The sequence below is a fragment of the bacterium genome (assembly GCA_016786595.1).
Lineage (GTDB): Bacteria > Bdellovibrionota_C > UBA2361 > SZUA-149 > JAEUWB01 > JAEUWB01.
In genome coordinates this window covers 56,653-114,323 of the sequence record JAEUWB010000053.1, presented here as the reverse complement: position 1 = coordinate 114,323, position 57,671 = coordinate 56,653, and the positions used below count along the sequence as shown (strand labels likewise).

Here is a 57,671-nt window from a genome sequence, read left to right as displayed (position 1 = left end):
CCTTGAGCACGTTTGCCATCAGCGCAAAATATTAATTCGCAATTTTCCTCGAAAAAGGCTTGACGAATAATCGCACGCTGCGACTTACTGTCTTCAACTATTAAGATCGTCTGCTTTTTTGATTCCATACGAGATTCTCGTAGCTCTATTGTAAAACGGCAAAAACACTGAAAAACTTTAACTTTCCCCTGGAATCAAGCAGGTTAGATTTCAATAACAAGCTGTGATATCAGCTAGATAGCATTAAAAATGGAGCGCCTAGATGGTTAAGCAAAATGTACTCGGATTAATCTTAGTTTCTCTTCTAATCTCTGCCTGCTCAGGTGGAGGAGGAGACACTGGCTCAGGAAACTCAAATTCAGGCTCAACTAAGCTCTCACGCACTCGCGGGACCGGAATCCGTCTGATTAACGCTTCCTTCGACTCAGCTCCACTAGTCCTAACTTCCGCTGGAAAGGACTTCCAGACTTCAACTTTCGGCATCGAAAACTTCTTTTCTAGCGCACAATCAGGCCCTCAGGCATTCTCAATCGAGTCAGTGTTTTCACGCGGACTCTCTAAACTCGATCTGACTGCTACCCTCGAAAAAGATCTCGAAACAACTGTCGTTGTCTCAGGCGATGATAGCCGCTCTTCCTTCGCCGCTCACGTTTTCACCGAACCCTCTTCGCCACTTGCTGCAGGTAGCGCCGCTCTAAAAGTGATTAACGCTATTCCCGGCCAAGCTGCAATTGTACTTCGCTCAGGAACAACCGCCACTACCGCAACCAGCTACGGCGCTCAAAGTGAATCAATTATCGTCACTCCAGGGGTTCATACAATCGAAGTCCTCAGCGCCAGTGGCAGCATTCTTCAAGCTCGCGTATTTCAGATAGAAGATAAAACAGAAAATACCTTCGTCCTCGCCGGCTCCCGCGCTCTCGGCGCTCGTGTCCTCATGCCTTTCCGCGACTTAGATTAGGTAAACTCTGATTAAGCCCGACCTCTAAGTCTGCTCGTGGCTCATTGATCATTTCTTTCCCCTATGCAGCTTTGTCGACTACGCCGGACGCCGGACAAGTTCCGCAATCTATTCACCGAGCACGAGAAAATATCACTTATCAGTTAACAGATTGCTTCGCTCCGCTCGCAATGACTCGAAACGCAAGCAGATTGCCATACTTGATTGCGTAGGTTTGCAATGACTCGAAACGCTAACTTGATTGCCATCCTTAAGCGGAATTTTCTTGCCCTAGACCCGTGGTGTGCGCTGAAAGCGTTTGGCGATCCAGATGCAAAGCGCATAAATCACACACAGCGGAGCTGCCATTAGAAGCTGCGAGACCACGTCGGGTGGGGTTAAAACGGCAGCAAGAATAAAAATCAACACAATTGCAATACGTAAATGCTTGATTAAAAACTCTGAACTGATTAGCCCAAGTCGCGCAAGGCAATAGCAAATAACTGGCAATTCGAAGATCGTTCCAAAAACAAGTAAAAGTCTAATTACGAAAGTTAAATATTCGTTAATGCGAATGGAAGGTTGTACTGCAATCGATTGATACTCTGCGCCAAAGTAGTCAAAGGCGTAAGGGAAGGCGATAAAGAAAGCAAAAGCAACGCCAAGAAAAAAGCAAATGCTTGTTGCCGTAACAAAGGGGACTACAAATTTTTTTTCCTTTTCATGGAGTCCCGGTGCAATAAAGAGCCAAAGCTGATAAAAGGTGTAGGGCAGGGAAAGTAAAACACCGCCTGCAATCGCTAACGTCAATTTCACCATAAAGGCATCGGCAGGCCCTGTGCCAATCAACTCAAAAGGCTTTTTTGTGACTAAGAGTGGATAAGTCAAGATTTGAAACAAGTCTGCAGTGAAGTTTACTAAAATCAGCGTTGCAACTACCAATCCGCCGATAATATGAAACAGTCGCGTACGCAGCTCTGCCAAGTGTCCAGTAAGCGGCATGACTTTCTCGGCACTCATGACTCCTGCTCCGTAGTTTTTTGCGTAGTATCCCGTGCTGGAGTTTCGGTTTTTTGTGCTGGTTCTTGCGCTGATTCGTGTGGGGTATTCTCGACAGAAACAATCTCTCTAATTTGAGTTCTCACGCCACTATCCATGCGTTTCAAGTCAACAGCCGCAGATCGAATCTCGCGTTCGAGCTCATCAAGCTTAAGATCCTTTTTCATGTCTTCAAAAGAACGTTGCAGGCCGGCAAGGAAGCGCCCAAGCTTGACTGCGACAGTGGGCAGCTGATCGGGTCCCAGCACTAAAAGTGCAACAATCAGGATTACGATAATTTCTGAAAAGCCAAGTCCAAACATCTTAAGAATAGCTTCGCTCGAGCGCTGATTATTGGCAAGAACATTTCATTTATAGCCTTAACTCTAACTATGCTTTTACGTTCCGCGCATCGAGAGCGACACTTGCCTGGTCAGTTGGCATGACCAGTAGATTACTAATATTTACGTGATCTGGACGAGTGATTGTAAACAAAATCAGCTCTGCAATGTCTTCGGCCTTGAGTGGCGTTGAGTTTTTGTAGACCTGATCTGCCCTTTGCTTGTCCCCTGAATAGCGCACGAGACTAAATTCAGTTTCAACTCTGCCTGGGTCAATACAAGTAACTCTTAGCTTGGTTTCAACTAAGTCGCTAATTAACCCTTCGGTAAACATTTTTACAAATGCTTTTGTTCCACAATAAACTGAACCAAGGCGGTAGGCCTCGCGTCCAGCAATTGATCCAAGATTTACAATATAGCCGGAGTTGCGCGCTACCATTCCTGGCAAAACCGCGTGCGTGACATAGAGTAGGCCCTTAATATTTGTGTCAACCATTTCTTCAAAAGCTTCTTCGGGGTATTTGTCGTAAGTTACTGCTCCACGAGCCAGGCCAGCATTATTTATTAAACAGTCAATCCGGGAAAATTCTTGAGGTAGTGAGTCGAGTGCTTGCTTCACAGCTTGTTTGTCACGGACATCAAGCTGGAAATAATGGGTTTTAGTGTCAAACTCGTTTGCTAGTTCAGCTGCTAGTGTTTTTAGTGGTTCTAGCCTACGCGCGCAGATAACTAGCTTTGCCCCAGCTGCAGCGCAAACCCGTGCTGTTGCAGCTCCAATGCCACTCGATGCGCCGGTGATAAGCACGATCTTCTGATTAAGCTGCTCTGAAGAAGATTTTCTATCTGTCATGGTTTAACCCTCAAGAAAGATTAAGGAAAATAATTGCTTTATTGTTGGATCACCTAACGCAAATCTCCGGATATGTGAATAGGTATAGGTTTTATAGTGGTTATTTTCCAAGTTTTATTGAAGTTTCAACGTTTGCTTAGACTAAGTGCTTTGATGGCGTGCTTTTTCTTTGCTAGCTATCCAGGCCTTGTCAGAGCTGAGTCGGTTCCAACGAAAATTATTAAGCTATCACCCAATCCACTTAAAAAATTTAAATATTCAGCAGTTTGTCGCATTCGACCAGGCGAATCGAAGTTTGGCGCAAAAATTAAGCGACGTTTTGTGAGCGACCGAACACTGATCAAGAAAGTAAAATCACATCGACGCAAAGCTCTAAAAAAAGCAATCAAGCTTGGTAAGAAACAATGCATTAGATTGTTCGAGAATAATGGAAGCGAAAACGGTAACGGCAATGGAAATGGAAACGGCAATGGAAACGGCAATGGCGGAGGTAGCGAGCCTGTTTGCACGGAGACTGATTCAAGTCCAAAAACTGTCATTCAGAATATTGAAGAGCGTTTTACTCGTTCTGCTCAGAAATTTTTGTGGTATCTTGCTCCAGCACCAACTTCTTCACCGGTTCCTCCCGCTGGACCAACGGGCTATAATCTCGAAAACGACGGCCACGGCGGCACACTCTTAAGCTATACTGGTTCATACGAAACGGAGAATTTAATTGGTCAAGTTGAAGTGCCTTTTCCGTCGACCGGCTTTAGTCCTGGGTCGAACTACACTTTAACTTTTCGTCATAAGCTTGAAAATATTTTTTGCTATAATTCCACTGCCTACGCAAATCACAAGGGCAATGCTTACCGCGCTAAGACCTTAGGAGTATTTTGTGGATTTCCAACTTTCTTCCTAGTCGTGCGCACCCCCGGGCGAGCTTCAGAAAAAATTCGACTTGTAAATCTGCAGCGCTGGGATGGTGCCTATGCCTATAACGAAAACCGACCTTGGGCGAATGAAAATATCTCGTTTACTTTCCCACGAGTAAGCGACCCGAGCACAGTAAAACTTTCCTTAAGTATTGAGATGAATGGGTTTCATGGCCGCTTCTTACTTGACGATGTGACTTTTTCTGAGCCTTCAAATAATTTTGAAACAGGCTTAAGCGGGGGGGAATTTAGTTCTGTTAATCAGGAATTCTCTTATCCGGGCATGGAGATTGCAGCTAGTTCTCCGAAATGCACTGAGCTTTCTGCCACTACAACAAATTTATTCGTTGAAACTGCCACACTACGCTTTACGATCAATAGCTCAAGTTCCGGAGATAGTATCGTTACGACCCGTCAGGGGAGGGTAATTTCTAAAATTGATTTTACCTCAGGAGCCTTACTGGGCTTAAAAATCCGCAGTCTGCCTAAGCCAGGAAAGACTGATTATGTGTATTTAAGTAATGCTCATTACGCATTGCGAATTAGCCCGGATGGCACACTCTTGGCTAAAATTAGGGATCGTGCTGGCAATCAAGCGCTGACTGTGAGTGGTAGTCCAGAAAATCGTGCTGATGGGACTTGTCCTAACTGTTACAAGGATTTTTATTTTAACCAAGAAGTGGGCACCATCTTTGAGGCGCATCTGAGTAATTATGAAGGTTTTTTCTTCTCGCCAATTTACCCGCCACAGCAAATTAATGATATCGATGCTTCGGGTTATAGTTCAAATGGCAGTGGTGCTTCGAGTTCGGACGACTTTGGCGACTGGCGCTATGACGAAAATTATTTTCGTGACACCCTTGAACGCGATAACTGGCAAGTTAACTATGCTCCCAGAAACTGGAGTAGCGACCCCCAAGGCGCTAAACGGCCAACTGGTTTATGGAGTATTCGCTACAATTTAAAGCCTTACGACCTATTTGTGCTTTCAGCTTTTCCGATTCGTGAACTTGCACCGCGAGCGCAGTGCGCGGAACGTTTGCAGAATTCTCTCGGCGTCGATCCTAAATTACCTGAAGGAAGCAGCAATAATATCACTAATCACTTAAATAAAATTCGCACTGCGCCAAATAATTTAAATATTGTGTTCCTCAACTGGTCGCGCTATGCGCGAGCACAGAATCCAAATGTGCCGCAGTACTATTATGTTCGTAAATCAAGTGCGACAAAGGTTGAGGATTACATTGCACCAAATCCACTCTATTTAAACTGCTCGGAGGTGACAGCCTATCCTGCGAATTGTAAGAATCCATACCAGCCAGGAGCCGATGTGCAAGGTCCGTATCTTGTTTCACCGGCTGAAAAAGTTCACGTGAAGAACTATCTAAAGCGCTTAACAACTCCCGTGTCAGGGCAAACAACTCCTGACCCAGTCTTCTACATTGGCGCGCAGTTTCTTTACACTAAGAATGCGGAAGAAAGCCTAAAGTTTTTACAAAACTTGTGGGACGAATTCTCTCCAGCTGGACTTAAAGGGTTTTACTTTGATGGGATGACTCCTGGTTCAGCACTTGATGCTCTAGCGCTGGTGCGCGGTACGCGGCGCATTGTCGGTGCTGATGGAGTAGTGCTGACGCATCTTTCTAAAGATATGATGTTCTTACCGCAAAGCGACCATTACTTTTTCCCGGCAATTACTGCTTATGCTAACGTGCGCATTCTTGGAGAAGGTGTGAAAAAAGACTGGGCTCTTAATACAGCTGAAGTTAACGCTGGCCAGTGCCCGAAAGTATGGGGTTTGATGTATGGTGGAAAAGGCTCAACTGTTAGTGCGCTCATGCCCGAGTTTCGTCCTGTTGATTTAAGTAAAACAAACGATGAGTTAATTGCGATGACAATCACGCCCAACACTCAAGTGCGTGCCCAGCTAAATTGCGGCGCTTTGATGTTTGCGCCTACTACTGAACAAGTTTACTTCTCATTTATTGAAAAATCCCGCTCTGGATTGGGGCTGTGTATGCCCACGGGAAATCCAACTTCTTCATGCCCGGCTAATCAAAGCCCTGGTTACTGGTTGCAACTTCAGTCAGTCTGCCAGTAAGGTGTATTTTAAAAAATTACGGATCATGCTATTGGGCTCTACTTGGGTAGTTCTTGGAGAGTAACAGGTTTTTTCCTCCGCTATTCGGGTTTGAGTTGCCTCAGGGTGGTTCAAATCCGGATATCATGGAGGATATGATGAATTATGTCTTAATCATTCTCGGCGTTGTTGTAGGCTATAAGCTTGCACCTAGATTCGTGGATTTTATACTGGGATATTTTCCAGTGGCGTGTGAGCGTATGAAATTACTCAACCAGCAAGTCAATGCTGCATGCATCGGAATTTTATCTTCTGGATGTATTTGCATGCTGATTTTCTGCTTGGCAATGACACGCGGGCTTGAGCCGTGGTGGATTCGCGTTTCTCTATTCTGGATCAGTATCGGACTGCTAGTTGGTAGTTCTATTCTTTGTCTGGGGTTTGAGCGCTGGCAAACATTGGAACAGAAATACGAGACACCTGTTCCAGAAGACTTCAAGTGTGCAGGCAAGCCCTTGGAGATGGCGCTTAAGCACTTCAGCAAAATGTAGTCCGCTGCATCTAGCACTGCGCAAGGGGTTCTAGGTTTTAAAAACTCCAAGAACCCCTTTGTCTTTTAATTAAATTACAAAGCTGCCAGGAGCTTGCTAAACTCCTGGCAGTAATACCGCTTAGCTCCTGCTTTAGGCTTCAATCTGAATTTTCTTCGGAGCTTTTTCTTTGAGCTTCCCAAAAGTAAGAGTTACAACTCCATTTGTACTTTTGGTTTTTACATTCTCTGCATCGACATAATCAGGAAGTTGAAAACTACGCTGAAATGTTCCGACTGATCGCTCTGAGTAAAATACCCCTTTATCTTCTTCCGTATGCTCGTGCTTTTTCTCGCCCTTAACAGTCAGCACACCATCTTCGATCGCAATATCAAGCTCCTTGGGATCTACTCCAGCAGCTTCAAGCGTTACGAGGAATTCCTTCCCGGTGTCACGCATTTCAACGGCTGGGAACGCTTTGTTGTAACCTTTTAAGGTGTTTGAGACATTGCCCAAAATATCCCCAAAAGATTGATAAAATAAGCGATCAAAGTCTCCACCCCATAAGCTACGTGATTTAGCGCTAGCTGGTGTATAGTCACAAAATGATGCCATAATGATTTACCTCCTCAAGTAAATGATTGATAAAAATTGCTTTTCGCCCGCAAGCAAAAGCATATTATTTGTCTAACTTTTGCCCACATTATTTGCGAAGTTTGTCCAGCTCCAACTCTCTGACTGGCTCAGTCCTTAGGTAATCATCAAAAGTAGGCAAGGCAAGTGAACTATGTTAAAAAAATACAAACTATTTTAAGCAGTATGGCCATCCCCCTATCCGTAATTAATGAAGTTCGCGAGCGCACCAATATCGCTGAGATTATTTCCGAGCGTGTGCAGCTTAAGCGCTCAGGCCGAAACTTAACCGGTCTTTGCCCATTTCATAATGAAAAAACTCCTTCGTTCTCAGTGCGGGATGAAGACGGATATTTTCACTGTTTCGGTTGTGGCAAAAGTGGCTCAGTCTTTGACTTCGTCATGGAAACCAGAGGATTTAACTTTGCTGAGGCTGTAAGATTTCTAGCGAAGCGCTTAAATATCCCGGTCCCAGAACAAAGTGAGAAAGTTAAAACCACGCGTAAAGAAGGCTCCATGCGCGAAGTGATGCGTAGCGCAGCTGGAGTTTATTATCAGTTTTTGGTGAAAAGCCCCGACGCAGCAGCAGCCCGCGATTACCTTACGCGACGTGGAATCACAGTAGACGTGATCAGAAATTTTGGTTTGGGTTATGCTCCGCGTGCCTGGGATTTTATTCGTGAGCACGTTAAATCGAAAGAAGTTGCAGGAGCAGAGCTTGAGGACTTACTTTTCACAGTTGGACTGCGTAAAAAAAGCCCTGAAACTAGCGATGAGGCTAAACGCGCCTACGATGCTTTTCGCGACCGCATAATTTTCCCGATTTCAAGAAGTGATGGAGCTGTCATTGCGCTCGGTGGGCGAGTGATTAAGTCTGACGATGCTCCGAAATACATTAATTCACCGGAGAGCCCAATTTATGCAAAGCGTAAAGCGCTCTATGGCTTGCATAAAGCTTTACCTGAAATGCGTAACACTCGAGAAGTCTTTCTCGTCGAAGGTTATTTTGATGTGATTTCTATGGCGGTGCGCGGCTTTAGTAACACAGTTGCAACCTGCGGAACGAGTTTAACAGAAGACCACGTAAAAGTGCTCAAGCGCTTTGTCGACCGCGTAACGCTACTTTTTGATGGTGACCAGGCAGGACGTAAGGCGGCAGTGAAGAGCTTTGATCTCTTCTTAAATTCTGGTCTCGACGTGCAAGTGGTGTTTCTCGATCAAGCTGATGACCCAGATACCCTCTGTCAGCGTGAGAGTTATGAAAAAATTAGAGAACTTTTTGCCGCGCGGATCAAACCAATTGAAGAAATTTTCCTGGCAGAATTAGTTGCAGGTATTCAAGGGGTAGGGTCCCAAACTCGCGCTGCAGAAGAATACGTATCCCGCGTTAGACGCGTAGAAAGCCCGGTTGAACAGGAGATTTTACTAAAGAAAGGAGCTACGCACTTGGACCTGTCCTATGACCGCTTGGAAAAACTACTCAATTCCTTGGAAGCTGAAATTACTTCATCTTTTTCGGTTACTGAAGCTAAGCCTGAGGCCGCCCACGCTAAGGACCAAGTTGAGAAGCGTCAAGAAACTCCAACTGAAAGACAATTTAAGGCTTTGTGTTTTGAGCTTTTACTTGCGGCACTTTTTGATCACGGCACGCTCGATAAGCTTTGGGGCATTGATCAAGACAATCGTATTCGCGAGATCATTCCGGAGCGATTACTTTCAGTATTCGACAAACTACTAGCATTACGTTTAGGCAACGCTGAGTCGTGGCTGGATTCTGCAAGTGATGTTTCTAAGGTCGAAATGATTTTACGCGATCATAGTATCAGTGATGAGATTGTCTTACGTGAATTAAGGCGTAGACTGTTACTTGGTGGCGCACGAATCAATGCGGTGCTTGATGACATCGAGCGTTTTGCAGAAAGAATTCATTCGGATCGCGCGCAGGGCACTCAAGCAGACTTATCCCCTTTAGATTACGCACAACAGAAATTGATTAGCCGGAGAAAGCTAGAAGAATCATCGCGAATTAATAAGTAGTGGAATTTGAGGTACTTAGCTGGTCAATTACAGGCACTTGATATAACTACCTGGAAGTATTAAAAAAACTCGTCTTATACGCCACACTTCTTGGCGTATTTAATATAACATTGCTTTGTCAAGCTGGCAGCATCTCTCACGTCAAAGCTGCAAGCACAAACTTTGACAAATGTTTTGTAGTTTAAGGAATAAGAATAAGAATGGGTCGTCCGCCAAAGAAAAAACAAGCTGCGCTTAAATTCAAAAAGAAATTAGCTCAGAAAAAATCTTCGTTGAAGAAAAATATCCAGAAAAAACTAGAGAAAAAGCTTTTGAAAAAATCAACTGGCAGTAAAAAAATTCCTGCAACAAAGCAGGCTCTTAAGCTTGTTCCCGCTAAAGCAACAAAAGATCTAAAAGTAAAAGATGCCCGCGAAAAGGAAAAGCTCCCCAAGGAAGGGCAGGTCAAGGCATTACCCACCACTAAGCTTGCAGAACAAAAGAAGGCCTCTACTACTGCGCCGATTCTAGCAATTGGCGCAGAAGCTGAAGAGGGGGAAGAGGTCGATGATTTACTCGATCTTTTAGGCGATTCTGAAGTTGATGTTAACGACGATGAACCCGATCCGAATTTCGTTGCAAATCCTCAGTTACGCGTGGCCGAACCTGAAGCCGAGTTTGCTTCTGATACAGCTGCAACACCTGGAGTAGGAAAGACTTCAGACCCAGTGCGCATGTATCTGCGCGAAATGGGTGGGGTGAGTCTACTCACGCGCGAGGGTGAGGTTGAAATCGCAAAACGTATCGAAGCTGGTCAGATTGAAGTCGACCGTGAAATTCATCGCTCGCCAATTACGGTTTCTTATATCCTCGAACTAGCTGAGCGCATCAAGGCCGGAGAGTTACGCATGCGTGACATCTTCGATGAAGAAGAGCAAGAGCCAGAGGAAGAGGAAGAAGAAGAGTTAGAACAACCTCAGGTTAATGAAGATGGAGAAGAAGTTGTTGAAGAAGCTCCAACTCCGATTCAGCAAGATGACGAAGAAAAGAAAAAGCTATTCCTTAAAGATGTGCAAGGTCTGAAAAAAACCAAAAAGAACCTGGACGAAATCTTTAAGTCATTTATTAAGGCCGAAGCTGGAACGAAAACCTATCGCGAACTAGAGCGAAAATACGACAGGCTGCGCGACCGTGGAGCGGAGAAAATTGTTGATTTGCAACTTTCTAAAAAGTTAAACGACGGCGTAATCGTGCGTATGCGTGGTTATATTGAAATCCTAGACTCTTGCGAAAAAAGCATGAGTCGCATCCGCCGTGAATTTGGTCGTGACGATACTGAGTTATTTGAAGCAGTTGATGAGATTAATAAGAATAATCAACTTGCTTTTAAGCGTGCAACGCGGCGCCTCAAGCTTAAAGCTAATGAAGCACGCGACCTTGCCGATGAAATCAATCAAGTTCGCACGAATATGCAACGCATCGAGTATGAATGCATGTTGCCCCTGAATGAATTACGACGCTCGATTGAGACTGTGCTGCGTGGTGAAATCAAGGTCAATAATGCCAAGCGCGAACTGGTCGAGGCTAACTTGCGCTTGGTGGTTTCGCTTGCCAAGAAGTACACAAACCGCGGCTTACAATTTCTCGACCTGATTCAGGAAGGTAACATTGGCTTGATGAAAGCCGTTGATAAATTTGAATATCAACGCGGCTATAAGTTCTCAACCTACGCAACTTGGTGGATTCGCCAAGCGATTACGCGTGCGATTGCCGATCAAGCACGTACGATTCGTATTCCTGTGCATATGATCGAAACGATTAATAAGCTCGTGCGGACTTCACGGCAACTTGTTCAAGAGCTTGGACGCGAACCAACGCCTGAGGAAATCGCCGAGAAAATGGATATCTCAGTTGATAAAGTTCGCAAGGTCTTGAAAATCGCAAAAGAGCCGATCTCGTTGGAAACTCCAATTGGGGAAGATAACGATTCGCAGCTTGGAGATTTCATCGAAGATAAGCGCGCGGTATCTCCATCAGATGCTGTGATTAATATCAACCTGCAGGAGCAAACTCGTCATGTGTTGGGAACACTTACTCCGCGTGAGGAGAAGGTGCTACGAATGCGTTTTGGTATTGGCGAAAAGAGTGACCACACGCTTGAAGAAGTGGGACAGAGCTTTGACGTTACACGTGAACGTATTCGACAAATTGAGGCTAAAGCACTGCGTAAATTACGGCACCCTAGTCGCCTAAAAAAACTTAAAAACTTCATGGAAAAGTAGGCAGGTAGCGGCAGGGCTTTTTTTGTTGAACATCTTCTAACGATCTCGGTAGAAACAGGAAGTTGGCTGGATGTATACGATATTATATAAACCCCATCATGGCCTCATAGCTCAGTTGGTCAGAGCACCCGGCTCATAACCGGAGGGTCGAAGGTTCAAGTCCTTCTGAGGCCACCAACCTTTCTTCGCTCGAATTTTCATTGTGATCTTAAACTGCTACGAGGTCACCACCTCACTTGGCGTACTCAAAGTTTTGGTTGAGGCGACGACGAAAAACTCCTAACTTAGTTGCCGCGATCGGGTATCTAAAAGAAAAATATAAGTAAGCGAGTCTTTTTCTTTGTAATTTAATGTGCTAATATCTCCCATCTCTTTTGGGGTAACAAAAGGGTCGAGGGCAATACTAGGCACAGCTAGTTTGCTCAATAGGAAGTGACAAGATGAAGAATAAATTGGGTATCTTTTCGGTCGTCGCCGTTGTGGCTGCAGCTGCAGCTGCCTTGGTCGTTGCCAAGCGCAAGCGAAGCAGCGCTCAACGTCCACCGAATCCTGCACATGACAATGGCGCAGCTTCGGTCCACGGCGACTGATTAAAGTCTCCGCGGTGGGTGCTTGTCTTCTCCGGAAGCAGGCACCCAAAACTCCTTCATTGTTTTGCGAATACAGGTTTCATAGTTATCCCAAAGAGATTTCGATTATTCTTTGTCTTTTACAAAGCTCAAAATATTACCTACTCTTTAAGTCGCGATGCGAGCACATAAGTTTACGATCTATTTTGGAATGATACTGTTGTTGATCGTGATTTTTGCCGTCTTCCAAGATTACGGAATATCAACAGATGAAGATCGTCGATCGGAATACGGTAAGGCTATATATAACTACTTTGCTACAGGCTTTGCTGACGAAACAGCCCAGAATATGGGTTACGCCAGTTACTACGGAGGAGCTGCAGACCTACTAGGTGAGGTTGTAACCAGACTTTTCCCTTTCTCGCCGCATGAATCCCGCCATTTGCTTTGGGCGTTATTTGGGTTTTGCGGAATTTGTGGTGTCTATAAATTAGCTACAATCTTCATTAGCGATCAACAAATCCGCCCTTGTGCAGGAATATTTGCAGCGCTAATAATTATTTTAACCCCAGGATATTTTGGCTCAATCTTTATCAATCCAAAAGATATACCATTTGCAACATGCTATATCTGGTCGCTGTATTTATATCTCAAACTCTTGCAAGCTCTTCCAGAAATCAAACCTAAAGCTGTAATTCTTTTCGGACTAGTAACCGGCCTCGCTCTTGGCATTAGAGTTGTTGGGGCATTTTTAATCTTGCCATACGTTCTAGGCGTGCTTTTCTGGTGCTTTACTCTCGAAACGAAAGTTAGGCAAAAGTATGGGTTGAGCAGTGTTCTGATTCACGTTTTACTATATTTGATCCTCCCTGCAGTTACCGTGGCTTACCTAACAATGATTTTTGCTTGGCCCTGGGCGCATAGCGCGCCGCTTACGAACCCAATTACTGCGCTGATGGAATTTAGCGATTACACTGCGTGGAAAAAAACCACCTTACTCGATGGTGAGTTTTATGCCGCAGATCAAATTCCCAGATATTATTTATTGCAGTATTTGCTGATTCAACTTCCGGAGTTATTCCTCGCCGCTAGCATGACAGGTTTGATTCAAGGTTTAATTTTACTCTACCGCAAAGAATACAAATCGATGAGTTTGATTGCAGTGATTGTCGCGGTAATTGCAGGATTTGGTCCAGTGATCATTTCTTTGATTAAGGGTTCAACTATTTATTCAGGATATCGCCAATTTATCTTTTCAGTCTTAATCCTTGCCGCGTTAAGTGGCGCAAGTAGCGCGTATTTTATTTTTAAATTAAAGCAAACCGGAAAAATGTTTCTGTACAGAGTAACGCTACTTTCAGTCACGGTGCTTGCGCTTCAGGTTGGAATCAAAATCATTAAACTGCATCCCTATCAGTATAGTTATTATAATAACTTTGTTGGGGGAATTGCTGGGGCGTATCGTAGATTTGAATTAGATTATTGGGCACTCTCATATCGTGAGGCAGCCCAAGGCATATTAGCGCATATGCCTCAGCATCTTTCTGGCGCTAGCAAAATAAATGTCCTAGTCTGCGATTCACGGCATTCAATTATTCCATTTTTAGACGAGCGTTTTGCGATCGTTAAAAAACCCAATCACGCGCACTTTGTGGTTAGACGCCACAGAAAGAACTGTCCGATGAATCGTAAATGGCAGCTGATTCATCGCACAGTTAGAGAAGGGGTGCCACTGTCGGAAGTTTACTTAACTTCGCTAGGGCAGCAGATTATTACTCAGTAAAATATTTCCCGTATTTTTCCGTGACACGCTCGAGGTGCTTCCAGAGTTTTGATACCGCTTCAGATTTTGTAATTGAACCATCAGCATTAAGATCTAAACCCTGATTGCTGCGATATGCGCCGCTTGAATGATCGCACTTGCCGGTTGAGTCAGTATTAAAGATTTCGCTTTGCTTTGATGCTCCAACTGCAGCTGGGCAGAGAATCTGCATGTATAAATCTTCTAAAGTCTGAATTTTGCCCTTCGCCGGTAAGAAATGCTTGAATACGTACTGAAGCTGATCCTCGCGAGTCATTTCTCGCAGTTTCTCGATCGATGATCCGAGTCCAATCGCCGTATTTTTCATAAACTGAATTAAGCCAGTTCCACTCGAAACCGGATTTTTCACGTTCGGCAAAAATGTACCTCCGGTTTCAAAACTCATTGCAGCCATGAGGTGCAATGGATTTGCACCCAATTCCTTGGAAATGGTCTTAACTCCTGAAATAAATTCTGAACTCAGTGCGGGATATTTTTCTGCATTTTTCATGCTAGGAACCGGCGTAGGCGTGGTCACGGGCGTAGCTACGCTCGAAAATATAGGGTCCATGTGCTTTTCTCCTTTTGTTAGTTTACATATATATTATCGGCCGCTATCAGGATGGTGTTGCGTGACTAAAGCAGATTTTTCTCAAATTTTAGCATTAATCAATGAGCTTGCGCTGGCAGCAGGTGCTGTCATTCATGAAATGCGTGAAAATCAAAGCTTTGAGCTATCATTTAAGAGTGAGACAAACCTGCTGACAACAGCAGACCTTAAGGCTGAAGAAATTATCATCGCGGGCATCAAAGAGCATTTTCCTGATGACCAAATTCTAGCGGAAGAAACGCAGGCGACTTTGACTGCAATTAATCCTGACCAAGGTCTTTGGATTATTGATCCGATCGATGGCACTACAAATTACGCTTATGGGCTTCGTGATGTGGGCGTTTCGATTGCTTACGCCTTGCATGGTTCGGTCCAAGTCGGGCTTGTGCATAATCCGTTCACGCAGGAAACGTTTCATGCCGTAAAAGGGAATGGGGCATTTTTGAATGGCACAAAAATCAACTGCGGCAATTGTCAAGAACTAAGCCGTGCTTTGGTTGTCACTGGGTTTCCTTATAATCGAGAAATCCGTAAACGCGCGATTCCTGTTGCGGGTATTGTAACTGAAAAGTGCCGTGACTTAAGACGGCTCGGTGCCGCGTCGCTTGATATTTGTTACGTTGCCTGTGGTCGTTTGGACGCGATGTATGAATCGCTAAGCCCTTGGGATATTGCAGCAGCTGTGCTAATTGCTAAAGAAGCAGGAGCAGTCGTGCAGTACTCTCTTAGGCAAACCGACCAGCAAGCCTTGATTCCCGATTTAGCAAGTCACGGTTTAGTTATCGGCAACCAAAAAATTGCATCAGATCTTAAAGATTTAATTATTTCCGCAGCCACGCAGGGCAGGGTCTAGACTTGAGAATTTTATGAAAATCGCCTGGTTTTCCCCAATCGGTCAAAGTTCTAATTCCAAGGGGGCGCTTTATTCTCAAAGCGTCCTGCCTGAGCTTGCTCAGCGCCATGAGATTACAGTTGTAGTTGATGATAAAAGTTATTGTGACATTGGAGAAGCCGCGACATATTTAGGATTGAAGGTTTTAATCCTGCATCAAGCATTGAACCTTGATTTGAAAGCTAAATTCGATGCCTTTGTCTATCAAATTGAAAGTAATCCCGGTTCAGCTTGGACACCCTTTTTCCAAGCTGAAGTAATGCCGGGAGTGTTAGTTGTGCATGATTTTCCAATCGACACAGTCCCACTTTCAGCTGCAGCAATGGTATTTAATGCCCCAGCTGCACACGGCATTCGCGCTAGAGGTTTCACTGGATACATCGGCCAAACTGCAATGCCCTGGATAGTCGCTGAGAGTAAAGGTTTTCCCGACACTGAATGCTTTCGGCTAGGGCTTTGTGGATTGCCTGAGCGTAATAATCGTTTCTACGTGTTAAGAAATGCGTTGGAAAATATACTTCAGTCTGAGTGGGGGGCGAATCAAGAGTTTGAAATCACCTGGATTGCTCGCAGCGAAGCAGAAGAGCGCGAAATCGAAGCGCTAATTAGTGCATGCGCTACAAAAATTGTCATTAAATCTGTTTTAATTAAGGACAGGTTGCAGCGTTATTCCGAGATTCAAAATTTCTCACTCTACTCAGCGCTTTGCCTAGATACTAGGCATTCCCTTGACCCGGAAGTCTATGCAGCAGTTGCAGCAGGGGTCCCAGTGCTTTGCGCCGATTTTGGTCCAAGCGCAGATTTACCGCGCGAACTTGTTTTTAAGATTCGGCTCGGTTTGTCTGAAGTGCGAGAGGTTGAAAATGTGATTCAAGCGCTGCAAGACGTGCGCATTGACCGCAAGGATTTGCAGCAAGCCGGCAAACGCTACCTCGAGCTTTTTCATGATACAAAATCTGTTGTTGCTGATTTAGAGCGTGTGCTTGAAAAAACTGCGCAACTACAAACGCAACTTGCCGACCAAAGACGGAGCCAACAACAGGCAGCACGAGCAGAATTGATTAAAACTGTCTTTGGAGAGAGTTTTGATCGGTCCTTGTGGTACGCTGAGACTGTTCGAGATTTTTCCTGGATTTAAAGAACATGACCCACTCTCCACTAATTCATAAACTTGTCGCAGTGCTTCCGCGCTATGGAAAATCCCTTGGAGGCGGGGCTGAGACTTTAGTCTATGAGTTATTGCAGGCTTTAAAAAATCATCCTGAACTTGTCAGCGAGATTGAAGTTTGGACGACTTGCGCGATTGACCACCGCACCTGGGCTAATGATTTGCCTGCAGGGCAAAGCATTGAAGAGGGAATTAAGGTTACGCGCTTCGCGGTCTCAGAGAGAAATTTAGAGCTTTTTATCAAGCATGAACTGGAAATGCAGTCCGGGAAGATTCTTGCCGTTGATGATCAATTAGAATGGCTGACAAATAGTGTTAATTCTCAAGATCTATACGCCCATATTTGTAATGCCGGAAAAGACGTCGATCTGATTTTATTTGCCCCTTATCTTTTCCCGACTTCATTTTGGGGGCCATTTATTTATCCTGAAAAGTCAATTTTGATTCCGTGCCTACATGATGAACACTACGCCTACCAGACGGTTTTCCGCGCGCTTTTTAAAGCCGTGCGCGGCTTAATTTTTAATGCTCAGGGAGAAATGGAGCTTGCGCAGAGTTTGTTTGCGCTGGAGCATTTTACTGATAAAAGCGCAGTCGTGGGTATGGGCTTTACGCCTAGACACTTCCCAAGTGCAAAAACTCCGAGTCTTTTGCGGGACAAGCCTTATTTACTTTACTCCGGTAGAAAAGAGCAGGGGAAAAATCTGCCACTTTTAATTGAGTACTTTGAAACATATCGCACCACGACTGGAGACAGTGATCTCGAGTTAATTTTAATTGGATCTGGTGAAGTTCATTTTCGACCAAGCCTTCCAGGGGGTGTAATTGACTTAGGGTTTGTAAGTGAGCAGGAAAAACTTGATTTAATGGCAGGAGCACTTGCGCTCTGTCAGCCTTCGCTCAATGAGTCGTTTTCAATTGTGATGATGGAAGCCTGGCTAACTGGAGTGCCCGTGCTAGTGCATGCTCACTCAGTTGTGCCACGTGAGCACGTAGTTAATTCCAATGGTGGACTCTATTTCGCAAATAGTCGCGAATTTGTTGCTGTAGTTTCTAAGCTTAAGTCAGATCCGCTGCTCCAAGAGAGTCTTGGGCAAAATGGTAAAAAATATGTAGAACAAGTCTATGCCTGGGAAGCTGTGATTGAACGTTTTTCACAGGCACTAGAAAAATTTGGATTTTCCCAGAAATCAGATGACCGTAGCGAACAAGCACAAACTCAATATTAAGCCGGAAATAGTTAACCGGATAAAAGAGCTACGTGCTTTAATCGAGGAAGCAAATCGCCGCTATTATCTCGAAGACCGCCCAGCGATTTCTGACGCTGAATACGATAAACTTTTTCGTGAACTTGAAGCGCTCGAGCATGAATATCCCAGTCTGTCAGACCCAGATTCGCCAACTCTCAGGGTTGGTCATCGCGTAATTGATAAGACTTTTTCTCCCGCGCCACATCGCGAGCCGATGCTTTCGCTTGCCAATGCCTTTGGAGTTGAGGAGCTGAATGATTTTTTTGCGCGCTCTGAAAAGGACCTTGGGCGCACTGACCTTGAATACACCGTTGAATATAAGTTTGATGGTTTGAGCTTAGAGCTTGTCTATGAAGAGGGTAAGCTAACACTTGCCGCCACGCGTGGCGATGGGAAAATTGGTGAAAATGTAACGCGTAACGCTTACCAGATCAAAAATATTCCTCACTCTATTCGAACACCGATTGCACGGCTGGAAGTGCGTGGTGAAGTCATGATCGATACGAAAAATTTCGTAGAGCTCAATAATCGACGCCTCGCCGCTGATGAGCCGCAGTTTGCCAATGCACGAAACGCAGCAGCCGGGAGTTTGCGACAACTTGATGCAAGTGTTACCCGCCAGCGTGAACTTGTGTTTTTCGCTTATCAGGTGCTTAGTTCAGAAGCATTGCCGATTAAGTCTCAAATTGATGCGCAACGTTTGCTAGAAGACCTTGGATTTAATGTGCAAGATAACTGGTTTGCGACTACAGCAAAGCAAAAAATCATCGACTTTTATCAAACTACTGAACAAATTCGCGACGAATTACCTTACGAGATTGATGGACTTGTTGTGAAAATTTCAGACTTTAGTCTCCAGGAGCAGTACGGTTTTCGTAGTCGTAGCCCACGTTGGGCTGTGGCCGTCAAATTTGCTCCGCGTGAAGCAGTTACTAAATTAAACGAAATTACGATTCAAGTTGGTCGCACGGGAGTTTTAACACCGGTTGCAGAGCTAGAGCCGGTGAGACTAAGTGGAGTTTTAGTCAAGCGTGCAACGCTACACAACCGTGAAGAAATCGAAAGAAAAGATATTCGTATCGGTGACACTGTGTTGGTTCGCCGTCAAGGTGACGTGATCCCTGCAGTTGTGCAAGTCTACCCAGAAAAGCGTAGTGGCAAGGAAAAAAAATTCGAATATCCGACGCATTGCCCGGAATGCAATTCCGCAGTGAAACTCACAGAGACTGGTATTCAAGTTTTTTGCCCGAATCAGCACTGCCCAGCGCGGATTGAAGAGCGGATTCGACACTTTGTCTCAAAAAAAGGTTTTGACATTGAATCGCTGGGCGACAAACTCGTTACGCAACTATTAGAATCAGGACTAGTGCAGAAAATCCCCGACCTTTTCACGCTGGACCGTGGGCGTTTACTTGAACTTGAGCGGATGGGTGAAAAATCAGTAACGCAATTACTTGATACGATTGAAGCGCGTAAGCACATTAGTTTGTCACGATTCATCTATGCTTTAGGACTGCGTTTTGTAGGAGAGCGAACTGCAGAATTATTAGCCGATCGCTTTCAAGACTTAGACAAGCTTAGGCACGCAAGCGAGGAGGAGCTATTAAGCGTTGAAGAAGTCGGTCCAAAAATTGCCATTTCTATTCGCCAATTTTTTCACGATCAGAACGAAGTTGAGCTGATTGAAGAATTACTTGCCCGGGGCGTTGTGATTGAAGTAGTAGAACGCGCGCAAACTGGGAATTTTGTAGGGCAAGTCGTACTTTTTACTGGTGGACTGGAAAAACTGAGTCGCGACCAGGCAAAGCAACTTGTCGAAGCACAAGGTGGGCGCGTGGCTAATAGCATTTCTAAGTCCGTAACGCTAGTTGTTGCAGGAAGTGATGCGGGGTCGAAGCTCGAAAAAGCCCAGAATCTTGGGATTAAAATCATTAACGAGAGTGAGTTTTTAGCTCGTGTCTAAAGTCACTTCAATTCGTCTTCAGGAAATCCCGAAAAAGCCGGGCGTGTATTTAATGCGCGATCAAGCCGGCAAGGTTCTTTACATTGGTAAGGCTAAAAATCTTTTTCATCGTGTGCGTAGCTACTTCGCGAGTAAAGACGGTGTGCATGGGGATGGCCGTTATAACATTCAGTTCTTGATGGGCTTAGTCGATTCTTTGGAGACGATTGTTACGCATGACGAAAGACAAGCACTGGTGCTTGAGGCCGATCTAGTCCGCACCTACCAGCCGCGTTACAACATCAGGCTTAAGGACGATAAGGCGCATTTGCTTGTGCGGATTGATCATAGTCAGGAGTGGCCGCGCCTTGAGCTTGTGCGCAAGGTCGAGCGTGACGGGGCTGAATATCTCGGACCATTTCCGTTTGCGCGTGAAGTGAGAACATTGTTGGAACTAATTAAGCGTGTTGTGCCGCTACGGACCTGCTCCGATAAGGTGATGAAAAATCGTGTGCGGCCGTGTCTTGAATATCAGATTAAGCGCTGTGCCGGGCCGTGCTGCATAGCCGTTGCGAAAGCTGATTATGCTGAGTGGCTGGCTGAGGCTAAGGCGATTCTTCAAGGCCAAACTCGGGAAATCCAGCAGCGACTTGAACTGCAAATGGAGTTTTTGAGCGAGGAACTTCGCTATGAAGAAGCAGCAGCGCTGCGTGACCGCATCGAACTTCTGAAGGTTTATCAAAAGGAGCGACCGCTTGATCGATTTTTAGCAGGCGAGATTGATGCCTGGGGGATATATCGCGAAGGAGACCAGGCCGAAATTGTAAACTTGCGCACGCGTGCGAATCGGATTCAGGATGTCAAATCGTTTGAGCTTTTTAATATGCAAGTGCCAGATGATGAGATTTTATCAACTGCGCTCACGGAGTTTTATTTGCAGGCGGATAGCTATCCTGAAGAGATATTATTACCATTTAAGATCGAGTTAGTCGGCGCTTTAAGAGAAATAATTTCTGAGCGCAAGGGTGGGGCGGTCAAGATTAGTTATCCACAACGTGGAAAGAAGCATGATTTTCTTTTGCTTGCTGATGAAAACGCTCGCGAGAATTTTAATGCACGAGCTTATCGAGCGAGTGCGATTGACCAGAGTTTGAATTTGATTCGAGAGGCGCTGGGATTGGAGGGCATGCCGCGGGTGATTGAGTGTATCGATATTGCGCATTTTCAAGGCGAGTCTACTGTTGGAGCCGTGGTTGCGTTTAAGGATGGAATTCCTGAGAAGTCGCGCTATCGACTCTTTAAATTAGCGCAGGAAGGTAAGCCGAATGATTTTGATTCGATTTATGAAGTAGTGCGACGGCATCTTTCGCGCTTGGTTGCTGAGAATGCATTACCGGACTTGCTTGTGATTGATGGTGGAAGGGAGCAATTAGCAAAGGCACTTGAGGCGCGTGATCAGGTTTGTACAAAGACTTTTCCGATAATTGCCCTTGCTAAGGAGCGAGCGCTTAAAAGTCATTATGAGTCGAGTCAAAGTGGATATCGGGTGCGGGACCGAGTTTTTGTGCCAGGTGTTAAAGTGGAACTAAATCTCGCCGTTAATGACCCGGGGCTATTAATGCTTGGGCGTATTCGCGACGAAGCTCATCGTTTTGTAAATGCCTCACATCGGAAATCATTGAGAAAAAAGCGCGTGGCAACGTGAGTTGCTTCCCCTCGACTGGCTTCGATAAGAGGATTTGGCAACTTATCCTTAACTAGGTCCTAAATAATTTAAATAAACTCGAGAGCTGTTTTCTAAACCTGGGAAAGATCTAAAACCGCTCTCGAGCCTTCGTCGTCAGACTTTAACGCGCAGCTTGAGCAAGTTGGCCAAGTAGAAGTGGACCCTCCAGTGCCGCCCAGATCTGAGGACAAATGACATAAGTCAAAGTCCCTCCTTCGCAGGGAACAAGTTCTGGAATCGTATCCGGGGAGCCGATCCTAAGCCCACTCTGTGGACAATCAGCTGCAATTGGCCCTGTGAGAGCGCGCACAACAGATTCAATCTTCGACTCGCCTTCGGCAGCAATGCAGATATGACGTGCATGGCTCACGACAGTAGCAACTCCAAGCGTATACCCGCAGTCCGGGACTTTCATGCCAGGGGGCATGTAATCTTGATTGGCAGCTTTTGTCGCCTCATGAAGCGTTGCTAGGTGACAGCCAGTTTTAAGTGGCACACCAGTTTCGTGAAAAGCATAATGTGCACTTGCAGGAAGGCCAATGCCACCAAAAGCAAAGTCAATGCCGCCAAGTCTTTCAATGGTCTGATCGAGCGTGAGGAAGTTATCTGGTCCTGGGCAAAGAATCTTTGTAGGGTTCATGCCAACAGGCTTGTAGAGTTTTTCCATCTGCCAATTCAGATAACCCCACGGCGTGTCAAGCCCAGCACCAGCAAACTCATCAATCACAATTCCCATCCCAACGAGTGTTGAGAAAAGAAATTGACCATGATTATTTGCTTCAACCAAAGCCTCCTGGAAAGGCAATGCAGTGGCACCAGTTTGTGTGGCAATCACGAGTTTTTTACCACCGGAGTGCTCTGCTTCATATAGTGCGCGATTGACAAAATCCCAGGCCATAAGCTCGCCAGGTCGTCGCCCTTCCTCTGTCACAAGGATACGAAACGGCCTTTCGCCTGGTCGTTGAATGCTAAGTTTTGGTTCTAGTTCGTACGGTTTGATCATTTTCTTACCCTCGAGAATTTGCCTGATGCTAGTTCACTAGCTACAAGCAAATTCTCTGGGGTAAATTCTCGAGAGGCTGAATTTTCCTCGTCGCTAAAACCTTCAATAAACAGCTCTCTACCTCAGCTTGATTGCGTGGCTTTGCAACTAAACTGAGATAGAAAACAAAATCTCTACTTTTTTACGATTTCAAAGAGCAAGAATGAGAGACGTTTATAGGTGAAATTTCAGAAATTGTAAATTTTGCGTAGGCTACTTCTTAAACAAATCATCTAGCGCTTTTAAGGCATCTGCCTTGGCAGCGCCCGTCGAGCTCCCCGGCAAACCGATCACAAAAAAATCGCACATGTTTCTTTTTTCTTTGTCGACAATGCGCTCGGCCTGCGGCTCACGGCACTCGTTATATGCCTTCAGGTCATAGTGCCTACAATTCCTACAAACCCGTGCGTCCGCACGACAATGCGGGCACTCCTCGCCACGTGCAACCGTGCCATCCGGGATCTCAAACGATTTTGAACAGTGAAAACAAGTAACGCTTTGACTCATTTCTTGCGGATCTTAACACTCCATGCTTATGATTATGACCATGTCTAACGCGAATTTAATTTCAAGAAAACAATATTCTCACACCCTAAAAAATGGCCTGACCATCGTCGCCGAAGAAATCCCACACGCCGAATCCGCTGCCGCGACTCTACTTGTGCCAATTGGTAGCACCTGCGACCCCGAGGGCTATGCAGGGATCACTAATATGATGGTCGACATGTTTAGTCGTGGCGCCGGACAGTGGAATAGCCAAGAACTTAGCGCCGAATTTGAAAACCTCGGCATCGAACATAGCGAGTCCTCGGGCATGGAACTTGCTGTCTTTTCTGGCGCCTTATTGTCGGAGAACTTAGCAAAGCTTTTTTCTCTAATGGCTACAATGATTCTTGAGCCGCATTTTGACTCAGCCGAGTTAGAAAATGCCAAGGCCCTTGCTTTGCAAGAATTACTCAGCCTCGAAGACGAACCATCAAGTAAGGTGATGGTCCGACTTAACGAGAAATTTTATCCAGCTCCATACGGACGTCTTTCGCGCGGAACTGAAGCCGGAATTAAGGCAATTACTTCAGAGGCTTTAAAAACACATCATCGAAAGATGTTTAGTCCTCATGGTGCAGTGCTCGGAGTGAGCGGTAAATTTGATTTCCCTGCAGTTTGCGCTGCGATTGAAAAGGCATTTTCCGCTTGGACTGGTGATAAGCAGGTAATTAATGCACCAGCCCTGGCAACAAACTCCCAGGTTTTTCATCTACCTAAAGACACCAATCAACTGCAAATCGCTTTCGCTTCACCGAGCGTTAAGGCTAATGATCCTGAATACTACGCTGCACGTGTAGGCGTGGGCATTCTTTCGGGTGGTATGCATGGTAGGTTATTTATTGAAGTTCGCGAAAAGCGCGGACTAGTTTACCGTGTCTCTGCAAACCATAGCTCGACCTCAAAACATGCCGGGATTTTTGCCTATGCCGGCACTACCAATAAGCATGCTGAAGAAACTTTTGCCGTAATGCTTAAAGAAATGCGCGGCTTGAGTACTAATATCACTGAAGATGAAGTGAAGCGCTCCAAGGCTGACTTAAAATCGCGCCTCGTAATGCAATCAGATTTAAGCTCTGCGCGTGCTTCGCAACTAGCTCACGATTGGTGGATTCTTGGACGACTTAGAACAGTTACTGAAGTAGCTAGCGAAATCGATAAAGTTAATCTGCAGATGGTGATGAATTATGCTAGCCACTACCCGGTTAGCCCAATTACCTTAGTCACACTGGGAAGCGTTGAATTATCACTACCAAACTAAATCTGCCAAATTAAAGTGAACAAGAACATGGAAACAGCAAAATTTCATCAAACAACGCTAAGTAATGGCCTGACGATCATCGGCGAAGAGAAAATGTCCTCACAAAGTGTGGGCCTTGGTTTTTTCGTTAAAACTGGTGCGCGTGACGAAACCCCAGATATTGCAGGAGTCTCGCACTTCCTTGAACACATGATGTTTAAAGGTACTGACAAACGTAGCGCAATTGATATCAATTTTGCATTCGGTGGAATTGGCGCGCAAGCTAATGCCTATACGAGTGAAGAATCTACAGTTTACTATGCTGCCGTCTTGCCGGAGTATTTACCCGAGCTTCTTGATATCTTGTCCGACATGCTGCGCCCCAAGCTTGACAGTGGGGAATTCTCGACAGAAAAGAAAGTCATTCTCGAAGAAATTGCCCTATATCAGGACCGCCCAACGCATGTGCTCTTTGAGTCGGCACTACGCGGATATTTTAGCGATCATCCGGCCGGAAATTCTGTGCTCGGCAGCCACGAGAGTATCAGTGCTCTACCTGTTGAGAAAATGCGTGAGTATTTTAACCGCCGCTATTCGCCAAAAAATATCGTGCTCACAGCTTCTGGGAATTTTAACTGGGAGGAGCTGACCACACTTGCCGCAAAACTCTGCGGACATTGGGTCGGAGAGAAAACCGCACGGAGCACTCCTCAGCATCGTCCCACTGAATCACGTAATCAGATTGTGCGTAAAGATCAGCAACTGGCCCATATCTGCATGCTCGGTCCAGGGCCAAGTGCCAACGCTGAATTCCGTTACGATCTAAACGTTTTGGCGACAATTCTTGGCGACCATTCAGGCTCGCAATTCTATTGGCAATTAGTCGATAAGGGCCTCGCCGAAAGTGCTTCCTTTGATATTAATGAAATGGACGGCACAGGGTTTTTTATGGCCTATGCAAGTGCTGAACCAGATCGCATCGCTGAAGTTGAATCGATTGCCCGTAAAATCATTAGTCAGGCCGTGAATTTCTCTGATGCCGAGCTTGAACGTGCCAAGACAAAGGTGCGCACGCGTATGGTGCTCTCGTCTGAAAGCGCAATGCGCCGGCTTTTTGCCGTGGGCAATGAATGGCTTTACCGCGCCGCGTATCGCACCGTCGGAGAAGAAATTCAAAGACTAGCTGCAGTGAATAAAGCAAGCATTCATAAAGCACTAGAGGAATACCCATTTAAACCATTTCATACAGCTACTTTGAGCCCACGCGAGACACTTTAGTCCATTCTCCTAGCTTATTTTCCGATTAGGTTTCTAGCTAATTCTGTCGAAACTCTAAGTAGCTTCGATAAACAGTAAGCTCAGGAAGTTTAGTAGGATTAGAAGTAATTTATGGCTCGACGATTAGGCGCTGACCCTCAAACGGAAATGGCTCGAAAAATCGCCCTACGCACGGCCTTTGTCGCACGCTTTATTATTCTCCGCGAGAATCGCAAATCTAAAGTCAATAAAGCCATTGAAGATCTATCTTGGAGCTTGGATGCGACTGTTGATGAAATTTATCGCGTGATTCGAAAAACTCTGACTGAGGCAGGTGACCGCACGCAAATTGTTGACCGCGACCTCAAACGCGCCAAGGCCTACTCTGAAAGAACTGTCGATTACTTTATTGACCAATATTTATCACGCGCGACAACCTCGTTTCGTGACGCGCTGGCTGATTACCAAAGAAGTTCTGAACTACTTGGGCGCGACGAAAGTATTCAAAAGCGCTCACAGCGTAGTGGTTGGCGCATAGGCTAAGCCCGATTTTGGCTCAATGCTACACTTGGCTCTCGTCTGCGCATAACAAGCTATGTATGGCTGGTATTATTAATCCACTCACTGGTAAACCGATTAGCTTGCCCTTTAACGGCACGAACGCCACCACGCCAGTGCATGGCGGCGCAGAAGGGTCAGTGCTGCCCAGTGGGGAAGGCCGTAAATCAAGAGACTATCTCCTCGGATTAATCTTCGGCGGATCGCTGGTGATGATGGTGATTTCAATTGGCGTATACGAACTCGTCTGGGATGACTCCGGCGATGGGCGTCATAAACAAAAACGCGTTACTGCGGTTGATGCAAAAGATGAGCCGATTATGAAGCGTGTGAAAAACAAGCGCGGATTGTTTGCGAGGATATTTTGCCGAGGGGGGAAGGTCTCCTCTTCCTGCTTTTAAAGCCTTGATTTTGGAAAAATACTTCGTTGCGGAAGATTGCTTCGGTTCGCACATATTTTAATATGCTTACGATCCTCGCAATTTCCGCGCCTCGTCTTTTCCTCAAAATCAAGGCTTTAAACGTCGATTGACATGGCCAAATACTTCGTCAGAGTCAATTTTTTCGAGCCTCGTTTATATTTAATAAAGTCGGCCCTCAAAAATTGACTCTTCCTCGTCTTTGACTCAAACTTTTTCGTTTAAACGCAGAGTAACTTATTCTGCGCAATTTCCGCGCCTCGTCTTTTCCTCAAAATCAAGGCTTTAAACGTTGACTTTTTCGTTTAAACGCTGACAACATATGACTGCTAGTTTGCGACATTAAGCGCCACAATCTGTTTGCGTCTCGTGTCATTGCGAGGAGCTGAAAGCGACGAAGCAATCTGTTCACTGATTATGTTTGGTTGTGATCGGTTAACAGATTGCGTCACTGCGTTCGCAATGACGGTTAAATAACTAAGCGAACAGGTTGCGGAGCTTGCCCTGCCTTCGACCCTAGCTCAGGCCGAGGGGAGCGGAGTCGAATAGGTCACGTTGTTCCTCGCAATGATGCGTGAAAACTCAATCAGTAGATTGGAAAGCCCGCCCTGCTTTCGACTCGGAATACTCTCGCTCGAACCGCTCGATTTGAAGGTAAGCCGAAAGTAGCCCATTCGACTCCGCTCCCCTCGGCCTGAGCCCTCGGTCGAACGCTTGGGTCGAAGGTAGGGCAGGCTCCGTCGAATCGATCTCCAGCTCACCATTTCCACGCCCTTGACACCCCCTAAAATCCTATGTTTTAACAGCTATGCAACATTTCCCAGTAATTTCAGCATAACATCGAGGAATGGTTGGAGGACCGCTTAGGCGGTAGAAGGCATGCTGTCATTTGCTACAGATGCGCTTCGAAGTTGTTCTTTGAAATTCTTATACAGAGTAGTTTGAGAAACTTATCATTCCATTAGCAAGTGGGGAGTTCTGAACAATTTGCATGTGGGATGAGAAGTAGATTTTATTGGTTTTTTAATTTTTGCATTGTTTGTTATTCGTGGGTTGGAGAACTTTGTTAAGTTTTGCAACCCATGAGTACTCATGCATCAACACGGGCTTTTGGTTGCCGAGCCCATCGTCAGGCAGCCGTTCGCGCGCAAGCGCGCGAACTTCGTCATCAAGAACGCCAACGCGAGATCCGTCTTGCTGAAGCGTTCCTCGCGATGAACGCGACGAACCAGTTTAGGTTCCTTTGCGGTCTCGACCAAACTCAAAGAACACGCCTTGCAAGACGTGTTCACGGTCTCGGAGAAGAAATGCCGATCGGCGTTGAATTCCGAAAACGAGTTTGCATTGGGGACATTACCGTGTTTTTCAGGCCGGCTCGCAACGGAATTGCATTAAGCGGAGCCTGAACGGAGTTCACCGGACTTGGGGAGATGTTAGATCGCTGTTGCTCCCCGCGGTTTTATACCAACGGTTGTGATATATCTGCTTCTCCCCATTTTCTTTTTACTTCCGGGTGAAAACTAAGTGGACAGATTGCTTCGCTACGCTCGCAATGACGCTAATTTCATGTCTTTGAGAGCGTGGTAGTAAACGCGGCAATCTGCTTGCGTCTCGTGTCTTTGCGAGGAACAACGTGACGAAGCAATCTGTTCACTGATTATGTTTGGTTGTGATCGGTTAACAGATTGCCACGACTGCTTACGCAGTCTCGTAATGACACGATACGCAAGCTTTTCACTTAGGATGATAAGTCTCTAACTGCCCGCAGTAGAATAACTCCTCGAAACTTGACTTTTCCTATTAAATCTATAGACTTTCGCGGTTACATTTTCCATATGGGTATAAGGAACCTACCTCGAGAAAGGTTTTAATTCTCTGCGCCTCTTCTTCCTTTGCGCAGATAGAAATGGTGAATCAAATTGAATCTACGTTGGACCACCTTCAGCTTAGCGATGCAAATCGCTCTCATAGTCTTTGTTGCTGCAAACCTGAAGCACATTGCTTTTATGGTTTTTGCGGCAGCCATGCTCTCTGTTACGAGTGACCTTTGGGACATTCGCTCGATCTTAAAAGTCGGTAAACAACCTGGATGGAAAGTCATACTGGTTGTAATAACTTGGCTTTCTGGAGTTACTGTGGGCGCGACTTTGCTCGGCACAAATGCAATTACGCTTGGCGCTGTCTGCGCAAGCTTTCCGCTAGCTGCATTCGTGCATCAAGCGACGCCACGTCAGGAGAGAATGAACTTAGAAGAAACCGTCTTTGACTTGGTCTTGCCGTGTATTGGCGGGCTTAGTTTAATTGCGCTTTATCTGAGCATCGATCACTTCGGTAATGAATTTGTCGGTCGATATGGGCCGTGGTTGTTTACACTCACGCTCATTCCGATTGCTTATGGCTTTGTCGCAAGTAGCATGCTTCGCTTCTTTCGGAACAAACTGCCCGGCCGAGCCTGTGCTGAGCTATTGGCTGTTTGCGCGTTCTTTCTGACGGCGAGTGTCTTTCAGGCACAATTCTGGATCCCCGCACTTTTGGCTTTGCTTTTCGGCTTCATCGTGGCGTTTTGGACCTACAAAACGTCATGAGCGGCCAACGATATTTAAAGGGTAGGTTTCCTCCCTTTACTCCCCTTAGGCTTGAACTTATACTTCCGATCATTCTTGTCCTTTATTCTCCCTAGGTCTAAATCTCGTCTGACTAAATTACATCCACGAAGTGCACACTTAATTCGCATTTCTGGGCAGCTTGTGCTAATTGCACATAACTCTTTATTGGCCGATTTTAGATGGGCAGGGAAAATGGCTGAAACAGTTGAAATTCAAGAGAAAATACTGGACCTGCAGCCAGAAAATAAGCTCCTGCAGGCTGACCAGCTCGAATCAAAGCTTACCACCTTACGCGACCAATGGGCGGACCTAGAAGAAGTCGACCGCTTGCGACAATTTCGTAACCTTCCTCAATACGAAGCACTAGATTTTTTTAACGATATGCCTGTTACTGAGCAGGCAACCTTAATTCGCTTTTTGTCAGATGCAGAAGCGGCACTTTATTTGCGCTATCTGCAACCGGATGACGTTGCCGACTTAATTCAGACAGTTCCTGCGGAAGATCGCGCCCATCTTGAATCCCTACTTGATGATGCTGCTTTGACGGAAGTGCGAGCACTTTTGGCGTATGCTGAAGATGCGGCCGGAGGGTTAATGAGTCCGCGCTTTGCGCGACTCCGTCCAGACGTTACAACTGATGTGGCGATTCGTTATTTACGAATTCAAACCAAGAAAAATCTGGAAACGCTGCATTATATTTACGTGCTTGATTCGGAGCAGCGACTTTGCGGAGTGGTTTCCTTTCATGAGCTTTTTGCGGCGCGGGATGATGCCTATGTCAGCGAGGTCATGCATCCGAAAGTAATTACCGTACTTGATACAGATGACCAGGACACGGTTGCGCAAGTGATTGCCGAACACGATCTGATGGCGCTTCCGGTTGTAGATGCCGAAGGGCGGATGCGCGGTATTGTGACGGTGGATGATATCGTCGACGTTTTACAAGAAGAGGCCACAGAAGATATCCAAAAACTTGGCGGTGTGCAGGCCCTGCATGAGCCGTATCTTGACGTCAGCTTTCGCACCATGGTGCAGAAGCGTGGGGGCTGGCTCTCTGTGCTTTTTATTGGAGAACTTTTAACGGCGACGGCGATGGGGCATTTTGAGGATGAAATCGCCAAAGCCGTGGTGCTGGCGATGTTTGTGCCACTGATTATCAGTAGTGGTGGAAATTCTGGCTCGCAGGCAGCGACATTGATTGTGAGATCACTTGGCATCGGTGAATTAAAGCTTAGTGATTGGGGGCGGGTGTTTAGGCGCGAATTATTTTCAGGATTGACCCTGGGATTTTGGTTAGGAAGTCTTGGCTTCCTACGTGTAATTCTTTGGCAATTCATGGGGCTTTATGATTTTGGGGCGCATTACTTCTTACTCGGTATTACAGTTTGTTTTAGTCTAATTGGCGTAGTTTCTTTTGGCACGATTGTAGGCAGTATGTTGCCGTTTCTTTTACAGCGTCTGAAACTTGACCCGGCGACTAGTTCAGCGCCTTTTGTGGCAACACTTGTCGACGTAACGGGCCTGATTATCTATTTTGTGATGGCAGCGCTGATTTTGTCAGGGACGCTGCTATGAGGATGTTAGTTCTTTAACGTCTAGTAGATCTTTCGCGCGGCCTGATGCTTTTTTGTTTTGAATCAGAAGTTCTTTGGAAATAAAATATACAGGTAGACTATCGAGTTCAGCTTTGACTTTGCTAGACCAAGCTTGATCGAAAGCAACGCCAGAGATCGTTGTAATCAAGTCGATTCTATTTGGTTGTCTACCGAGCTGAAAAACATTATGTGCTTCCATGAATTTTTCAGCTGTGAAAGGCTCACCAATGAACCCAAAATCTTTCATCACAGCTTCGAGTCTAGTGGCATTAATGCTCGAGATTTCTATAAAAAAATCGATGTCGCCAGTTAAGCGCGGATACCCGTGGTAAGCAACAGCATGAGCACCAACAATGAGATATTTAACTTTGTGAGAGTTTAGTAATTTTATAAACTCTTTCAAATCCTTCTGCAGGGCCATAGTAAATAGATCCGTATTGCTCAATTAAGCTTAATAAGATTGAGAGTCGCTCAGCTGCTGACATCGATTGATTTGTAGCACGGTCGGACGCTTCAGCCGCTTCGAAAGATTTGAAAAAATTGAATTCTTTCAGCATATTAGTGGCATTATAGCACTATCTTGTTGATGACTAAAGAGCATAAGTATTTATATCTATGATAGTTAAAAGTATCATGCATCGCCGCACATGGCCGCACATGGTGATCGGTGCAGATGGTGTCAGCCACCTTTGTAACTGCTCGTAATCATTAAATAAAGGCCTAATCAGTAAGAATTAGTTACAATTTGTTACAAATTATACGTTTTTGTGAATCTTTTTCTAAGTGCCTGTAATCTAAACAAATGAAGAAACCAAACCAATGAGAACAACAAGACTGTAAAACCATAGGTGGAGAAGCTAAAAAATATGGAAAGCACAACACAAAAGCCAAATACATCAGCAACTAGCATAGTTAGCTCCTTTGTTCTTACTTGCCGAGACGTTGAAGATCTATCCAGCCTCTACCTTGATGGGGAAATGATTGACCCGCTGAAGATTAAATTTGAAGCGCACTTAGACGCTTGTCATGACTGTAAACACTTAATCGAAGATTTAAAACTTACCTCACTACTTGCCCGCGAACTGGCCTTAAAACAAATCCCCGCCGGCGTAAGCTCACGCCTCCGCCAAGCTCTTAAGGAAAAAGCGGGATTTAATGGCGAAGCTACAGGGAAATCTAGTGCTACTTTAAAATCACACCTTAAAGTGGTAAGAGCATAGAATGCTCAATGGAAAACGTATCACTGTTGTGCTTCCAGCATATAACGCTGCGCGCACATTAGAAAAAACTTATTCAGAAATTCCCCGCGACATCATCGATGACGTAATTCTTGTCGATGATGCGAGCCATGACGAAACGTTTAGCGTTGCCAAACGCCTCGGTATCCCCGCGTTTCGTCATCCCATTAACCGCGGTTACGGCGGAAATCAGAAAACCTGTTACACCGAAGCGCTGCGTCGCAATGCCGAGATTGTGATTATGCTTCACCCTGATTATCAATATTCTCCAAAACTACTTGTCGCCATGGCAGGGATGATCGCCTACGGCGAATACGACGCAATCATCGCTTCGCGCATCCTCGGAAAAGGAGCGCTCCGCGGCGGTATGCCACTTTATAAATACTTTTTTAACCGCTGCCTGACATTTGCGCAGAACGTTTTAATGAGCCAGAAATTCTCCGAATACCACACCGGCTACCGCGCATTTCGCCGCGAGGTTTTAGCCGAACTGCCTCTGCTAGAAAATTCTGACGACTTTGTTTTTGATAACGAAATGCTCGCGCAGAGTTTGTACTTTGGCTTCAAAGTTGGTGAAATTAGCTGTCCGACACTCTACGCTCCAGAGTCGTCGTCAATTAATTTTAGCCGTAGCGTTACCTACGGTCTTGGCGTCCTTGGCGTGTCTTGGAAGTATTTTCTGGCAAAACAAGGTTTTGCGAGCTACGAGCTATTTTCCCGTGAAGGTAAGCGCTTGTCGCTAGATCCCGCGACCGATAATCTCTCGAATCGATCCAGCTCCGTCACGATCCAGTAATTTTACAAGCCCGCGCTTGAGCGCTTTGGCGTAGCCTGGTCCATTGTAAACAAAGCCAGTGTATACTTCGACTAAGCTGGCACCCGCCTTGAAAAGTGCATATGCGTCTGCTGCTGAACTGACTCCGCCAACGCCAATAATTGGTTTCTTGCCGGCAATGGTTTTGTAGGTCAGAGAAATCGTTTTCTTCACACGTTCAAAAAGTGGCGCTCCGCTTAGACCGCCGCGTCCAATTGCCTCAAGCTGATGCTGCGAAGTTTTTAAGCCATCACGGCTGATTGTTGTATTGATTAAAACGTAGCCATCGACATTCATCGCTTCACACGTTTCCAGTGCCGCAACCAGCGCACTATCTGTTAAATCTGAAGAAAGTTTTACCAGTAGTGGCGTTTGGCCACGTACATCTTGCATTGCCTGTAAAAGTAAGCGCAAGGCATTGGCATCTTCAAATGTGCGCCCATCGCCGGAATTTGGACAGCTCACATTGAGCACAATAAAGTCAGCCTGCGGCGCTAAAACTCTGACTGCAGTAGTAAAATCGGAAATCGCTTTATCTTCGAGAATGTTTGGATCATTTGTCTTAACTGTATTGATGCCTAAAATAAATTGACCGGGTAAAGTCTTGCTCTTTAAGCGACGAGCAATAACTTCAGCCCCGTCATTATTTAGTCCCATGCGGTTAATCAGCGCTTGATCGTCGAGTAGACGAAATAAGCGTGGCTTAGGATTTCCAAGCGCAGGCAGGGCACTAACCGAGCCAATCTCCATGAAGCCAAACCCGAGTGCGGCAACAAGCTCAAGGCAGTTTGCATTCTTGTCAAAGCCAGCGGCGATGCCAAAAGGGTTACTAAACTTTTTGTTGAAGAGCTCAATTTCTAACTTAGGGGACTCATATTTGTAGCAACATTTAGCAAGTGTCTTTAGGCCAGGAACTTTTAAGATGCGGTTTGCGTTATTAGTCGCAAGGTAGTGCGCCCGCTCGGCGTCAATCGAGAAGAGAATCGGTCGGACTAGATTATAGAGCATAGAATCCTAATAATGCACTTTACTACTTTGCAGCTTAAGCTTGCACTGGAACTTCAACTTAATGTCTCTGTTTCGCTCTGAAATTTGCTCATGCAAGTCAGTAGCCGGGAGGGATGCAGGGAAGGGGAAGTATAAGTTCAAGCCCAAGTTCAATGACAACAACTGTCTGCCGATGTGATGATTAAGACTTTGGAAAGCCATGCTTTTCACCCCAGGTGTAAGGGTTTTCCCGCCACTCGTTTAAACTCTCACCGTCTTTAGCGGAAACGTAATTTGTCGCCACTGCATATGCTACAAGGTCGTGATAGGTGTAAATTGCATGTAAGGCGCAAGATTTTTCGCGAAATGCATTTAGCGCCTCGGGAAAATCATAACTGAAGATACTCAGCACTGTTCCGCACTTCGCCCTGACTTCACGCACAGCTTCTACCGCACTAAGTGAGCTTCCTCCTGTTGAAATTACATCTTCAATCAAAATCACATTCTCACTAGCATTGATTTCGCCTTCGATACGGTTACCCAGGCCGTGTTCTTTTGCTTTTGCCCGTACGTATGCCATTGGTTGGTTTAAAGCATGCGCAAGAATTGCCGCATGAGGGATGCCGGCAGTTGCAATTCCGCCAATCACATCCGGCTTGAGTTGCTGCTTGTTAATGATTTCAGAAAATCCAGCGATAATGGCAGCACGCGCCTGATGACTGCGCAGGAGCTTGCGGTTGTCGCAATAAATTGGCATCTGAAATCCAGAAGTCCAGCGAAACGGCTTTGTGGTGCTTAACTTAATTGCACCAAGTCGCAATGCTTCTTGAATAATTGTCTCAGAGTGTTGGTTCATTTTCTTTGATATTTACGGCTGTTAAGATGCAGCACTTGCCTGCTTTAAGCAAGTGTGGTAATAATCTAGAAGTTTTGGCCCAGCCTAGGTCGACCACAAATAACCCAGGCGCAACCAAGTAAGTTTTTTATAAATACTACTTTAATTAGGTACGAGAGACCTAGAAGGAGTTTAAAATGTCTAGTCAAGACCCGGCTGCCGGGAAAGCTGCTAATAAAACTGGCGATAATCAAAATTCTACAACAAACGATACTCCCCGTTTAGTGCTTGATGCCGATCAAATTCGCCGTTCCATCAGTCGTATCGCCCATGAAATTATCGAGAAGAATTCTGGCGCAAAGAATGTCGCGATTGTGGGAATTCGCACGCGCGGTGAGCATTTAGCGCGAAGGATTAAGGATAAAATTAAAGAAATCGAAGGTGTAGAAATCCCATTTGGGGTCGTTGACATTGCGCTTTATCGTGATGACCTCTGGCGCACGACAGATAACCCGCTTGTCCAAGCAACAGATTTGCCCTTTAACGTGGAAAAAATGGTGATTATCCTCGTTGATGACGTGCTCTACACTGGGCGCACTGTGCGTGCTGGCCTGGATGCGATTATCGACTTTGGTCGCCCAAAAGCGGTGCAGCTTGCGGTCTTATGTGATCGTGGACACAGAGAGCTTCCGATCCGGCCAGACTATGTGGGAAAAAACATTCCGACATCACGCTCGGATATTGTCCAAGTCTCACTCGCCGAATCGGATGGCGGTGAAGATGCTGTTTATATTAAGCCACGTAAGAGTTCTGCAAGTTAATTAGGTAAGAACCATGGAAGGAATCGGACCAAATCTACTCGGGATCAAAGGGCTCACGCGCGAGCAGATTCACTATTTCGTCGAAACGGCAGAAAAATTTGTCGATATTAATCGCCGTTCAGTCAAAAAAGTCCCGACACTACGCGGAAAAACTGTCGTTAATTTATTTTACGAAGTTTCTACGCGCACGCGCACCAGTTTCGAAATTGCCGCAAAACGCCTAAGTGCCGATGCGGTAAATATTGCCGCACAATCAAGTAGCGTAACGAAAGGGGAAACCTTGCTCGATACAGCACGCACGCTTGAAGCAATGAACCCTGACATTATTGTGATGCGCCATCCCGAAAGCGGAGCCCCGCACTTTCTCGCTCAATTGCTGAAGGGCGTTTCGATTGTAAACGCGGGCGATGGTTTACATGAACACCCGACGCAGGCAATCCTTGATGCACTGACAATTAAGCAGAGCCTGGGCCGGATCGATAAACTTAAGCTTGTAATCGTCGGTGACGTGCTACGTGGGCGAGTCGGACGTTCGAATATTTTTATGCACCGCGCGCTGGGGAATGAAGTTGTGCTGGTTGGTCCGCCGACACTTGTTCCGCGAGAGTTTCAAGAACTAGGTGTGAAAGTTTGTTATGATTTACCGACAGCACTTGAAGGTGCCGATGCGGTAATGTCCTTACGCATCAAACTGGAATATCTAAATGAGGCATTTATTCCGTCCTCAGACGAATATGCCAAGTATTTTTGCCTGAGCGAGAAACTTTTAGCGCGCCATTGTCCGCAAGCTGTAGTGCTTGCGCCTGGTCCATACATGCGCGGTTTAGAACTAACTTCTGAAGTTATCGATGGACCGCGTTCAAAAATCTCTGATCAAGTTGAAAACGGTGTTTCTACGCGCATGGCGATTCTCTTTTTACTGGCGCAGTGGTGGGAACATAAACGTGGGTTGGAATCATCTCTGGAGTTGCCGGCATGACAAACACGAATCAAGCAATTTTAATTACAGGGGGTCATTTAATTGATCCTGCAAATAATCGCGACGGCGCTTTTGACCTCTTAATTGAGAATGGAAAAATTGCGGCTGTTGATGCGCCAGGTAAGATTCCACAAACAAAAGCAACTGAAACGATTGAGGCCAAGGGTTTACTCGTCACGCCTGGATTAATTGATATTCATGTGCATTTACGTGAGCCCGGATTTGAATGGAAAGAAACGATTCATACGGGTTCGCAGGCGGCAGTTGCCGGTGGCTTTACGGCAATTTGCCCGATGCCAAATACCGATCCAATTAACGACGCGCCGGAAATTACTCAATACATGTTAAAGCAAGCCGCTCAATCAGGGCTGTGTCGAGTTTATCCGATTGGAGCAATTACGCTAGGGTCTCAAGGCGAAAAGCTTGCGCCTTATGGAGAGCTCCTGGAGGCTGGCTGCGTTGCTTTTTCTGACGACGGCAAGCCCGTAATGAGTGCAGGTGTGATGCGTCGCGCGCTGGACTACGGCAGAATGTTTGATGCGGTTTTTACCTGCCACGAGGAAGACAAAACACTTTCCGATGGCTTTTCCATGAATGAATCGGCTTTAAGTGTGCAACTTGGACTCAGGGGCATGCCTGGGGCGTCTGAAGATGTCATGATTTCTCGAGACATTGAGCTTTGTCGCTTGACAGGCACACGGCTTCACGTTTGCCATGTAAGCACGGCTCGGGCCGTGACCTTAATTAAGCGCGCTAAAGAAGATGGTATCAATATTACGGCAGAGACTGCGTGTCATTACTTTACGCTGAATGAATCGGCAGTAGATAATTTTAATGTCAATGCCAAGATGAGTATGCCGCTACGCTCGCAAGCTGACGTCGAGGGCGTAATGGCTGGACTTGCTGCGGGGGTGTTAGACTGTATTGCCAGTGATCATGCGCCACACGATTTAGATTCCAAACGCAAGCCTTTTAGTGAAGCAAGCTTTGGGATCTTAGGTCTACAGACAACTTTGCCGCTAACTTTGGCCAAGGTGCGCGAAGGAAAATTAACTTTGCACCGTGCAATTGAAGCATTAACCAGTAAGCCCGCAGAAATGTTTCGCCTGCCGCTGGGGAATCTTGCAGTAGGGAAAATCGCCGATCTTACTTTAATTGATGAGAAGAGATCTTACGAGCTTACTCCAGAAATGATTCGCTCGAAGAGTAAAAACTCACCTTTTATTGGCCAGCCGCTGACCGGCGTAGCAGTGCGCACAATTTTAGCAGGCAAAACAGTATTTAGTATCGAGGAGTTAAAAAGTTAAGAATGAAAAAGGAGCGTGCAATTCTAGCACTGGCTGATGGAACAGTTTTCGAAGGTTCTGCCATCGGGGGGTCGGCATCGGCAAAAACGAATTCCGATCGCAGCACTTGGGGCGAAGTTGTTTTTAACACTTCAATCACAGGTTATCAGGAAATTTTAACTGACCCGTCTTATTATCGCCAGATGTTGACTTTTACCTACCCACATATTGGCAACGTTGGTGTTAACCCAGAAGACATTGAATCCAAACGTGTGCAAGTTGCGGGACTAATTGTCCGGGAATTTAGCGAGCACCTCTCAAATTTTCGAGCCAAGCAAAGCTTACAAGATTATTTGCAGACAAATAATGTTCTCGGGATTTCTGGAATCGACACGCGGGCCTTAGTGCTGCATCTGCGCACGCACGGTTCACAGATGGGTGTAATTGCCCACGGGGAGCAAAACGTGTCGGACGTGATTGACCGTGCCAAGGCTTGTCCTGCAATGGAAGGCATGAACTTGATTGACGAAGTCACTACGAATGAGATTTATGAGTGGCGTCAAGGTGTTTGGGAGTTAGGATCGGGATATCCAAGTATTTCTGCGACTGAAGCAAGTCAGCGCCCCCATGTTGTGGCCGTTGACTGCGGGATTAAGTTTAACATTCTGCGATTACTCGTCACGCACGGATTCCGTGTGACGGTCGTGCCGGCTCACGCGGACACTGCGCAAATTAAGGCCTTGAATCCAGATGCCATCTTTTTATCTAATGGCCCTGGAGATCCAGCAACACTCGGTAATATCGTAAAACTAACCCAGGACTTTCTCGGCAAAAAACCAATTTTTGGAATTTGTCTAGGGCATCAGATTTTAGGACAAGCTCTGGGTGTTAAAACTTTTAAGCTTAAATTTGGACATCGCGGTGGTAACCATCCTGTGCGGGACGAAGTCACAAAGAAGGTGGAAATTACTGTCCAGAATCACGGCTTTGCTACTACAGAAGAGGGCTTACGGAAGGATGCCAGAGTTTCGCACATCAATTTAAATGACGGCACTGTTGAGGGCTTTGATGTGCCTGACGCCAAGGCATTTTCCATTCAGTACCACCCTGAATCTTCACCGGGGCCACATGATGCCCAATATTTATTTAAACGCTTTTATCAAATGGTTACAAATTAAGAAGTAAAATATGCCACGTAGAGAAGATATTAAAACAATTTTAGTTATCGGGTCGGGGCCAATTGTAATTGGTCAAGCTTGTGAGTTTGATTATTCAGGGACTCAGGCACTTAAGGCCTTGAAAGAAGAAGGTTACCGCGTGGTTCTGGTTAATTCAAATCCAGCCACGATTATGACTGACCCGCAGTTTGCTGACCGCACATATATTGAACCCTTGACGGTAGAGAGTGTGCGTAAAATCATTGAGCGTGAGCGACCTGATGTGATTTTGCCGACAATTGGCGGCCAAACTGCATTGAACCTGACCTTAGAACTTGAAGAGGCAGGGATACTCGAAGAGTATAGAATTGAGTTAATTGGTGCAAAAACAAAAGCCATTAAAATGGCTGAAGATCGTGAGAAATTTAAAGAAGCAGTGATTGCTTGTGGACTTGAGAATGCACGTAGTTATCTCGTGCGAAATATGGACGAAGCTCATACTGCTGTCCGGGAGCTGGGCTATCCATTTGTGATCCGACCTTCACGCACGCTTGGCGGTAGTGGTGGAGGGATTGTTTATACGGCTGCAGAATTCGATGAAAAGCTACGCCGCGGATTTGAAGCAAGTCCAGTTAAAGAGCTTTTACTGGAAGAGTCCCTACTAGGTTGGAAAGAATTTGAATTAGAGATCATGCGCGATAATGCCGGAAACGGTGTGATTATTTGTTCGATTGAAAACGTCGACCCAATGGGGCTGCATACTGGAGACTCAATTACAGTTGCCCCGGTGCAGACACTTACCGATAAGGAGTATCAACGTTTGCGCGATGGTTCGCTGAAGTTGATGAATAAAATTGGGGTGGATACTGGTGGTTCGAACGTGCAATTTGCAGTGCACCCGGAGACTGGCAGAGTGATTGTGATTGAACTTAATCCACGGGTTTCTAGAAGCTCGGCGCTTGCTTCTAAAGCTACAGGATTTCCCATCGCAAAAATTGCTGCCAAGCTTGCTGTCGGGTATCGACTCGATGAGCTTCCCAACGATATTACAAAAAAGACTCCAGCATGCTTTGAGCCGAGTATTGACTATGTCGTGGTTAAAATACCACGATTTGATTTTGAAAAATTTCGTGGCGCAGACCAAACTTTAGGCACGCAAATGAAATCAGTCGGTGAAGTTATGGCCATGGGTAGAACTTATCCTGAGGCGCTGCAGAAAGCTTGTCGATCGCTTGAGACTGGGCGAACGGGTTTACTAGGTGGCCCTGAGTCGCAACTTACTACAGTCAAAGAAGCACTGAGTGCAGCTGCGACGCTAAATCCGCGACGCATGTTTCAAATTGCGCGTGCACTTGAACTTGGTGCGAGCGTAGTCGAAGTAAGCGCGGCGACCGCTTACGACCAGTGGTTCTTGCGCGAGATGGAAAAAATCGTGCAAGCCGAAGCTTTAGTGCGCGGTAAAAAATTGAGAGAGATCGACAATCAAACGCTTAGGCAGCTAAAGAGCCTAGGCACAAGTGATAAGCGAATTGCGACCTTAACAGGGTCGGCAGAATCTCAAGTGCGAGCAGAAAGACATTCTCGCGAGATTCGTCCTGCTTTTAAAGTAGTCGACACCTGTGCTGCTGAATTTGCGTCAAATACGCCGTATTTTTATTCATGCTATGACCAGCAATCAGATGCTCCACCGACAAACCGCAAAAAAATTGTGATTCTAGGCGGTGGGCCGAATCGTATCGGCCAAGGCTTGGAATTTGATTTTTGTTGCGTGCATGCGGTGATGGCCTTGAAGGAAGCTGGTTATGAAACCATTATGGTTAATTGTAACCCGGAAACTGTATCAACTGATTACGACACGGCTGATCGGCTCTACTTTGAACCTCTGACTCTGGAAGACGTGATTGAAATTGTCGAACGCGAAAAGCCAACCGGGGTAATTGTTCAATATGGTGGTCAAACGCCGCTACGACTTTCTCTACAGTTAGAGGAGCTCGGGGTGCCTGTGATCGGAACATCGCCAACGGCAATTGAATTAGCTGAAGATCGAGAAGAATTTAGTGCGCTGCTTGAGCGTTTGAAGCTGCGGCAAGCTGCAAGTGGGACTGCAACGACGATTGAAGGTGCATTGAAAGTTGCAAAAAAAATTGGCTATCCGCTGCTGGTTCGTCCTTCATACGTGCTTGGTGGTCGGGCGATGATGATTTTATACTCGGACGAAGAGCTTTCACGCTACTTTAGAGAGAGTGTAGAAGTGTCTTTTGACAGGCCGGTGCTACTGGACCGTTTTCTCGAGAATGCGATTGAAATTGATGTTGATGCCGTTGCTGATCAGGATGAAGTCTTAGTTTGCGGCTTGATGGAGCACATTGAACGCGCCGGCATTCACTCTGGAGACAGTTCTTTTTTCTTACCTTCGCAAACGCTTACAACTCAAGTTGTTGAAGAAATTGTGACGGCGGCAAAAAACCTTGCTCGCGAAGTAGGTGTGCGGGGTTTAATGAACGTCCAATTCGCACTTGTTGGCGGGAAGGAAATCTATGTTTTAGAGGTTAACCCACGCGCCTCACGCAGCGTGCCTTTTGTTTCTAAGGTTACGGGTATCCCTTGGGCTAAAGTAGCTGCACGGGTAATGGCTGGTGAAAGTTTAAAGCAGATTGAAGCTACGGGTGCATACGGGAAGTTTAGACATTTTGTGAATTATGCGCAGGCAATTGGACGACTGCCTTATGTGGCTGTGAAGCAATCAGTGTTTCCGTTTATTAAATTCCGTGGCGCAGATGCAATTCTTGGACCCGAAATGCGCTCAACGGGAGAAGTCATGGGCATTGATTCCAAGGTGAGCGAAGCGATTTTAAAGGCCCAGGCAGGAGCGTCATTGTCACTACCGCTCGGAGCAAACAAAAGCGTTTTCTTTAGTTTGCAAGATGCCGACAAACGAAATGGTTTAGCACTGGCACGGCGAATGCTTGATTGTGGATTTAGAATTGTTGCGACAAAGGGCACTGCTAATTTTTTTAAAGAAAGTGGCTTAAAAATTGATCCAATTAATAAAGTCGCTGAAGGCTCTCCGCATATTGTGGACGCCTTGCTCGCCAAGCAAATTCACTTAGTGATTAATACTCCGGAAGGAAGTAGCCCGAGACTTGACTCGCAATCAATTCGTGTTACATCAATTGATGTCGGTATTCCCTTATTCACTACTTTGCCTGCTGCTGAAGCTGCAATCCGGGCGATTGAGGAATACCGTGCCGCAGCAGTAACCGGCGCAATGAACAAAAGTAAGCAAAGCAACGAAGTCTTTTCAATTCAAGAGTACGTGACGATGCAACAATAAAATGTAAGTTTGATTTTATGTCCGATAAAACACCAATGACTTCACGCAGCCATAAATTTCTGCAAGAAGAATTACAACGTTTGAAATCAGTCGAACGCCCCAAAGCCTCACAAGCAATTGCTGAAGCGCGGGCGCATGGTGATTTGTCAGAAAACGCTGAGTACGATGCGGCCAAAGAACATCAAGGTATGCTCGAAGCGCGGATCAGGCAACTCGAGTCTCGTTTGGGCACAGCGATGGTTGTGGAGATCTCAAAATTAAGCGGAACTACAGTAGTCTTTGGGGCAACAGTTGAACTGTTGGATCTGGAAAGTGATGCTAAGCGTAAAGTCACAATTGTTGGCGAAGATGAAGCCAATGCCGATAAGGGCTTGATATCATATCTTTCCCCGCTAGCGCGCGCGCTAATTGGGAAAAGAAAAGATGACGTAGTTGCTGTCAATCTTCCAAGTGGAGTGCGCGAGTATGAAGTCTCTAGCGTATGCTTTGTTGCGGAATATTAGAAAGCTCACAATTCTAACATTTCTTTGCTGAGAAATGTTTCTATAACTGTTTTATTCGATTATTTAGCGACATTTTTACCTATAAAAAATCATAGAATTATATTATACGAATATATCTAGTAGTTATTATTCCTTATCATTAATTAGGACTCTGACCCATATGTATAGATCAACTTATTATTTAATTCTCGCAGCTATTTTTGCGATTCTGCCGTTTGATCAAGCGGAGGCACAAACCACTGGCGTGTTTTGTGCTAAACGATCTGGTGATCGTACTGTTATCTTTAGATCTAGTCAGTGTCCAAAAGGAAGCCAAAGAGTCACTGGGACCACAGGCGCAACCGGGGCAACTGGTGTAGCGGGAGCAGTTGGTGCAACAGGTGCCACTGGAGCAACAGGTTCAACTGGAGCAGTTGGCGCTACTGGTGCGACGGGAGATACAGGCGCAACTGGAGCTGACGGAGCAGTTGGAGCAACGGGTGCTACTGGTGCGACAGGAGATACAGGAGCAACTGGAGCTGACGGAGCAGTCGGAGCAACAGGCGCTACTGGTGCGACGGGAGATACAGGAGCAACTGGAGCTGACGGAGCAGTTGGAGCAACGGGTGCTACTGGCGCAACTGGAGATACGGGAGCAACTGGAGCAGTTGGAGCAACGGGTGCTACTGGTGCGACAGGAGATACAGGTGCAACTGGAGCAGTTGGAGCAACAGGCGCTACTGGCGCAACAGGAGACACAGGAGCAACTGGAGCAGTTGGAGCAACGGGTGCTACTGGTGCGACAGGAGATACAGGTGCAACTGGGGCAGTTGGAGCAACAGGCGCTACTGGCGCAACTGGAGACACAGGAGCAACTGGAGCAGTTGGTGCAACTGGTGCTACTGGCGTGACAGGTTCCACAGGTGCAACCGGAGCAGTTGGTGCGACTGGAGCAACAGGTGCCACAGGCCCAACAGTGCATATGGGCAATACCAATGGAACAGCTTTATCAGCAACGGCGACTCAATATTTAGCTGTCCACGGTGCTTTTACGCCTAATGCTACTGAGGCAAATGCGTATATGTTAATAATTTCTCCATGCACAGCAACTGACTTACTAGTGTCACTTGGCACGACCCCAAACAATGGTGTTGGTACTCAAACTAGAACATTTACAGTCATGAAAAATGGCGCTGCGACAGCTTTAACATGCTCAATCTCTGAGACTGCTTCTAGTTGTTCAGCTAGTGGTGGATCTGTTTCTTTTGTTGCAACAGATACAATTGACATACGTTCTGGTGTAGCTGCAACACCTGCTGCGTCTACAGCTGCATACTCAATAATCTGTAGCTAGCAGTTTTTGGGCTATTTCTATTAACCCCTGTGGCGAGTAAGTTTTAAAATTCGCTCCAGGGGTTCCTTTCATTTAGTTCTAGCTACAGATTGATAACCAATTGTAATTTCAGGTCTTATTGCCAAGATATCTTTTGCTCTAAAGCCTTGATTCTTCAGCATTTGGGTGTTATTTATGTGCCACTTAAGGCGAATTAATAGTATTTGCCTCCTTCCTTATGGGACGTTTTATCGACAATTCTTGCGATAAAAGTCTTCAATCAAGTGCTCAAAAGATTTGAGTCTCTTGAATGTCAGTTGTTTGCTCCAAACAATTGACAAGACGGGAGGGTATTATTTGAATTTAGAGTGATTGCTAGAAAATGGCATTTGTCGATACACAGGATCTGCTTTGGACTGAACTTGCAGCAATAGTGCAAGATGAGGGTTTATCAGTTTACGATATTGAACGTGCTCAGCGTGGCGGGCTACGGGTATTTATTACTAAAAATCAAAGCCCTGAGACTGACGGTGAAAATAATGCAAGCACTGAATCTGGCGTTACCAGTGGGGATTGTAGTCGGGTCTGTCGACGCTTAATGGACTTTGCCACAGTTTCTGGATCTAAATACGGACTTTCGCCAGAAGCTGAAATTGAAGTTTCATCGCCTGGCGTTAATCGGACTTTGCGCTTACAGACTCATTTTTCTGAAGCACAAGGTAAGCGAATTCGCGTGGTCTATGCTGCAAGTGAAAATCAACCGGCTGGTGCTGCACTTGGAATGCTTGAGCGAGTTACGGATCGACTCATTATCGTTGCCAGCGAACCTCAGGGACAATCGATCGAAATTCCGTTTATTGCCGTTAAGCGGGCCAACGTGGAGCATAAATTTTAGTTTGAAGCTTTTTGATTGGGAATTTTAGTAGGAGAGATAACATGCGTTTTGATTTAGAACCTGTGATTAACCAGGTAAGTCGCGACAAGGGAATTGACAAGAAGGTCTTGGTGGAGGCGCTGGAGTCGGCTGTGCTCAGCGCGGCGAAAAAGCACTTCGGTCATAACCGCAATCTTGAAGCAAGTTATAACGAGGAAACAGGTGAGATTGAGGTGCTTGAATTTCGCACCGTCGTAGATGACGTTAAGGACGATGCAACGCAAGTTAGTTTTGCCGATGCGCGTCGTGATTATGACCCCGACTGTGAAGTAGGCGATGAGCTTGGTCGTAAGCTTAACTCTGAGGAGCTTGGTCGTATTGCAGCGCAGACTGCGAAGCAAGTAATCATTCAAAAACTTCGTGACGCAGAACGTGACGTGATTTTTGATGAATATAAAGGTCGTAAGGGCGAGGTTGTAAATGGTATTGTGCAGCGTTTTGAGCGCGGCAATACCATTGTTAACCTTGGTAAGACGGATGCAGTTCTACCTTCACGTGAACAAATTCAGCGCGAACGCTACCGCCAAGGTGATCGCATTCGTGCCATGATTTTAGATATTGATGCCGAAGCACGCGGGCCGCAAGTGATTCTTACCCGTAGTCACCCAGACTTCATGCGGAAGCTTTTTGAAATTGAAGTTCCAGAAATTGCTGAAAGCATTGTTGAATTGAAAAGCGTAGCTCGTGAGCCGGGGGAGCGTGCCAAAGTTGCCGTATATTCAAACGATCCAAATGTGGACCCAGTTGGTGCTTGCGTGGGAATCAAAGGATCGCGCGTGCAAGCTGTTGTTTCTGAATTACGCGGGGAACGAATCGATATTGTTACCTGGACGCCAGATGCCCCGAGTTTTGTCGCACGGGCCTTGGCACCAGCAGACGTTGTGCGCGTTGTTGTCGATGAAGATGAGCATTCAATGGAAGTTGTTGTGGTTGATGATCAGCTTTCTTTGGCAATCGGCCGCGGTGGTCAGAACGTGAAACTAGCTTCTAAGCTAACTGGCTGGCGTATTGATGTGCGCAGTGAGTCAGTTGCTGAAGAAGAGACTAAGCGTGCACGTGATTCATTACAGTCAATCACTGGTATTGGTTTTGGCGAAGCAGAGCTACTTTTCCAAGAGGGCTTCCGTTCAATTCGTGAAGTTGCGCAGGCTCCTTTTGAAGAGCTCTCTGCCATCGAAGGGCTTGATGCGGATCGCGTTAAACTAATCTGGGAAGAGTCTAAAAAGCTCGTTGCACAAGCGGCTGCTGAATCCGGTGAAGATCTCGATGACTTGCAGATTTCGGATATCGACCAATTGGCTTTACCAATTGAAATCCGTACTGCCTTGTTAAGTAACGAGATTAATACCATCCAGAAGCTCACCGAAATGAGCGAGGATGATTTAGTTTCAGTAACTGGATTAGATCAGGATCAGATCAAAATGGTTCAACAGGCAACCGATTCGTTTCTGAAATTTGATGTGAAAAGCCTTTAATTCGACGTTTTTTGGGATGAGGAGGATAAATTATTAGCTCAGAAGTTGATTTAACAGCACCAGCACGTACCTGCTTAGGGTGCGGGAAGACGACACAAAAAGATAAACTGATACGTTTTGTGTTGAGCGCTGACAAAACAACAATTGAGGTGGATTTGCATAAAATTAAGACTGGACGTGGTGTTTACTGTCACCCTGAAATTTCATGCTTGACAAGTAAACGCTTTAGCGGGCGCGTACAACACGAGTTCTCCAAGGGTAACTTAGTAAAACGTGCGCTAGAGTTAGATCTTAAGCAGATCTTAAGTGCAACCAAATACGAAAAGCTTGTGGCACGAGATTGCTCTGACCAGCAAAAAAAGATTAATCGCGGAGCAGCGTTGAGGATTACGGCGCACCGCAAAAAGGATAGGAAATAAGGCTAAGTGTATGGCAAAAATTAGAGTTTATGAGCTAGCAAAGGAGCTCGGCCTTGAGAATAAGGCTGTGTTGGACCTTTGCATCCAACTTGGCATTGGTGAAAAAGCTTCGCACTCAAGTACGATCAATGAAGATGAAGCCGATAAAATTCGTCGCTCTGTGATTCGCCGCACCATGGGTGTGAATAATGAATCAGTTCGTGAAATTAAAACAGACGCTGGCACTGCTGTCGAAAGACGTGTCGGTAATATTGTCCGCAGACGTAAGAAATCTGACGAAGAAATCGCACAAGAAGAGGCCGCTCAGCAGGCAGCATTAGAACATATTCAAACACAGCACGACGAAGCGCAAACCGCTCTAGCTAACGCTGACGATACGCAGGTTGAGCAAGTTTCTGATCCTATCGACCAGGCTGTTTTTGAAGAAGTTTCTGTCGTTCCAAGTGCTGTTGAGGAATTTCAAGAAATTCCTGGTGAGACCGCTGAAGCACGTTCTGAGCGTATGATTGATGCGCGCAAGCGTCACGACGTAAGAACTCCTAAGGTTCTCGGCAAAATTGAATTACCGAGACAACTGGTTGTCACGCGCCCAGAAGGTAGAACTGCTACCACTGCAACTGAAGCCAAGGCAACAAAGAGCGCTCCTGGTAGAAAGAAAGTTGTTACGGAGTCAGATGATTTTGAAGAGAAGGCAAAAAAGCGCCGTAAGCAGATTTTAAAGAAAGACGAATTAGTCGACTATAGTTCAACTGAGCGTGATGGTTGGAGAGGGCGTAAAAAGAAGGATAAAAGAGGTGACGAACATCAGGAAGGCCTGGCCGACGATGTTCTGAAGACCACACAAGTCAAAAAAGCTCTGAAGATCGATCACGAAATTTCAGTTGGTGAATTGGCACGCCAGATGAGCGTTAAAGTCGGAGATGTAGTTAAGACTTTAATGAATCTTGGAGTAATGGCGACAATCAATCAATTAATTGATTACGATACGGCGACAATTCTTGCTGCGGAGTTTGGTTACGCCACGGTTAACACTGGTAATGAAGAAGAGGAACTACTTGGGCAGCTAAAAGCTGAAGATACGCCGGATGATCTTAAACTGCGTCCCCCGATTGTTACGGTGATGGGTCACGTAGACCATGGTAAGACATCGCTACTTGATGCAATTCGTCAAACGAGCGTAGCAGCGCGTGAAGCTGGCGGAATTACCCAGCATATTGGCGCGTATACCGTGAATCTTGCCAAAGGTGGTTCAGTAACTTTTCTAGATACTCCTGGTCACGCGGCATTTACTGCAATGCGTAGTCGCGGAGCTAAGGTTACAGACGTAGTGGTGTTGGTTGTTGCTGCGGATGACGGAGTCATGCCGCAAACTGTGGAAGCGATTAATCATGCTAAGGCAGCTGAAGTGCCGATTCTTGTTGCGGTGAATAAGATCGATAAGGAAGGCGCTAATCTCGACAGAATTAAAACCCAGCTTTCCGAGCATGGATTAATCCCTGAAGAATGGGGCGGACAGACAATTTTTTGTCAGGTTTCTGCGAAAACTAAAGTCGGAATTAAAGAATTACTTGAAAATCTATATCTGCAAGCAGATATTCTTGAACTTAAAGCTAATCCGAATCGTTCGGCCTTTGGAACAGTGATTGAATCTGCACTTGATCGTGGTCGTGGACCAGTGATGACTGTGCTTGTGCAAAACGGAACACTGAAGAAAGGGGATTACTTCCTCGCGGGCTCATTGACGGGGCGTGTTCGTGCACTTGTCTCAGATAACGGTGAGCAGATTAAGGAAATTGGCCCTGGCATGGCTGCTGAGGTTTTAGGTGCATCTGGAACTCCGCTTGCCGGAGATGAATTCTATGTGATGGAATCAGAATCCCAGGCTCGTGCCTTTGCTGCTTCGCGTTCGCGCAAATTGCGTATTCAAGAGCTGGCTGAACGAGCAGGTAAACCACTGAGTTTGGAAGCATTCTCGGAAATGGTTAAGCAAGGTGAGACTAAGACATTGGCGCTTGTGATTAAAGCTGACGTTCAAGGTTCGCTTGAGGCTGTCAAGGAATCAGTGCTTAAAGCCGGAAATCAGGAAGTTAGTATTAAAGTTGTGCATGGCGGAGTCGGTGGAATTACTGAGACCGACGTGCAACTCGCGCATGCCTCTGGCGCTGTGATTCTTGGTTTTAATATTGGGTTTGACTCACGTGCACGTGAATTGGCCGAGAATTTCTCTGTTGAAGTGCAGTTCTATCGAGTGATCTATGAATTAGTCGAGTCAGTAGAGAAGGCTGCTAGAGGAATGCTTGCTCCGACGCTTCGTGAAAAGACATTAGGTCGCGTCGAAGTGCGTCAAACATTTAAAGTTCCAAAGATTGGACTTGTTGCCGGATCTTATGTTGTAGATGGCTCGGTCGAGCGTGGAGCTTCTGTACGCTTATTACGCGACAATCGTGTTCTATATGAAGGCAAGATGTCGAGCTTGAGACGCTTTAAGGATGACGTCAGGGAAGTTCAAAGTGGCTATGAGTGCGGTATCGGGATTGAGGGCTATCAAGATATTAAAGCTGGCGATATTTTAGAAATATTTAAAATCGAAGAGATCCGCGCAGTTTAGGCGATTGTATTGAGGTCTTATGGCAACTTTTCGTAAACAACGTGTGCAAGAGTTAGTGTTTGCTTGTTTGAGTTCTGAGTTGCGCTCAATTGGACAGCCTGGTCTGGAATTGGTGTCGATTCAAGCTGTGAAAATGTCTCAAGATTTACGTGGCGCTAGGGTTTTCTGGAGTGCGTTACCATTAGGCGCAATCAATGGCTGTATTACTGAAGCTGAACAGCGCGACATTGAGTTACAGCTTGAGGCCATTAAGGGCCAGCTACGCTATCGATTGGGTAAGGAGTTGCATTTACGCTATACACCTGAAATATATTTCCAATTTGACCCAACACCTGCAGCTGCTGAAAAAATGGATCTCTTATTAGATCGCGTTTCTGGTGACAAACGCTAAGCTTATATGTCTATAACCTTAACGCTCGCAGAAATTTGCTCACGAATTCAACAGGCAAATACAATTCTAGTGTTAAGTCATCTGATGCCGGATGCTGATGCGGTAGGCAGTAGCGCGGGCTTAACGCGCATTCTCAAGGCAGCTGGGAAAAACGCATATTTACATTTCCCTGAGAAATTACCGCAAAAGCTTGAATTTATTGTTGCAGGAATTGAGGGAATTTACACTTTGCCCAGAACGGCAGTCGACCTAGCAATTATCACCGATACTGCAAGTGTAAAACGCCTAGCTGTAACAGACCAAAAATATTTTGATTCAATCGCTAATAATATTTGTATTGATCATCATGCTTCAAATTCAGGCTGGGCGAAGGAAAATTTCATTGATGCAGAGTTTGCTTCAACTTCAGAAATCATTTTATCTCTTGCTGAAACTCTTGGTGTTTACCCCTTGAGCTCGGAGATTGCGACTGCATTACTTGCTGGCGTGATGGATGATACAGGATCATTCCGCTATAGTAATACCAAGCCGGAGACATATATTCATGCCAGTCAATTAGTAGCATTTGGGGCTAGTCCGAATGCAATTTCTGAGCGACTTTATTTTGATGTTCCCGAGCGAGTGTTTAAATTACGTGCACGTGCACTGAGTAAGGTCAAGCGCCTAGATCAGACTGCCTATGTTAGTCTAACGCTAAAAGACTTAGCGGAGACTGGTTGTATCCCTGAAGATACAGATGGGATTATTGACGAACTTAGGTCTATTAGTGGCGTTCAAGTTGCGGTTTTAATCCGTGAAATGTCGTCTGAGGATCCGTCTCAAGCGCCGGGGTTTTTATGGAAGGCAAGTTTGCGTTCTAAGCGTGAAGACATTGATGTCAATAAAATCGCCGGTCAATTCGGCGGAGGCGGACATCCTGCTGCTGCTGGTTGCAAAATGCGCGGCTCATTAGAGCAAATCGAAGCCGGACTCTTAAAGGCGATCAAAGAGTATAAATAACCTTTAATGATTTCTGGAATCTTATTGATTGATAAGCCAGCTGGAATTACTTCCTTTGGGGTAGTCGCTAAAATTCGCGGTATTTTGCGACGTGAACTGAAGCAAAAGAATATTAAAGTCGGCCATGCAGGGACACTAGACCCTGATGCTACGGGGCTGCTGATTGTGCTGATCGGTAAAGCTACAAAGCTACAAGACAGCTTTATGACTTTGCCTAAGACTTATACAGGGAAATTTAAGCTTGGTGTTAAAACTAATACAGGCGATGCATCTGGGGAAGTTGTTGAGAGTGCTGAAATCCCCAAAGATCTATCGAGTGCTACGCTTTTAAATGTAGCGCAGAAGTTGTTAGGTAAGCGCTTGCAGATGCCTCCGCAGTTTTCGGCAAAAAAAATTAATGGTCAGCGCGCCTATGACTTGGCTCGGCGAGGTGAGGTGGTCAAGCTTGAGCCTAAACAAATAGAAATATTCCAACTTGACTTGGGATTTGTTGATCAAGTCACACTTTCATATGCGCTAGTCTGTTCGCACGGAACCTACGTTCGTTCGCTTGCTGAGGAAGTGGGAAATGCACTTGGAACAGTAGCGCATGCCCTAACTATCAGACGTGAGCAGATTGGCCCTTACACGACAGTTGCAGCAAAATCTTTTCAGGAGATTCTCGATGGATCTGGGGCAAGCTTACTTGCTTCGATCTCGTCAGTTGTTGAGGAAAATATCCAACAACATGTTAGTAAATAGATGACTTTTGCGAGATAGATTCCTTGCTGGGCTATTAATAAAGCGAAAATTTGATAATTCAGCACGATACTTAGCAGAAAAAGTAAGCAAATCGAGAGCCTGCGGCTAGCGAGTTGATCGCGTAAGATCATCACAAGTGGGATCACTAAGACAAGATCTTCGTAGTAATTTAAATACGGAGAAAAGAGCCAGTATGTGCTTAGAAATATTAGCCATGCTGGGGGAGTTCTTGAATTTCGAAATAATTGAGTTACTAGAATTAGTAGGCCAAGACTACTAAATGCATTAGAAATTCTGAGTGCAGGTAAATAGCCGAATAGATCACGCGTTACCTGAGCAAATGTGAACATAATTTTAGGATCAAACACCGCTTGAAACAAAGGGTTTTTGGGTTCTGCAGTGAAAAGCTTTAAGCTTTGTAGCCATTCATAAATCCAATTTGGCGATAAGAAAAATGTGACGAAAAGTGTGATCGATAAATATCCGAGCAATATTTTAAGAGCTAGGGAAAGGGAGTGTCGCTGCTGAGCGATTAGTAGTGCTAGTAGAGCATAGTGTGGTTTAAATCCACAGCAGATACCGGAAAATATCAACAGTGTCGTAGTTGCAAGAGTTTGTTTGTTTTTCGCTAAATCATAGAGCAGGATTAGTAATCCAGTTACGATTAGTGATGACTGCCCGATTAGAACGGTATTGATTGTTGTTTTTGAAAATAGAATCGTCAGGATTGCTACGAGAGATATTAACTTCGATCTAGATTGTAGTCGAGACAAACTCAAAGCATAGAGGAAAATTCCAATAGAAAGCATCGTCCAGACGAACTGAGCGCTGTAAAGACTTATTTTACTAGCCAAAAGCGCAAAGGGAAAAAATAAAAACAATGCAGTCGGCGGATGAGCAAAAGGCATCGCATGCTGAAGCGTTGATTCGAAGTGCAAACGCAGTAAGTTACGGATCTCACCAATTACATAAATATGTTCTGCGCCTTCAAAGAAAACACCTTGTGCTGCTGTGATACAGAAGGCGAAATCTGAAAGGGTAAGTTGCTTGTAGCCGGGAATTGCAACTTGGGGAGGTGTCAGCAGTAGCGCCGAGAAAAATGATACAGAAAAAATTAGTGCAAAAAATATGATGTTTTTTTTCATTTTGAGGCAACAACGGACTCTAACCGGCCGAATATAAAGATGTAAGACATTATTTTAATTATTCAAGTTCGATTTAGAGAGGAAAATTTATGACAATTCAAGCTTCATCTACCACTAGTTATGATCAAATGCCTAAGGTGCAAGGCAACTTAAGTGCTGAGATCATTAAGCAAAATGCTCCCGGTGTTAACGACATACAACCATGTTCATGTCGTCCAAAGACAGATTTAATTTATCTACCAAATGAAGTTGGCAACCAAATTTGCGACATGGTTAAAACGCTACTCGACCAAGCGCTCGGGCAGTTATTCTCATTTCTCGAGAAAATTATTGGTGGAATGCAAACACCCCCAATCAATCCATCAAAGAAGAAAAGTGGCGGGTTTTTTAGTAAAATCTTCTCGAAAGTTGGAGACTTTTTTAGTGATGGAATAGGTAAGGGAATTGGGGATGTCTTGGGTAAAATATTCTAGAGCTATATATATCTCAAGTCAGATAAACATGGCTTGAGTAGGTTTCGCATGATACCGATACTATGTCCTGGCAACATAGTATCGGAGTATCGTTTGAGCACGTTCAATTCAAAAATCCCTTTTTCTAAGCCCGCCTTAGGCGAGTCCGATATCGAGGCGTTAATACAAGCCGCTCGCTCTGGAAGCATTGGTGGAAACGGCGCAATTACTAAAGAATTGCATACTGCCTTTTCTAAGCTCTATCCGGCTTCGCATTCAATTCCCACAACTTCTTGCTCTGACGCATTAGAGCTTTCCATGGAGTCGTTGCGTATTGGACCAGGGGACGAAGTGATTGTTCCGAGTTTTTCATTTCCTTCAACTGCTAATGCTGTTGTGCGAGAACGCGCGAACTGTGTTTTCGCCGATATCAAGCAGGATGATTTAAATATCGATCCCCAGCATATTGAATCACTGATTACGTCACGCACGCGAGGGATTCTCGTTGTCCATTATGCGGGCGTTTCTTGTGATATGGACGCAATTCGCCAAATTGCCAAAAAGCACGGTTTATTTGTGGTTGAAGATGCGGCTCAAGGAATTGGGGCATTTTGGGGAGACGAGCCGCTAGGATTAGTTAGCGATGCTGGCTGCATTAGTTTTCATGTGACTAAAAACCTTGGATGTGGCGAAGGGGGAGTTTTTTTAACTCGCGATCAAGGGCTTTTTCATACTGCTGAAATTATCGCCGAAAAAGGCACAAACCGCGCGGCATTTATCCGCGGACAGGTTGACAAGTATACCTGGGTCGACATTGGAAGCAGTTATATCTTATCTGACTTACTCGGGGCTTTACTGCTCTCGCAGCTCAAACGTGTAAAGGAAATTACAGACGACCGTTTGCATACATGGGAGTGGTATCGCCAACAACTAGCTGATCTTTCTCGTTCCGGTGAAGTGCAATTAGTAAAGCCTCACGCAAAAGCAATTCACAATGGGCACATCTTTTATGTTCTGCTGGATCCGCAGCGCCGCGACAGTATTCTAGATTACATGCAGAAAAATCAAGTTCAAGCCACAACTCATTATCAACCACTGCATGCCTCGCCCTTTGCGCGCCGCGAAATTTATTCAGGCAAAACTGTGCCGTCTTTGCCGATTACAGAACTAGTAGCGCAGTCAATTTTGAGGTTCCCGATCTATGCAAATATGACGCAAGCGGAAAAGGAACGTGTAGTTGAGGTATTTTTACAAGCCCTCAAAGAAACCTAATGATTTGTGATCAGAATCTTTCACAGCGTACGACTAAGCTGATGAGCTTGGTAATTTTGCTTTTTACGGTATGGTTACTCCTCTACCGTATCGGCGAGTTGCCTCCGATTTGGTATGACGAAGGTTTTTTTCTTACGACTGCAAAGACATTTGCAAATGAAGGTCGCTACGGAATTCATCTATTAGATTATTTTCGCATTGGGCATATTTCTGTTGGACCAAGCGTGATTCTGCCAATTGCATGCGCATTTAAAATTTTTGGCGTAGATTTGATCGTTGCACGCTTGGTGATGGCAGTCTTTGCGCTGCTTTCAATTTGCTTAGTGATTAAACTCGGTGAAAGATTAAAGCACAGCTCTGTGGGGTTAATTGCTGCTGCGTTAATCGTTACGGACCCACTGCAAATGATTGGCTACTCTGCATTTGCTAGGAATGTGTTGGGAGAAGTTGCGGCCACAACCTATTTACTGACGAGCATCTTAATTTGGCACGCTCATGGCGCGAAGGTCGGCAGTAAGCAAAATGTCATTTCGGGAATATTTGCTGGCCTTGCCGTTTCTGCGAAACCTCAAATGCTTTTAGCGGTCGCGCTATTGGTTTTGGTGCGACTGCTGTTTTCTTGGCATAAATTTAAGCAGGTCAAGGCATGTTTGCTCCAGCAACTTACTTTTGTTCTGGGTTTTTTGCTAATCATTGGCATGCAAACGGTCTTATTAATTGCCCCGGTTGGCATCAATGCTTTTCTTGAACAAATGGGATACTTGTCTGTTGCTGCAACGCGATTAATCGTTCATGCGGGTGGAAAAGATGCAGTCGATTTAGGTAATGTTGTCGACAGTCAACGCCGAGTTGTTTTTTTTGCGCTTCTAGCAGCGTGCATATTTTTATTTCGTAAACTGAACTATCGTAACTCACTGTTGAGCTGGGAGATTGCTGCTATCGCGATTGGTTGGCAAGCGTGGTTTTTGTTTGTCTCAATCGGTTGGTGGCGCTACGGGTTCCCCGGCTATTTCTTTACTGCTTTGATTATTGCTTTGGCACTCTACGAATTGATTACTGTAGTTAGTGCTGCAACGCGCTTAGTCTTAATTGGCTCACTTACTTGTTTAAGCTTATTTGGCATGAGGAATCTGATTAACGATTTTATTAATTTACCTGCTGACAACTCAGCAGCGCAAATTACTCAATATATTAATGCAAAAATTCCTGTCGCGGCGAAGATTGAGACGTATGAGTGGGATATAGCTTTTTTGTTAGATAGAACTACTCGATTTCCGCCATTAGACGTGCACTATAAGTTTTTGAACCGCAGTTTAGATGGAACCAATCAAGATTACGCTTACCGATTTTGGGAAAAAGACACAGATTATATCGTGGTTGGGCCGTTCGGGTTCCTTTCATTTGAGGTCTATCCTAGGCAGGCCTTGATCGATTATGCTGAACCAGTTTATGGGGTTGGAAAATACGGTCTGTATAAACTAAAAAAGACACCAAAGGGATGAAATGGCGGAACAAATTGACCTATCACTAGTAGTCGCTTGCTACAATGAGAAGTTAGTTCTGGAACGTAATATTGCGCGTATTAAGCAGGTGCTCGATCGTACAAACTATAATTATGAAATTATCTTTGTCGATGATTGTAGTAAAGATAATACACGTGAAATTATTCAACGTCTTTGCGCGGAAGATTCGCGCTTACGCTATTTATTTCATGAAAAAAATGCTGGACGCGGCCGGACTGTTACCGATGGCGTTAAGATTGCAAAAGGCAAGGTCGCAGGCTTTGTCGATATCGACTTAGCTACTGCTGCATGGTACATCCCGGAGATAGTTTCGCGCGTCCTTTCCGGTGTTGATATGTGCATGGCCTGGCGAATCTACAAAGTCAGCCCCAGGATTTCACATCGCTGGATCTTAAGCCGCGGTTATCACTTTCTGGTGCACTATTTTCTTGAACTGGGTGATCTAGACACGGAAACTGGCTTTAAATTTTTTAACCGTGAGAAAATTATTCCCGTGCTCGAGGCAATCAAGGACCCACATTGGTTTTGGGACACTGAGATATGCGCTCGCGCCAAGTATGCAGGACTGAAAATCGATCAAGTTCCTACATTGTATTTACGTGACCATACCACAGGGACGACAGTGAAAATACTAAAAGACAGTCTGGTTTACTTTAAGAATCTAATGGCTTTCCGATCTGAAGCTGCTCAACTTAAGCAGGCATGGAAAAGTCGTCAATGAAAGTTGGCCTTTTTAGTTTTCATCTTGAATACGCAATTTCAGGTGAAACCCAAAGTATTAGAAATTTGTCAGCGTTGTTGCAAAAGCAGGGTTTGGCTATAACTCTGGGTGATTCACTGCAAAAGACGGGCTCCGAAATCGACTCTCACAAAGAGCGACTTTTTTTTAAAATCAAGAATTTATTAAATATTCCTCAACGCGTGGCACAAAATGCTAAGAATTTAGATTTAATTCAATTGCATTTACCCTCACCAGCATTTTCATTTTTAGCTGAGCGCTTAGTCAAGCTCGTAAATATTCCTGTTGTTGTCTTTTTCGATGGAGTTTTGCTTGACCAGTCCAGCTTAAGCTTAATTAAGCATTGTTTTAAAGATCCGGCTTTTTTTGGCCCGCGCATGCTGATTAATAATCGATATTTTGCACGTAAGAAGTCGAGCCGTGCAAACACTGTTAAGGCTTATATTGTTGCTGCTGAAACTCAAAAAAGTGAATTAATTTCTCTGGGCTATGCCGAACGGGAAGTTCATGTGATTTCTAATTTGTGTCGCCCAATGACTTATCTTGACCCTAAAGAATTTTATCATGCACATGCTATCCCGGATAACGCAAAGCTCATTGGGAACCTTGGGCATTTTTTCTATGTTAAGGGTGTTGACCAACTTGTCTCAGCCTTGAAGTATTTGCCGGATGATTACTATCTTTGCCTCGCACATAGTGGCCTTGGCTCTCGTGAGCAGCTTGAAGCTTCAATTCCTGGTGAACTAAAACGGCGCGTACGCATACTTGGAGAAGTAAATGTTTCTGCATTTATGTCAGCGTTAAGTGTATTAGTGATGCCGTACCGTGCAAGTTTTGGAACGGTAATGTTTCCCAATACAATTCT

The 57,671-nt window shown here is 45.4% G+C and carries 51 protein-coding genes and 1 tRNA gene (2 of these 52 only partly in view); 40 read left to right on the top strand and 12 right to left on the bottom strand.

The window, feature by feature from the left end:
- On the bottom strand, positions 1-128 hold the 5' end (the start) of the coding sequence (locus JNK13_09075; GenBank protein ID MBL7662887.1) for a response regulator. Its footprint begins 553 nt before the window's first position; 128 of the gene's 681 nt are visible here — the first part of the coding sequence; its start codon is at positions 126-128; its stop codon lies off the left edge, out of view.
- A 134-nt stretch (positions 129-262) separates the two neighbouring features.
- Between JNK13_09075 and JNK13_09070 the strand changes: the two genes are divergently transcribed.
- Entirely contained in the window at positions 263-961 is a 699-nt protein-coding gene (locus tag JNK13_09070; GenBank protein ID MBL7662886.1) for a DUF4397 domain-containing protein, read from the top strand.
- 270 nt (positions 962-1,231) lie between these two features.
- On the opposite strand, the gene tatC is transcribed toward JNK13_09070, so the two are convergent.
- The 3 genes from tatC to JNK13_09055 form a co-directional block, all read right to left on the bottom strand.
- On the bottom strand, positions 1,232-1,960 hold the full coding sequence (gene tatC / locus JNK13_09065) for a twin-arginine translocase subunit TatC (GenBank protein MBL7662885.1): 729 nt from the start codon (positions 1,958-1,960) through the stop codon (positions 1,232-1,234).
- A complete protein-coding gene (locus JNK13_09060; GenBank protein MBL7662884.1) occupies positions 1,957-2,301 on the bottom strand; it encodes a twin-arginine translocase TatA/TatE family subunit in 345 nt (114 codons plus the stop codon). Before JNK13_09060 ends, tatC begins: the two co-directional genes overlap by 4 nt.
- Before the next feature lie 67 nt (positions 2,302-2,368).
- Entirely contained in the window at positions 2,369-3,169 is an 801-nt protein-coding gene (locus tag JNK13_09055) for an SDR family NAD(P)-dependent oxidoreductase (GenBank protein MBL7662883.1), read from the bottom strand.
- Positions 3,170-3,301: 132 nt separating this feature from the next.
- On the opposite strand from JNK13_09055, the gene JNK13_09050 reads away from it, so the two are divergent.
- Both JNK13_09050 and JNK13_09045 read left to right on the top strand, forming a co-directional pair.
- Positions 3,302-6,184: a hypothetical protein gene (locus tag JNK13_09050; GenBank protein ID MBL7662882.1), complete on the top strand. Its 2,883-nt coding sequence runs from the start codon at positions 3,302-3,304 to the stop codon at positions 6,182-6,184.
- Between the two features lie 134 nt (positions 6,185-6,318).
- On the top strand, positions 6,319-6,714 hold the full coding sequence (locus JNK13_09045; protein ID MBL7662881.1) for a hypothetical protein: 396 nt from the start codon (positions 6,319-6,321) through the stop codon (positions 6,712-6,714).
- Positions 6,715-6,846: 132 nt separating this feature from the next.
- Here the strand turns inward: JNK13_09045 and JNK13_09040 are convergent, their stop codons facing one another.
- On the bottom strand, positions 6,847-7,308 hold the full coding sequence (locus JNK13_09040; GenBank protein ID MBL7662880.1) for an Hsp20/alpha crystallin family protein: 462 nt from the start codon (positions 7,306-7,308) through the stop codon (positions 6,847-6,849).
- Between the two features lie 204 nt (positions 7,309-7,512).
- Between JNK13_09040 and dnaG the strand changes: the two genes are divergently transcribed.
- The 5 genes from dnaG to JNK13_09015 all read left to right on the top strand — a co-directional run bounded on the left by dnaG (position 7,513) and on the right by JNK13_09015 (position 13,976).
- Positions 7,513-9,363 carry a DNA primase gene (gene dnaG, locus JNK13_09035; protein MBL7662879.1) on the top strand — a complete coding sequence of 617 codons (1,851 nt, stop codon included), beginning with the start codon at positions 7,513-7,515 and terminating at the stop codon, positions 9,361-9,363.
- Positions 9,364-9,563: 200 nt separating this feature from the next.
- A complete protein-coding gene (rpoD, locus tag JNK13_09030) occupies positions 9,564-11,624 on the top strand; it encodes an RNA polymerase sigma factor RpoD (protein ID MBL7662878.1) in 2,061 nt (686 codons plus the stop codon).
- A 100-nt stretch (positions 11,625-11,724) separates the two neighbouring features.
- Positions 11,725-11,801: transfer RNA gene (locus tag JNK13_09025), tRNA-Ile, on the top strand.
- A gap of 263 nt (positions 11,802-12,064) precedes the next feature.
- On the top strand, positions 12,065-12,214 hold the full coding sequence (locus JNK13_09020; protein MBL7662877.1) for a hypothetical protein: 150 nt from the start codon (positions 12,065-12,067) through the stop codon (positions 12,212-12,214).
- Between the two features lie 157 nt (positions 12,215-12,371).
- Complete coding sequence (locus tag JNK13_09015) at positions 12,372-13,976, top strand: glycosyltransferase family 39 protein (protein ID MBL7662876.1); 1,605 nt, start codon at positions 12,372-12,374, stop codon at positions 13,974-13,976.
- Here JNK13_09015 and JNK13_09010 read toward each other — a convergent pair.
- Positions 13,966-14,565 carry a lytic transglycosylase gene (locus JNK13_09010; protein ID MBL7662875.1) on the bottom strand — a complete coding sequence of 200 codons (600 nt, stop codon included), beginning with the start codon at positions 14,563-14,565 and terminating at the stop codon, positions 13,966-13,968. The genes JNK13_09015 and JNK13_09010 overlap by 11 nt on opposite strands.
- A gap of 61 nt (positions 14,566-14,626) precedes the next feature.
- Here JNK13_09010 and JNK13_09005 point away from each other — a divergent pair, with 61 nt between their 5' ends.
- From JNK13_09005 to uvrC, 5 genes are read left to right on the top strand one after another with little or no spacing between them, the layout of a single operon-like run.
- The gene (locus JNK13_09005; GenBank protein ID MBL7662874.1) at positions 14,627-15,457 is read left to right on the top strand and encodes an inositol monophosphatase; all 831 of its coding nucleotides are present in this window, start codon (positions 14,627-14,629) and stop codon (positions 15,455-15,457) included.
- 13 nt (positions 15,458-15,470) lie between these two features.
- Positions 15,471-16,634, top strand: a complete 1,164-nt coding sequence (locus JNK13_09000; protein MBL7662873.1) for a glycosyltransferase — start codon at positions 15,471-15,473, stop codon at positions 16,632-16,634.
- A gap of 5 nt (positions 16,635-16,639) precedes the next feature.
- Positions 16,640-17,893 carry a glycosyltransferase family 4 protein gene (locus JNK13_08995; GenBank protein ID MBL7662872.1) on the top strand — a complete coding sequence of 418 codons (1,254 nt, stop codon included), beginning with the start codon at positions 16,640-16,642 and terminating at the stop codon, positions 17,891-17,893.
- Positions 17,859-19,877 (top strand): NAD-dependent DNA ligase LigA, encoded by a 2,019-nt coding sequence (gene ligA, locus JNK13_08990; GenBank protein MBL7662871.1) that lies wholly within the window; start codon positions 17,859-17,861, stop codon positions 19,875-19,877. The genes JNK13_08995 and ligA overlap by 35 nt, the downstream gene beginning before the upstream one ends.
- Complete coding sequence (uvrC, locus tag JNK13_08985; protein ID MBL7662870.1) at positions 19,870-21,561, top strand: excinuclease ABC subunit UvrC; 1,692 nt, start codon at positions 19,870-19,872, stop codon at positions 21,559-21,561. Before ligA ends, uvrC begins: the two co-directional genes overlap by 8 nt.
- Positions 21,562-21,703: 142 nt before the next feature.
- Here uvrC and JNK13_08980 read toward each other — a convergent pair whose 3' ends face one another.
- Positions 21,704-22,585: a hypothetical protein gene (locus JNK13_08980; protein MBL7662869.1), complete on the bottom strand. Its 882-nt coding sequence runs from the start codon at positions 22,583-22,585 to the stop codon at positions 21,704-21,706.
- Positions 22,586-22,837: 252 nt separating this feature from the next.
- Positions 22,838-23,131, bottom strand: coding sequence for a hypothetical protein (locus JNK13_08975; protein MBL7662868.1), 294 nt, complete (start codon positions 23,129-23,131; stop codon positions 22,838-22,840).
- 40 nt (positions 23,132-23,171) lie between these two features.
- Between JNK13_08975 and JNK13_08970 the strand changes: the two genes are divergently transcribed.
- The 6 genes from JNK13_08970 (at position 23,172) to mgtE (ending at position 30,822) form a co-directional block, all read left to right on the top strand.
- A complete protein-coding gene (locus JNK13_08970; GenBank protein ID MBL7662867.1) occupies positions 23,172-24,428 on the top strand; it encodes an insulinase family protein in 1,257 nt (418 codons plus the stop codon).
- A gap of 27 nt (positions 24,429-24,455) precedes the next feature.
- Positions 24,456-25,685: an insulinase family protein gene (locus JNK13_08965; GenBank protein MBL7662866.1), complete on the top strand. Its 1,230-nt coding sequence runs from the start codon at positions 24,456-24,458 to the stop codon at positions 25,683-25,685.
- A gap of 111 nt (positions 25,686-25,796) precedes the next feature.
- The gene (locus JNK13_08960; GenBank protein ID MBL7662865.1) at positions 25,797-26,207 is read left to right on the top strand and encodes a hypothetical protein; all 411 of its coding nucleotides are present in this window, start codon (positions 25,797-25,799) and stop codon (positions 26,205-26,207) included.
- Between the two features lie 56 nt (positions 26,208-26,263).
- A complete protein-coding gene (locus JNK13_08955) occupies positions 26,264-26,623 on the top strand; it encodes a hypothetical protein (GenBank protein MBL7662864.1) in 360 nt (119 codons plus the stop codon).
- A gap of 1,970 nt (positions 26,624-28,593) precedes the next feature.
- The gene (locus JNK13_08950; protein MBL7662863.1) at positions 28,594-29,226 is read left to right on the top strand and encodes a hypothetical protein; all 633 of its coding nucleotides are present in this window, start codon (positions 28,594-28,596) and stop codon (positions 29,224-29,226) included.
- Between the two features lie 213 nt (positions 29,227-29,439).
- Positions 29,440-30,822 carry a magnesium transporter gene (mgtE, locus tag JNK13_08945; protein MBL7662862.1) on the top strand — a complete coding sequence of 461 codons (1,383 nt, stop codon included), beginning with the start codon at positions 29,440-29,442 and terminating at the stop codon, positions 30,820-30,822.
- Here the strand turns inward: mgtE and JNK13_08940 are convergent.
- Complete coding sequence (locus JNK13_08940) at positions 30,817-31,263, bottom strand: hypothetical protein (protein MBL7662861.1); 447 nt, start codon at positions 31,261-31,263, stop codon at positions 30,817-30,819. The genes mgtE and JNK13_08940 overlap by 6 nt on opposite strands.
- 445 nt (positions 31,264-31,708) lie before the next feature.
- Between JNK13_08940 and JNK13_08935 the strand changes: the two genes are divergently transcribed.
- Positions 31,709-32,062 carry a zf-HC2 domain-containing protein gene (locus JNK13_08935; GenBank protein MBL7662860.1) on the top strand — a complete coding sequence of 118 codons (354 nt, stop codon included), beginning with the start codon at positions 31,709-31,711 and terminating at the stop codon, positions 32,060-32,062.
- A gap of 1 nt (position 32,063) precedes the next feature.
- A complete protein-coding gene (locus tag JNK13_08930; protein MBL7662859.1) occupies positions 32,064-32,876 on the top strand; it encodes a glycosyltransferase family 2 protein in 813 nt (270 codons plus the stop codon).
- Here the strand turns inward: JNK13_08930 and JNK13_08925 are convergent.
- On the bottom strand, positions 32,820-33,902 hold the full coding sequence (locus tag JNK13_08925; GenBank protein MBL7662858.1) for a quinone-dependent dihydroorotate dehydrogenase: 1,083 nt from the start codon (positions 33,900-33,902) through the stop codon (positions 32,820-32,822). The two genes, JNK13_08930 and JNK13_08925, sit on opposite strands and share 57 nt — an antisense overlap.
- Positions 33,903-34,083: 181 nt before the next feature.
- A complete protein-coding gene (gene pyrE, locus JNK13_08920) occupies positions 34,084-34,737 on the bottom strand; it encodes an orotate phosphoribosyltransferase (GenBank protein ID MBL7662857.1) in 654 nt (217 codons plus the stop codon).
- Between the two features lie 176 nt (positions 34,738-34,913).
- Here pyrE and pyrR point away from each other — a divergent pair, with 176 nt between their 5' ends.
- From pyrR to truB, 14 genes are all read left to right on the top strand, one after another.
- Positions 34,914-35,537, top strand: coding sequence for a bifunctional pyr operon transcriptional regulator/uracil phosphoribosyltransferase PyrR (pyrR, locus tag JNK13_08915; protein ID MBL7662856.1), 624 nt, complete (start codon positions 34,914-34,916; stop codon positions 35,535-35,537).
- Between the two features lie 13 nt (positions 35,538-35,550).
- Positions 35,551-36,516: an aspartate carbamoyltransferase catalytic subunit gene (locus JNK13_08910; protein MBL7662855.1), complete on the top strand. Its 966-nt coding sequence runs from the start codon at positions 35,551-35,553 to the stop codon at positions 36,514-36,516.
- On the top strand, positions 36,513-37,823 hold the full coding sequence (locus JNK13_08905; protein ID MBL7662854.1) for a dihydroorotase: 1,311 nt from the start codon (positions 36,513-36,515) through the stop codon (positions 37,821-37,823). Before JNK13_08910 ends, JNK13_08905 begins: the two co-directional genes overlap by 4 nt.
- 2 nt (positions 37,824-37,825) lie before the next feature.
- Positions 37,826-38,980 carry a glutamine-hydrolyzing carbamoyl-phosphate synthase small subunit gene (carA, locus tag JNK13_08900; protein ID MBL7662853.1) on the top strand — a complete coding sequence of 385 codons (1,155 nt, stop codon included), beginning with the start codon at positions 37,826-37,828 and terminating at the stop codon, positions 38,978-38,980.
- A gap of 10 nt (positions 38,981-38,990) precedes the next feature.
- On the top strand, positions 38,991-42,293 hold the full coding sequence (gene carB, locus JNK13_08895) for a carbamoyl-phosphate synthase large subunit (protein ID MBL7662852.1): 3,303 nt from the start codon (positions 38,991-38,993) through the stop codon (positions 42,291-42,293).
- 17 nt (positions 42,294-42,310) lie between these two features.
- Positions 42,311-42,796, top strand: coding sequence for a transcription elongation factor GreA (greA, locus tag JNK13_08890; GenBank protein MBL7662851.1), 486 nt, complete (start codon positions 42,311-42,313; stop codon positions 42,794-42,796).
- A gap of 160 nt (positions 42,797-42,956) precedes the next feature.
- A complete protein-coding gene (locus tag JNK13_08885; GenBank protein MBL7662850.1) occupies positions 42,957-44,129 on the top strand; it encodes a hypothetical protein in 1,173 nt (390 codons plus the stop codon).
- A gap of 361 nt (positions 44,130-44,490) precedes the next feature.
- Positions 44,491-45,003 (top strand): hypothetical protein, encoded by a 513-nt coding sequence (locus JNK13_08880; protein MBL7662849.1) that lies wholly within the window; start codon positions 44,491-44,493, stop codon positions 45,001-45,003.
- Positions 45,004-45,044: 41 nt separating this feature from the next.
- A complete protein-coding gene (gene nusA / locus JNK13_08875; GenBank protein ID MBL7662848.1) occupies positions 45,045-46,517 on the top strand; it encodes a transcription termination/antitermination protein NusA in 1,473 nt (490 codons plus the stop codon).
- A 29-nt stretch (positions 46,518-46,546) separates the two neighbouring features.
- On the top strand, positions 46,547-46,936 hold the full coding sequence (locus tag JNK13_08870; GenBank protein MBL7662847.1) for a YlxR family protein: 390 nt from the start codon (positions 46,547-46,549) through the stop codon (positions 46,934-46,936).
- 10 nt (positions 46,937-46,946) lie between these two features.
- Positions 46,947-49,544 carry a translation initiation factor IF-2 gene (gene infB, locus JNK13_08865; GenBank protein ID MBL7662846.1) on the top strand — a complete coding sequence of 866 codons (2,598 nt, stop codon included), beginning with the start codon at positions 46,947-46,949 and terminating at the stop codon, positions 49,542-49,544.
- Positions 49,545-49,563: 19 nt separating this feature from the next.
- The gene (locus JNK13_08860) at positions 49,564-49,935 is read left to right on the top strand and encodes a ribosome-binding factor A (GenBank protein ID MBL7662845.1); all 372 of its coding nucleotides are present in this window, start codon (positions 49,564-49,566) and stop codon (positions 49,933-49,935) included.
- A 6-nt stretch (positions 49,936-49,941) separates the two neighbouring features.
- The gene (locus tag JNK13_08855; protein MBL7662844.1) at positions 49,942-50,934 is read left to right on the top strand and encodes a DHH family phosphoesterase; all 993 of its coding nucleotides are present in this window, start codon (positions 49,942-49,944) and stop codon (positions 50,932-50,934) included.
- A gap of 6 nt (positions 50,935-50,940) precedes the next feature.
- Complete coding sequence (truB, locus tag JNK13_08850; protein MBL7662843.1) at positions 50,941-51,675, top strand: tRNA pseudouridine(55) synthase TruB; 735 nt, start codon at positions 50,941-50,943, stop codon at positions 51,673-51,675.
- Here the strand turns inward: truB and JNK13_08845 are convergent.
- Positions 51,585-52,820 carry a hypothetical protein gene (locus tag JNK13_08845; GenBank protein MBL7662842.1) on the bottom strand — a complete coding sequence of 412 codons (1,236 nt, stop codon included), beginning with the start codon at positions 52,818-52,820 and terminating at the stop codon, positions 51,585-51,587. The two genes, truB and JNK13_08845, sit on opposite strands and share 91 nt — an antisense overlap.
- A gap of 89 nt (positions 52,821-52,909) precedes the next feature.
- Between JNK13_08845 and JNK13_08840 the strand changes: the two genes are divergently transcribed.
- The 5 genes from JNK13_08840 to JNK13_08820 all read left to right on the top strand — a co-directional run.
- The gene (locus JNK13_08840; GenBank protein ID MBL7662841.1) at positions 52,910-53,293 is read left to right on the top strand and encodes a hypothetical protein; all 384 of its coding nucleotides are present in this window, start codon (positions 52,910-52,912) and stop codon (positions 53,291-53,293) included.
- Positions 53,294-53,386: 93 nt separating this feature from the next.
- A complete protein-coding gene (gene rffA / locus JNK13_08835) occupies positions 53,387-54,544 on the top strand; it encodes a dTDP-4-amino-4,6-dideoxygalactose transaminase (protein MBL7662840.1) in 1,158 nt (385 codons plus the stop codon).
- On the top strand, positions 54,544-56,046 hold the full coding sequence (locus JNK13_08830; protein ID MBL7662839.1) for a glycosyltransferase family 39 protein: 1,503 nt from the start codon (positions 54,544-54,546) through the stop codon (positions 56,044-56,046). Before rffA ends, JNK13_08830 begins: the two co-directional genes overlap by 1 nt.
- A 1-nt stretch (position 56,047) precedes the next feature.
- Positions 56,048-56,788 (top strand): glycosyltransferase, encoded by a 741-nt coding sequence (locus JNK13_08825; protein MBL7662838.1) that lies wholly within the window; start codon positions 56,048-56,050, stop codon positions 56,786-56,788.
- On the top strand, positions 56,770-57,671 hold the 5' portion of the coding sequence (locus tag JNK13_08820; protein MBL7662837.1) for a glycosyltransferase family 4 protein. The gene runs 265 nt beyond the window's last position; the window shows 902 of its 1,167 coding nt (coding positions 1-902); its start codon is at positions 56,770-56,772; its stop codon lies beyond the right edge, outside the window. Before JNK13_08825 ends, JNK13_08820 begins: the two co-directional genes overlap by 19 nt.

Bases quoted from the DNA above. Each gene is read 5' to 3' on its own strand.
- tatC (MBL7662885.1), bottom strand. From the start codon at position 1,960: ATGAGTGCCGAGAAAGTCATGCCGCTTACTGGACACTTGGCAGAGCTG.
- JNK13_08960 (MBL7662865.1), top strand. From the start codon at position 25,797: ATGGCTCGACGATTAGGCGCTGACCCTCAAACGGAAATGGCTCGAAAA.
- JNK13_09010 (MBL7662875.1), bottom strand. From the start codon at position 14,565: ATGGACCCTATATTTTCGAGCGTAGCTACGCCCGTGACCACGCCTACG.
- JNK13_08970 (MBL7662867.1), top strand. From the start codon at position 23,172: ATGTCTAACGCGAATTTAATTTCAAGAAAACAATATTCTCACACCCTA.
- greA (MBL7662851.1), top strand. From the start codon at position 42,311: ATGTCCGATAAAACACCAATGACTTCACGCAGCCATAAATTTCTGCAA.
- JNK13_08910 (MBL7662855.1), top strand. From the start codon at position 35,551: ATGGAAGGAATCGGACCAAATCTACTCGGGATCAAAGGGCTCACGCGC.
- JNK13_08950 (MBL7662863.1), top strand. From the start codon at position 28,594: ATGCAAATCGCTCTCATAGTCTTTGTTGCTGCAAACCTGAAGCACATT.
- JNK13_08840 (MBL7662841.1), top strand. From the start codon at position 52,910: ATGACAATTCAAGCTTCATCTACCACTAGTTATGATCAAATGCCTAAG.
- nusA (MBL7662848.1), top strand. From the start codon at position 45,045: ATGCGTTTTGATTTAGAACCTGTGATTAACCAGGTAAGTCGCGACAAG.
- JNK13_08965 (MBL7662866.1), top strand. From the start codon at position 24,456: ATGGAAACAGCAAAATTTCATCAAACAACGCTAAGTAATGGCCTGACG.
- JNK13_09045 (MBL7662881.1), top strand. From the start codon at position 6,319: ATGATGAATTATGTCTTAATCATTCTCGGCGTTGTTGTAGGCTATAAG.
- rpoD (MBL7662878.1), top strand. From the start codon at position 9,564: ATGGGTCGTCCGCCAAAGAAAAAACAAGCTGCGCTTAAATTCAAAAAG.
- mgtE (MBL7662862.1), top strand. From the start codon at position 29,440: ATGGCTGAAACAGTTGAAATTCAAGAGAAAATACTGGACCTGCAGCCA.
- dnaG (MBL7662879.1), top strand. From the start codon at position 7,513: ATGGCCATCCCCCTATCCGTAATTAATGAAGTTCGCGAGCGCACCAAT.
- JNK13_08880 (MBL7662849.1), top strand. From the start codon at position 44,491: ATGGCATTTGTCGATACACAGGATCTGCTTTGGACTGAACTTGCAGCA.
- JNK13_09020 (MBL7662877.1), top strand. From the start codon at position 12,065: ATGAAGAATAAATTGGGTATCTTTTCGGTCGTCGCCGTTGTGGCTGCA.
- pyrR (MBL7662856.1), top strand. From the start codon at position 34,914: ATGTCTAGTCAAGACCCGGCTGCCGGGAAAGCTGCTAATAAAACTGGC.
- JNK13_08860 (MBL7662845.1), top strand. From the start codon at position 49,564: ATGGCAACTTTTCGTAAACAACGTGTGCAAGAGTTAGTGTTTGCTTGT.
- JNK13_09070 (MBL7662886.1), top strand. From the start codon at position 263: ATGGTTAAGCAAAATGTACTCGGATTAATCTTAGTTTCTCTTCTAATC.
- truB (MBL7662843.1), top strand. From the start codon at position 50,941: ATGATTTCTGGAATCTTATTGATTGATAAGCCAGCTGGAATTACTTCC.
- JNK13_09055 (MBL7662883.1), bottom strand. From the start codon at position 3,169: ATGACAGATAGAAAATCTTCTTCAGAGCAGCTTAATCAGAAGATCGTG.
- carB (MBL7662852.1), top strand. From the start codon at position 38,991: ATGCCACGTAGAGAAGATATTAAAACAATTTTAGTTATCGGGTCGGGG.
- JNK13_08980 (MBL7662869.1), bottom strand. From the start codon at position 22,585: ATGATCAAACCGTACGAACTAGAACCAAAACTTAGCATTCAACGACCA.
- pyrE (MBL7662857.1), bottom strand. From the start codon at position 34,737: ATGAACCAACACTCTGAGACAATTATTCAAGAAGCATTGCGACTTGGT.
- JNK13_08975 (MBL7662868.1), bottom strand. From the start codon at position 23,131: ATGAGTCAAAGCGTTACTTGTTTTCACTGTTCAAAATCGTTTGAGATC.
- JNK13_08845 (MBL7662842.1), bottom strand. From the start codon at position 52,820: ATGAAAAAAAACATCATATTTTTTGCACTAATTTTTTCTGTATCATTT.
- JNK13_08830 (MBL7662839.1), top strand. From the start codon at position 54,544: ATGATTTGTGATCAGAATCTTTCACAGCGTACGACTAAGCTGATGAGC.
- JNK13_08885 (MBL7662850.1), top strand. From the start codon at position 42,957: ATGTATAGATCAACTTATTATTTAATTCTCGCAGCTATTTTTGCGATT.
- JNK13_08825 (MBL7662838.1), top strand. From the start codon at position 56,048: ATGGCGGAACAAATTGACCTATCACTAGTAGTCGCTTGCTACAATGAG.
- carA (MBL7662853.1), top strand. From the start codon at position 37,826: ATGAAAAAGGAGCGTGCAATTCTAGCACTGGCTGATGGAACAGTTTTC.
- JNK13_09000 (MBL7662873.1), top strand. From the start codon at position 15,471: ATGAAAATCGCCTGGTTTTCCCCAATCGGTCAAAGTTCTAATTCCAAG.
- JNK13_09060 (MBL7662884.1), bottom strand. From the start codon at position 2,301: ATGTTTGGACTTGGCTTTTCAGAAATTATCGTAATCCTGATTGTTGCA.
- JNK13_08930 (MBL7662859.1), top strand. From the start codon at position 32,064: ATGCTCAATGGAAAACGTATCACTGTTGTGCTTCCAGCATATAACGCT.
- JNK13_08905 (MBL7662854.1), top strand. From the start codon at position 36,513: ATGACAAACACGAATCAAGCAATTTTAATTACAGGGGGTCATTTAATT.
- JNK13_08925 (MBL7662858.1), bottom strand. From the start codon at position 33,902: ATGCTCTATAATCTAGTCCGACCGATTCTCTTCTCGATTGACGCCGAG.
- ligA (MBL7662871.1), top strand. From the start codon at position 17,859: ATGACCGTAGCGAACAAGCACAAACTCAATATTAAGCCGGAAATAGTT.
- JNK13_08935 (MBL7662860.1), top strand. From the start codon at position 31,709: ATGGAAAGCACAACACAAAAGCCAAATACATCAGCAACTAGCATAGTT.
- JNK13_08995 (MBL7662872.1), top strand. From the start codon at position 16,640: ATGACCCACTCTCCACTAATTCATAAACTTGTCGCAGTGCTTCCGCGC.
- JNK13_08940 (MBL7662861.1), bottom strand. From the start codon at position 31,263: ATGGCCCTGCAGAAGGATTTGAAAGAGTTTATAAAATTACTAAACTCT.
- JNK13_09040 (MBL7662880.1), bottom strand. From the start codon at position 7,308: ATGGCATCATTTTGTGACTATACACCAGCTAGCGCTAAATCACGTAGC.
- infB (MBL7662846.1), top strand. From the start codon at position 46,947: ATGGCAAAAATTAGAGTTTATGAGCTAGCAAAGGAGCTCGGCCTTGAG.
- JNK13_09015 (MBL7662876.1), top strand. From the start codon at position 12,372: ATGCGAGCACATAAGTTTACGATCTATTTTGGAATGATACTGTTGTTG.
- JNK13_08855 (MBL7662844.1), top strand. From the start codon at position 49,942: ATGTCTATAACCTTAACGCTCGCAGAAATTTGCTCACGAATTCAACAG.
- JNK13_08955 (MBL7662864.1), top strand. From the start codon at position 26,264: ATGGCTGGTATTATTAATCCACTCACTGGTAAACCGATTAGCTTGCCC.